The sequence below is a fragment of the Paraburkholderia sp. 22099 genome (assembly GCF_052045835.1).
Classification (GTDB): Bacteria; Pseudomonadota; Gammaproteobacteria; order Burkholderiales; family Burkholderiaceae; genus Paraburkholderia; species Paraburkholderia terricola.
Map to the genome: position 1 here is coordinate 56991 of NZ_JBQEPU010000014.1, position 57209 is coordinate 114199.

Below are 57209 nucleotides of genomic sequence, written 5' to 3' on the forward strand. Positions count from 1 at the left end.
TCGAAACCCGACGCATTGCTGTTCGACGTGCTCGACGACTCGCATCTGCAAGCGATTGGCCGCGTGATCGCGCATCACGCGGCGGAATCGGCGCCCTTGCTCGCGGTAGGCGCGAGCAGCGTCGCGCAGGCCTATTCGCTGGCGCTGGATCCGCGCGCTGAACATGAACACGCCGAAGCGCGCGAGCACGTAACGCTGGCGCGCGCACAAGGACCGGTGTTCGTGCTGGCAGGCAGCCTCTCGCCATTGACCGAAGTGCAGATTGCCGCCGCGCATTCGTATCTGCGCGTGGAACTGGACCCGCTGCAAATGACCGGCGATAGCGCGTCCGACTATCTGGCAACGCGCGCCGCGGCGATAACCGGACCATTGCGCGACGGACGCAACGTCCTCGCCTTCACGACGCGCCGTGCCGAACACACGGCAGGCGCGTTGCCGCGGCTCACGCACGCATGCGCCGCGCTGCTGCGACAGGTGCTCGGCAACGCGCACTTGCGACGCATCGGCATTGCGGGCGGCGATACGTCCAGCTTCGCCGTGCGCGCGCTCGGCGCCTGGGGCTTGTCCTATCTCGCGCCGCTTCCGGCAGGCGTCACCGTATGCCGCCTTCACGCCGACCGTGCTGAACTCGACGGCATGGAAATCATGCTGAAAGGCGGACAGATGGGCGACGCGGATCTTTTCGAGCAACTGCTCGCCGGTGACGACGGCGACAAAGCACCTGGACGTTAGCCGTTGTCGGCGAACTCCGGATAAAGCGTCATGCCGCCGTCGACGAACAACGTCGTGCCCACCACATAATCGCTTTCATCGGAAGCGAGCCACACGGCGGCCTTGCCGATATCGTCCGGGTTTCCGACGCGACCGTAGGGAATCAACTGAAGCAGCCTGTCCTGCTCGGGCTTCGATTCCCAGGCGTCCTTGTTGATCCGCGTGCGAATCGCGCCCGGCGCGATCGAATTGACGCGAATGCGCTCGGGCGCCACTTCTTGCGCGAGGGATTTCATGAACATCAGCACGCCGCCTTTGGACGCGGCGTAATTGACACGCCTCGCCCAGGGAATCACTTCGTGCACCGAGCTCATGCAGATGAGCTTGCCGAGCGCTTTTGACACGGGCCGTGGCCCGCGTCGCCGGAATTCCTTCACGGCTGATTGCGCCGTGAGAAATTGCCCGGTCAGATTGGTCGCCAATACCGTTTGCCAGTCTTCCAGCGTCATCTCGGCAAATGCGCTGTCTCTCTGCAAACCCGAATTCGCCACCACGATATCGACGGTGCCGAATCGCGCGCGGCACGCATCGAACATGCTCTCCACCTGATCGCGATCGGCCACATCGGCCCCAACCGCGAGCGCTGCGCCGGCCGCCTTTTCAATCTCGTCGGCGAGCTTTTCGGCTGATTCGGCATGGGTGTGATAGTTCAGGACCACCGCCGCGCCCGCGTTGGCAAGTGCTTGTGCAACGCCGTATCCAATGCCGGAACTGGCGCCGGTCACCAGCGCAACCTGATTCTCGAGTAGCTTTTCCATCGCATTCTCCGGCTTCGCCATGTGAATCCAATCTGGCAATCGACATGGCAAAGCCGCCGGATATCGATGCGGCGAACTGCATCGACAGCGGCGGCCGGCGTGGTTCGAAGTATCGAACCGGGCGTTTCGATCGGGCTATATCACCCCGGCTACCAGCAGCACGATCACGACGATGAGTACGACGCCGATACCGCCGGTAGGCGCATAGCCCCATGAACGGCTATGCGGCCAGGTCGGCAGCGCGCCGAGGAGGAGAAGAATCAGCACAATCAGAAGAATGGTTCCCAGCATGTTAAAGACCTCCGCTTGGTTGACGGACCTTCTTTCACGACAGCCACGCAAGGCGCGCCCTCGGGGCGCCTGGCGAAAGGCGGCATCGATGTCGTGAGTGAGCAAGGCGCGTGCCCAGGATGGATGCCGAAACGGAGCCGCTTGAAGCCGATACGCTGCGACATCCGTTCTTGACGAGCGGTCTGACGCCCCTGCGCGTTTGCTGGCGCAGGGGTGTTTCCAATTGCGGGCATCTCGCGCGTCCTACAGGTAGGACCCTTTGATGCGGCCTTCGAAGATGGCGGTGTTGATTTCCCAATCGTCGACCTGGCCCAGGGCCCCCTTGTCGACGGTGACGACAACCGAACGGCCGCCATGCAGCGCTTTCATCTGTTCGGCGGTGAGCGTGTCGTCGTGGGCGGGGTCCGCTGAACGCGGCAGGTCTTTGATGATGACAGTGGATTTCATGGCGTTACTCCAGAAAGTGGACGGGCGAGCACGATGCGGTGCTCAGCCTGACTTCTGCAAGGGCTATGCCATTTTGCGTGCGGCCGGCGCGGAAAACACGGGCGGTTCGGCAACGCGCGTCCTGTCTAGGCGGCGCGAGATGACCCCGTCAAACGCCGCGTTCGATCGACCCGGGATTGAATCGGAGTGTGCGGAGCGGTCCCACAGCTCGCGCGCCGGTTGTTGGCTGGCGGCGCTCCATGCGGCGGTTGCGGATGGCGACCGGATGCGAGGGATGCGAAGGATGCGAGGAACGCGGGCGCACACGCGCCCGCCGCTCAAAACGCGAACGGCACGCGCATCGAGCGCGTGCCGTTGCGGACAACAGTGGAATCGAAGTCTAGTAGCGGCGCAATGCCCTGCGCTGCATCGCCGCCGTGACAACCGTCTGGTGCGCGGCGGGAAAGCCGGGCGGATATTCGACGACGCGCGCCGAGGCCGGCACGAGTGGCACCGCGCCATTCAATCGCGCACCGATGCGTGCTCCGCCAACAATGGCGGCCATCGCCTGGCGGTCGAGTTCGACGCTGTCGGTGAGATCCTTGATCATGAGCTTGGCCATGAGGGCTCCGGAGAAATGCCGAGCGGGCGGCCGGTGCGATTGTCCGGTCGCCGCTTCGATATGTCGTTAAGTGTGCGGTGGTCTCGTCGCACTATGAGTATAGGAAATCTGCTTGCAGCGCGCCGCTTCATTATGAAGAGGCGGCAGTAGGGAAGCCCCCGGTCCTTCGCTACCGCACGCCGTCACACGGCAGCGAAGTTGCCGCCAAAGAGTTCCGGGCTGACGTTCAGGTGCAGCGGCACCACGCCCGCGCCGATCACGCCGATGTTGTTGAGCGCGGCGACGTTGACGGTCTGGAACTGGGTGAGGTTCTGGTTTATCGCGACGTTGACGTTGGCAATGGTGCCGAGGCCGGCCACGGACGGCAGACCGGGCGTGCCGGTGCCGCCGGCCACCGCCGACATGGCACGGCGGTCGAGATAACAGGTGCGAGACAGATCGCGAATCATGAGGGATGACATGGTGAATCTCCAAGGGTGCGCGGAAGACGGGCGTGGACGACGCGAGGCGAAGAGACCCGTGAGCACGGGCGCTTCGCCTCGTCGTGCTTTACACGTGGATGTTGTTGCTCGACGTGATGCTCGGATCGATCGTCGAATGGATGCCGGCGGCGAACGCGACGTTGTTGCCGTTGGCGTTCTGGATGTCCATCGACGTGTTGATCAGTTGCGTCGCGTCGACCTTCTTGTTGTTGTTCGGGGCGAAGACCGGGCTGAAGTTGTAGTACGAGGTCGAGGGACCGAAACCGCCGCGCACGGCGCTCATGGCTTTGCTGTCGAGTTGTTCGGTGATGGACAGGTCTTTGATCATCAGTGCGTTCATGGTAAATCTCCTGGAAGAAAAAATGAGAGTCTTGCGATTGGGTTCGAGCAACTTGTCTGCTCGAGTGTCACTAATGCACGGCCTGTGCCAGTTTTATTCTGGCATCCAAAGAAAGTTTGCGCAGGCTTGCTGCATGGGGCTTTCGAGCCGCACTCACGCGTTCGAGCCGATCCATGGACGCGCTTCCGCCTCTCGCTACTGGTGGGAGGCGCCCGACAGAGCGCCGCATGCTGTTGGATGCCGCGCGACACCGTCACGGCGCGCACGCAGCGGGGCAATCCTGGTTTGCGAAAGCGTGGGCCGGGGGCTAGTATCGAAGCGGCACATGTAACTGGTTACGACAGGTTTTCTATCAGCCCGAGCGGTTTCGGTCGCATGCGATCCGGCCCAACGGCAGCGGCGGCGCTTCGCACAAATGGCTAGCCTTGCGCGTGTGATTCACGACTTCCAGAGCGGCGAGCTGTCGCGTGACGAGCTCGTCGCTCAACTCGACAGCACGTTGACGACCGAAGGTCTCGGTCCCACGCAGCTGCTGGAGATGCTCGGCACGGCGCATCGCAAGACACCGCTCCCCGAGGATCTTTACGCGGAAGTGCGGCGGCGCATCGAGCAGTTGCGCGTCTCGAACGTGGCCGCGGGCGGCGAGGAAACCGGCATTCAGACCACGGTCGATATTCCGTCGGCACGCTCCGCAGGCGCGGGCCAAAAGCCGGGCGGCGCAAGTGCGCCGGGCGCCGCGAATCCTCCCGGCCACGACCAGATCAAAGGCACCGGCGACACGTTGAACAACCGCTTCGTGCTGGAGGAATGTCTCGGCGTCGGCGGCATGGGCACGGTGTACAAGGCGCTCGACTTGCGCAAGCTGGAGGCGTCCGATCGCAAGCCGTATCTCGCGGTCAAGGTGCTCAACGTGCAGTTCCGCGGCAATCCGAATTCGCTCGTCGCGCTGCAACGCGAGGCGCGCAAGGCGCAGGTGCTCGCGCATCGCAACATCATCACGGTGTACGACTTCGACCGCGACGGCCCGATCGTCTATCTGACGATGGAGTACCTGAACGGCAAGCCGCTCAGCCAGTTGCTGCGCACGCCGGGCTATCAGGGCATGCCGGTGCGCGCCGCGCTGCCGATCGTGCGCGGCATGTGCAGCGCGCTCGCCTACGCGCATGAACGCGGCTTCGTGCACTGCGATTTCAAACCCGCCAATGTATTCCTGACGACGAATGCCGAAGTGAAGGTGATCGACTTCGGCATTGCCCGCGTGTTCCAGCGGCCGGAGGAAGAGAGCGACGCGACCGTGTTCGATCCCGGCAGCCTCGGCGCGCTGACGCCCGCGTATGCGAGCCCGGAAATGATCGAGCATCGCGAGCCCGATCCGCGCGACGATATTTATGCGCTCGGCTGCATCACCTACGAGTTGTTGACCGGCCACCATCCGTTCGACCGTTTATCGGCGACGCAGGCCCGCAACGCCGACTTCAAGCCGCAACGGCCGCCGAACCTGGACGCGCGACAGTGGCGCGCGTTGCGCGCCGCGCTCTCGTTCGACCGCAACACGCGCATGCCGAGCGTGGTGCGCTTCATCGCGGAGTTCGACAACGAAGCGCGCGCGGAGAAGTCGGGCAAGCTGGCGAAGGTGGGGCTCGCGGGTTTCGCGATGGTATGCGCGGCGGCGGTCGGCGTGTTCGCGCTGCGCTCGGCGCCGGATCGGCAGAAAGGCGCGCAGCCGGTCGAGGGTGCTTCGCAGGCGTTGGCGGATCGGGCGGCTTCGTCGTCGTCGAGTGAGGCTGCAGGAGGTAAGGTGGAGCCCGCGCCAGCGGCGACGGTAGGGTCCACTGCAGGGTCCACTGCGGGGTCCACCGCGGGTTCCACTACGGAGCCCACCGCTGGGTCCGCCGCGGCACCGGCCTCGCCACCCGTTGCAACACCACCCGCTCCCAAACCGGCGCTGACGCTCGCCGCCGTCACGCCGGTACTCGCGCAAGTGCCGTGTTCGGCGCTCGCCGCTTCCGCGCAGGACCACGCGTTGACCGTGCGTGGCTACGTGTCGCAACGCCATGGCGCGGCGCGTCTGAAGGACACCCTCAGCGCCTTGCCAGGCGTCGATACCGTCGCGCTCGAAGTCGAGCCGGTTGCCGACGACAAATGCGACACCGTCAAGGCGCTCGCACCGTACTGGATTCATAACTGGCAAGCCGGCCGCGTGGCGGCGCTGCATGTGCGGCCACCCGGCGGACAGTTGAGCGAAGGCGACTCGCTCGTCGTCGACGTCACCACGCCCGCCTACGATTCCTACGTGAACCTCGACTACTACCAGCTCGACGGCAACGTCGTGCACATGGTGCCGAGTCCGCGCGCGAAGGATAATCAGGCGCCGCCGCGCTATGCGGCGACGGTCGGCAGCGCGGGCGACTGGGTCATTTCGAAACCGTTCGGATCGGAGATGGTGGTGCTGCTCATCACGCCGGCGCCGCTATTCGACAAGCCGCGCCCGGAGAGCGAATCGCGCGCCGATTATCTGCGCGCGCTCGATGCGCGGCTCGCGCAGATCGGCGGCAAATATGGGCAGGAGCGTATCGTCGCCGACTTCGCGCCGATTACGACGAAGCCGCGTGCGCCGTGAGCGAGCGCGAACCCGGCGCGCCCGGATTTCGCCGCGCGCCGATGATTCGAGCGCAAATCGCCCGCCTCACTTGAGGTCTTTCACGACCCGAAAGCCATCCTGCGATTGCCGCACGCCCGCGCTGTACTTGAAGCGCGTCGCGCTCAGCATGTAGCCGCCGCCTTCGCGCCACGAACCGCCGCGAATCACGCGCATGTCGCAAGCGGGGTTCTCCCACGCGCGGCCATCGGCGGGCGCGCCCTGGTAGGAGTTGTGCCAGCAATCGGCCGTCCATTCCCAGACGCTGCCGTTCATGTCGTACAGGCCGAACGGATTCGGCGCGAACGAACCGGCGGCCTCCGGTCCTTCCTTATGCCACGGGTCGCCGCAGTCCTTGCAATTGGCGTTGCCCTTGCGCATCTGATCGCCCCACCAGTAGGCGGTCGACGTGCCGCCACGGACCGCGTATTCCCATTCCGCCTCGGTCGGCAAGCGGTACGGTTTGCCGGTGGTCTTGCTCAGCCACTTCACGTATTGCTGCGCGTCGTCCCAGCTGATGTCGCGCGCCGGCGCGGCTTTGTTGGCGTTGCTCTCGGGTGTCAGCTTCGGACAGGCGTTGGCGGCGACGCATGCGTTCCATTGCTCCACCGTCACCTCGTATTTGCCGATGGCGAACGGCGCGCCGATGTTCACGTGATGCACGGGCTTTTCGGAAGGATCGTCGGTGCCGCTGCCCATCGGGAACGAGCCGGCCGGCAACGCGATCATGATCGGGCAGGTGGCGCAATCGCGGCTTTCGCCGGCGCTCGGCGGACGCGTTGCGGGCTTTTGCGCGACCGATGCGGTGGGCGGAGCCGTAGCCGGCGCCGCGCTTGCGCCTGGCGTGGGCGTCGCGCGCGGGCGTTCTTGCGGTGGCGCGCTGGCCGGAGCGATTGGAGCAGTTGGGGTGGTTGGACGCGCGGCTTGCGGCGCAGGCGCGGTAGCCGGCGCATTCGACGCCGCCGCGCGCAACCGGTCGATGCGTGCATGCGCGAGCGTGGCGAAGCGGCCGTTCGGATACGCCTTCAGGTAGGCCTCGTAATCGGCGGGGTAGTTGCTGTCCTTGATCGAATTCCAGAACGTGATTTCGTATTGCTCGCTGCTGTCTTTCGGGAGAATGCCTCGGCTGCGCAGTGTCACGACGCGATCGGTTTCGTTGACGGCCAGGAGCGACGCGGGATGGACATTCCCCGCGAGGCGAAATGGCTCGGTCAGCGACGAAGCCATCCACGGCTGTTGCTCGCCGCCGGTCACGTCGCGGACCCGAGCGGCGACGCGCTCCAGCAGCGCGGAAAAATCCTGCGACGAAGCGCCGTCGAGCGCGCGCAGCAATGCGTTGGTGTAGACGCCATGACGCATGCCGTCCGCGGCAAAACCGCCGGGCGCGGTGGCATAGGCAACCAGTGTGTTGGCGGAAAGTGCCGGTCCGGCGAACGTGACGTCAGTTGAAAAGGGATTATTCAGGCAGGCATCGAGGATCGCGAGATTGAATCCGCCTGTATGCATCGCCTGAAGCACGCTATTCAGGTCGACACCTTCGTTGATGAGCGAAGCGGGCGAGCGCGCATCGAGTCCGGCGGGAATGAGCAGCGTCTGCCGGCCGACTTGCACGCCATGCCCGGCGAAATAGAACAGACCGGTGCCGCCCGCGCGCAAACGCCGATGGAATTCACCAATGGCCTGCTGCATTTGCCGAGGTGTCGCATTGGTGCGCAAGATCACATCGAAGCCGAGCGCGCGCAATGTATCGCGCATGGCTTCGGCATCGCGCGGTGCGTTATCGCGAAGCGGGTCCGCCCGATCGCCATACGCGCCGTTGCCGATCACGAGCGCGACGCGGGGAGAAGCCGCATTGTTCTCGTGTGGCGCGAACGCGGAGACCGCCATGCCGGGCGCCGCCGCAACATGTTCCGCCCGGACATTTGGCGCAGTCGCGCAAGCACTGCCCCAATGCGCCTGCATGACCCCGGCCACGCACACCAGCACGAATATTCGCCACATCTTCACATCCTGTTTGTTCCGGACAGAACCCAGGCATTCGAGCACCGCGCCGCTCGCGGCAACCGCCAGAGTGAACCGGAGAGAAGTATCGACGCCGCCACGACTATCCATCTGCAACCTGCTAACAACGATAGCACGCGCTTCGAGCGCCACAACTGTCGCTTATCCTCAGTGCGTTATACGGTTAACGAGCATTGCGTATCTTTTTGGCAAGTTACGTCCTAAGCTGATTCACAAAGTAACGCGGCATGTCGTTTTAATCAGGCGGCCGTTCAACAACGCGCGCGCTCGCGACATCCAGCAGGACGCCCGGCAGCCTTGCGGCCGAGGCGGCCATGACCACTCTTCGGGAGAGTGCGCAATGAGAAGAACCAACACACTCGTCGTTCTCGCGATGCTAGGCGGCGTGGTGATCTGCGGGCCCGTGCTCGCCGAGCAAACCGCCTCGCCGCAGACTGCCGAGGAGTACATCATCTGGCCGCCGGACGGCGCGGTGATTCACGGCGGCAAGCTATGGGTGCGCATGGGACTGCGCAACATGGGCGTGTGCCCGAAGGGCGTCGCGTTTCCGAACTCGGGGCATCACCATCTGCTGATCGACACCGATCTGCCGCCGCTCGATCAGGAAATTCCGTCGGACCGCAATCACCTGCACTTCGGCGCGGGCGAAACGGACGCGCGCATCGAGTTGCCGCCGGGCAAGCATACGTTGCAACTCGTTCTCGGCGATCACAACCACGTGCCGCACGCACCGCCCGTGCACTCGAAAAAGATCACCATCACCGTGCAATAAGACCAGCGCGAGCCGTTTATTCAAAACGGGTCCGTCAGGACGGAGAGACCAATATGTACAAGATCATCGCGGCCGCCGCGTTCATGACGCTGTCGGCCCTGGCGTCGCCGAATATCGCCACAGCCGGGCCGACGGCGGCGCCGGCCGGCGCGTATGCGTATATCGGCTATCCAAACGACGGCCAGGTGGTGCCGGCGAACAGGCCGTTCAAGGTATGGTTCGGCTTGCGCTATATGGGCGTCGCGCCGAAAGGCGTCAAATTTCCGAACACCGGCCACCATCATTTGTTGATCGACGCCGATCTGCCGCCGCCGGATCAGGAAATTCCCTCTGACCGCAATCACCTGCATTTCGGCGCGGGCGAAACGGAAACCACGATTCAACTGCCGCCGGGCAAGCACACGTTGCAACTGTTGATGGGCGACGCCGCGCATGTTCCGCACAATCCGCCGGTGTACTCGAAGAAAATCACGGTCATTGCGCGGTGAGCCGGCGCGAGACACGGCTTGCCGATGCCGCTGTCTCGCCGCAGCCAACAAGTTCTCGCGCGTTGTTGGCTGCAATCCACCACTCGCGGCTGATCGTTTCCCCCTCGTTGCATCGGCTCTCGCGGCGGATCGTACCGCAAGCCCTTTATCTAAAGCATTCCGGCAAATTTCTTAGGATCGGGAAGCAAGACTGGCACAGCCCATGCATTAGTGACACTCGAGCAGACAAGTTGCTCGAACCCAACCGAAGCACTGTGCAGTAACCCCTTCCAGGAGATTTACCATGAACGCACTGATGATCAAAGACCTGTCCGTCACCGAACAACTCGACAGCAAGGCCATGAGCGCCGTGCGCGGCGGCTTCGGCCCCTCCTCGTCGTACTTCAACTTCACGCCGGTGTACGCGCCGAACAACAGCAAGACCGTCGACGCCACCCAACTGATCAACACGACGATGAACATCCAGAGCGCGAACGGCAACAACGCAGCGTTCGTCGCGGGCGTCTCGACCACGATCAACCCGCATGTGACGTCGAGCAACAACATCTTCGTGTCCTGAACGGCGCACGCCGCCGCGGAGGCTTCAAGGCCTCCGCGGATCGCGCACCGGGAATAGCTGAAAAAGTTCTCGCTTCTCGCACCAATCGTTCTTTTCATACGACCTCGCGTCACCGCCGATCCCCGCGCTTCATCTTCCTGCATCGCTTCGATGGTGAAACCGCGCGGGAGATGCTTTACTTGAAGCGTGCGCTCTCCTCGTGCAGCGAAGCCGGTGTCATCGGAGAAAATCGTGTCAGCGTTGCTTGATTCATCGGTTCGTCAGCGCTTCTTCGCGACATCGGCGCCATGCTGTCCGGCAATGCGGCCGGCGAATTCAAAGCGCGTGGTTCAGGCGTTTCGCGGGCTCTGCGCGGCAACGCTATGCGCGCTCTCGCTGTCTGCGTGCGTCGATGTCAGCATGCCCGATTACAAGCGGCCCGACACGCCGGAGAAGACCTCGTGGTCCGATCGGCAAGGCGCGCCCGTGTCGGCCACGGCGACCATCGAGCCGGATTGGTGGAAGGGCTTCCACGATCCGTATCTCGACACGCTGATCGGCAAAGCGATCGCGGGCAACTTCGATATCAAGGTGCTGGCCGCGCGTATCGAGGTCGCCAGCACGCAGATCGGCGAAGCGAGAGCCGGCGCGTTGCCGACCATGGACCTCGGCGCCGGCGCCAGTTTCCAGAAGACCACCGGACAAACCTTCGCCAAGCAGTACAACCTCGGGACCCAGGTGAACTGGGACATCGACATCTGGGGCAAGGTCGCCAAGGGCGTGCAGGCGCAAAAGGCCGAATTCCACGCAAGCGAGGCGGATTGGCGCGCCGGCTATCTGGAACTCGTGTCGAATGTGTCCAGCACCTATTTCCAGATCCTGCAATTCGACGATCAGATCGAGCAGCAGCAGAAAACACTCGTCACGAACCGACAGATTCTCGCCATTTACGACGGCCAGCGCCGCAGCGGCCTGGTGCCGCAAACTCAGGTGTTACGCCAGCAGGCGGAAATCAACCGCTTGACGAATCAGTTGCTCGAACTGCGCCGCTCGCGCGACCTCGCCAACAACGCGCTCTCCACGCTGCTCGGCGTGCCGGCGGGTGAATTCCAGCTACCCAAGGGCCATTTGCAGCAACGTGTGCAACTGCCTCCCGTACCCGGCGGCTTGCCCGCGCAACTGCTCGCACGCCGTCCCGACGTGGTGGCCGCGGAATTCAGAGTGCTGGAAGCCTACGACCTCGTCGGCCAGGCCAAGCTCGCGCAACTGCCGACCATCAGCCTCACCGGGCACGGCGGCACCGCCAGCTTCGCGTTGACCGACCTGCTGAAGTCGTTCACCTACGGCTTCATGCCCAGCATCAACATTCCGTTGCTCGATCCGGGCGTGAGGGCGCATGTGAAGGTCACGAAAGCGCAATCGACGGTTGCCGAACAGCAATATCGCGTGGCCGTGATGGGCGCATTCGAGGAAGTGGAAAACGCGCTGGTCAATCTGAATTCGCATAAGGCGCAGCGCGTGGAATTGCAGGAGGAAGTGTCGCGTCTGCAAATCGTCGCCGATCAGATTCAGTCGCAATTGCGCCTTGGCGTGGTATCGCAACTCGAAGTTTTCGAAACCGAGCGGACGTTGCTCGAAGCGCAACAGCAACTGCTTGCCAATCACCAACTGATTCTGTCCGACACGGTGCTGCTTTATAAGGCGCTGGGCGGCGGCTGGCCGAGCGTCGATGTACAGGCCGAAGTAAAGGAACACTGAGGGAACACCGAGGAAACACCGAGCCGACCCGCGATGCGGCGCGCAGCGAGAGCATGTCGGCTCGATGTGGCGCGCTCGTCGCTTTGATCAACCACATTCGAAATTGACTCTTGCGATGCGTGACTTACAATCATTGAGGGGCCGAATTGTGTTCGGCTCACACCAACAACATTGTCTTTTCGCCGTCGTCCCTTATTCCGTTTTCGCCGCGTTCCTCACGCAGCGCGAAGACGATTAGCGATCCGCATAAAATGGCCGCCGGCGAAGCTCCGATTGCTGAGATGCGCGCGACAGTAGACGCTGCGTTCGACGTGGTGTTGTCGCCGGTTGCGTGCGCGCAGCGTCCGCCGCTCGACGCGATCCGTATCGTCGACAGTCTGTTCGCGATCGGCCGCAGCGAGGCGCCGTTCACCGACTACCCCACCGAACGGATCGCGCGCCTGTCCCGCCGCCATGCGCGGGTTTTCACGGAGCATGGCGCGGTATACGTCGCCGACCTCGGCAGCAAGAACGGCACGACGTTGAACGGCAACGCCGTGCGACAAACACCGGCCCGCGTGCGCGCCGGCGACGAATTGTGCTTCGGCGGCGAACTCTGCTACAGGGTAGGCATCGAGCCGCGCGCGCGCATCGTGGCGGCGGCAAGTTCAGCGCCCGTGCCCGGCTTGCTGCTCGTGCCGCAGCGTGACGATCTCGGGCTGCAACCGGTCGAGGTGCATGCGTTTCCGTTCCTCGTCAGCAAGGCCGATGAGATCTTCTCGCGCTATAAAGAGCGCTACCCGCATCAGGTCAATTACATCTCGCGGCGTCACGCGCACATCTTCATGAAGGGCGGCGAGCTGTACGTCGAGGATCTCGGCAGCACCAACGGTACGTTCGTTGGCGGAAAACGCCTGGACGAATCGGCCGTGCCGCTGGCGGAAGGCGACGTCGTTGCATTTGGCGGCGACCACTTCGTCTACAGGGTGTCGCTGCACAAAGCGCCTGAAGTCGAGCCCACCGTGACCCAGCTATTGCTCAACCCGGCCGTCGAAGAAGCTGCCGATGCCGACAAGACAACATTCGTCGGCGCGGCGCATTCGTTCCTCGATATCTTTTGCGTGGACCCAGGGCTGCAGCGCGAGGACGAAGTCAACGAGGCGGCGCAGTCCGTCTCCGCGCATGCGAAGCGTGACGCGCCGACCGGCGCCGCGCGAGGGGCGCACGGCACGAATGGCGCCCACGATGCCAAAAGCCCAGGTGGCGCGAACGTAGCGAATAACGCGCACGCTGGAAAAGGCGCAACGCGGCGCTGGCGCTTGCTGACGGGCGAACTCGCCAAGGCGTTCGCCGGCAGCGATCGGGCGATGCTGAAGCGCATCGCGGGATGGGGCGGCGTGGGCGTCGTCGTGCTACTGGCGATATCGGTGGCGCTGTACATGCGCGGATCGTCGGAGCGGGAATTGAAGAACCTGCTGGCGAGCGGCGACTACACCAGCGCGGTGGCGGCGGCGAACGGCTATCTCGCGAGCCATCCGACGGACACGAAAATCAGCGCGCTCGCGAGCGAGGCGCTGCTGAAGGCGAAGCTCCCCGCCTGGCTGAACACACTGCAAAAGGCGCAGTTCGACGAGGCCGACGCACAGTTGAAGCAGATGAGATCGTTGAGCGCGAACAATGCGGACGCCGCATCCCTCGTCGGCGAATTGCAATGGGTGGGCGATCTCGAACGCTTCGTCGCCGGGCGCGGCGGCGTGGATGCGCCTATCCGCATGTACGCGGACGAGGCCGTCATTAGCGGCCTGCTGCAACGCTGGGAAGACGACGCGAAGAACCATCAGCGCACGCTCGACCGGATCGCCTCATACGTGCCCGTGTTCGCGGAGCCGTATGCGCAGGCGCTGAGCCATCTGCGCAAACTGGAAAGCGACGATTCGGTGTACCTCGCCGCCATCGACCGCTTGAACGGAACGATCCGCACCGAACTGGCGCGCGACAAACCCGATGCGCTGCCGCCTGTGCTCGACGATTATGCGCAGCGCTATCCGCGTCTCGCGGGTCTCGACCGCGTGCGCGAGGACTTGCGCGTCTACACCGACTTGCTGAACGCGGCGGTCAGCCGTCAACTGACACCCTTGCTCGCGATGTTGAAGAAGGCTCGCTTCAGCACACCGCCGTTTCAGGCGCAGTTCGAGCAACTGTCGGCAAGCCGGCTGCCTTCAGCGGATGTCATTGCGCGTCATGACGCGGTGAGCGCGGCATGGCAGCGCGGCGACGCGCAGCAGGCATTGAACGGCTTGCAGGCGATGCCCGCCAGTCAGTGGTCGGACGTGCTCGCGGCGGAACTGGCGCACAAGAAAGCGCTGCTCGATCAATTCGCGGACTTGCAGAAAACGCGCGGCGGCAAGGATTACGACCAACGCTTGCTGTCGTTTTACGCGAGTCTCGATCCGACGACGGACGCGTGGTTCGTGCAGTCGATCCAGAAAGACGTCGCCGCATTGCACGACAAAGCGCTGGCTCGCGCGCAAGACCTGCTGCTGCGCGCACAAAGTCTGTGGAAGCAATACCGCGCGAGTGGTTCGATTGGCGGCACGCAACGGCTTGAAGCGGGGATTTCGCCGGGTTTCCGCAACGAGGCGCGTCTGCTCTCGGAGGCGCAGGCCGCGGCGCAGCAAGGCATGCGCATCTACACGCAACTGAAGGCCGACCATCCCGCCGACTTCGACCGCCTGCTGGCGGACGTCGAAGCCGAAACGAATTTGCAGCGCCGTTCACTGACGGAACTGCGCATGGTGCTGGACCCCGGACTGTTGAAGGCGAAGCTGGCGTTGATCGGAGGCGAGCAGAGTGAAACGCGACAGTCACCCTAGACCGTTGTCGGAGGCGCTGGAGGATCACAGCGTCGAAGGCATCGCCATTCTCACCGCCGAACCGGTGCGGCTCGCGCGCGCGCTGATCTGGGCGATGGTCGCGCTGGTGCTGACCGGCTTGCTGTGGTCGTTCGTGGGGCGCGCGGACGTGATCGTCAGCGCCCAGGGCACGTTGTCGCCGGAATCGGAAGTGCGCCGCATCTATGCGCCGATCGACGGCGAACTGGCCGACCTGTATATCGCCGAGGGCCAACCGGTGTCGAAAGGCGACGTGCTGGCGCGGCTGAATGCGCGCGGCGCGATCGAGGCGGCCAGCAACGCGCTGCAAGCGCAGTTGAAACTCGAGGACGCCGAGCGCGACTGGAAACAGTTTCCCGAGAAGAAGGCGCTCATGGAGCGCAAGGCGGCCGCGCTGAAAGCGCAGTTGGAAGTGGAGGCGCGCCAGCACGAAAACCGTCTCTCCGAAGGCACGACCAAGCTCGCCGAAGGACAGAAGGCCGAGCTCGACGAAGCGCGCAGCGTGCTCGACAACGCTCGCCGCACGCGCGAGGCGGCGCGTCAGGAACTGGACCGCTACTCGCGGTTATTCGCGCAGCCAGGCGGTGGCGGCATCGCCGAATTGCAGGTGGAGCAGAAACGCACCGCCGCGATGGAAGCGGACAACGCGTACCGGGTCGCGCAATCGAAACTCGCGGAACTGGATTTCCGCCTGAGCCATCAATACGCGCAGGCCAACGCGCAACTCGAAACCAGCGGCCAGCAAACCGTCGATCTGCAACTTCAGTACGACGCGGCGGTGCGCGACATCACCGACGCGCAAGACAAGCTGCGTCTGCAATTGCAAACGGCGCGCCTCGTGTCGGAAGCCGCCGCGCGAATTCGCTTCGAGAACATCGACAAGGACAATTTTCTGCTGATTCTCGCGCCGGTCGCGGGCGTCATCACCGACGTCACGTCGACGCAGCGCGGCGACAAGATCCAGGCGAACGCGCCGCTCGGCGGCATTGCGCCGAAAGACGCGCGGCCCGTGCTGAAGATCGAGATCGCCGAACACGACCGGGCCTTTTTGCACGAAGGTTTGCCGGTCAAGCTGAAATTCAATGCGTTTCCGTACCAGCGTTATGGCTTGATCAGCGGCACGCTTGCCTATATTTCGCCGGCCACCAAGCCGTCCTTGCAGGACAAGCAGCCGGTGTACGAAGGCCGCGTCACACTCGAAAAGAACTACTACCAGATCGCCGACACGCGTTATCCGTTGCGCTACGGCATGACGGCCAGCGCGGAGATCGTGGTGCGCGAGCGCCGCCTGATCGATCTGGGTCTCGATCCGTTCAGGCAGGTTGCGGGTTGACCGCGCGGATCACACGTCAATTAAAGGAGCGGATGACATGACCGAGATAGTGCGAATCGATGACGAGGTGGTGTGCGTGGGCGAATTCATCCGTCTTTTGAAATTGACCGGCCAGTTCGAGAGCCTCATCGAACAGATCGTGCGCGACAAGCTCACGGTGCATGCGGCAAAAAAGCAGGGCATTGCCGTGAGCGCGGAAGAAATCCAGGAGCGCGCCGATCAGTTTCGCCGCGTGCGCGGCTTGCATCGCGCGACGGATATGAATCAGTACCTCGATGCACTGAATGTGAGTCTCGACGAATTCGAGGCGTTCATTACCGACGGGCTGTATCAGGAGAAGATGCTCGACCAGGTCGGCAACGAGGCGGCGATCAGGGATTACTTCGCGCTGAACTCGCCGAAGTTCGATGCGATCGAGGTGAGCCACATCGTGCTCGACAGCGAGGGCAAGGCGAAGGAAATGATCTCGTATCTGCGCGACGATCCCGATAGTTTCGCCGACATGGCGCGCGAGCATTCCATTGCGGATACGCGCGAAGCGGGCGGCGTGATCGGCAAGGTGCTGCGCGGCTCGTTGAAGCCGGATATCGAGGCGAAGATTTTCAACGCGGCGGTGGGCGATCTGCTTGGGCCGTTTGCGTCGGCGGATCGCTCGTGCTTCGAGATTTTCGCCGTGACCGCCAAGTACCCGGCCACGCTCGATGCGGACGTCGCCTCGGAGGTGAAGCGGCTGTTGCGCGAAAGCTGGCTGATCGCGCGCGCCCAGGAACACGTGATCGAAGCGCGCTAGCCGATCCGCGCGCTTTTTAAACAACGACGCAACGCAAAGCCGAATCGAGGTCCGCAAGCACATGGATGCACCCCAGACCGCGCCCTCCGCCGCGGAGTTTCTCACCTCGGTGGAAATTCTCTCGCCGTTTTCGCGCGACGAAATCGAGCGTCTTGCCGAATATGCGCAGGCGCGCTTCTATTCGTTCGGCGAAACCGTGTGCTCGGCGGGCGAGACGGCCGATGGCCTGTACGTGGTTCGCTCGGGTTCCGTGCGCATCTTCACCGAGGAACACGGCAAGGAAACCAGCATGGGCGTGCGCAAGGCCGGCGAGATTTTCGCCGACATCGCGATGTTGCGCGCCTATGTTCACGAAGCGTCGGTGCGGGCGTCGGCGAAAACCGAGCTGCTGTTCATTCCGCGCGCCGCGATCGAACCGGTGATGGCGGGCAATCCCGCCGCGCTGGCGTTTGTCGCCAGCTATGTGGCGATCAATTCGGCGGGCGGCTTCGTCGCGCAGTTATTCGACTTGCGCGGCAAACTGAACAAGGCGGAACTCGAAGAGTATGTGCGCAGTGTCGGCGTGAAACGGGTGTCCGCGGGCAAGGAGATTCTCAAGCAGGACGGGCGCGACGACCGGCGGCTCTACGTGGTGCGGCAAGGCGAAGTGCGCATCGTCCGTCATGAGGAAGGCCACGACTACACGCTCGCCACGCTCGGCGAAGGCGAGATTTTTGGCGAGAAGGCGTGTTTGATGCGCCAGGAGCAAATGGCCTCGGTGGTGGCGAGCACCGATACGCGCTTGCTGGTGATTCCCGAGCGCACTGTTCATTTCATTCTCGAACGCAATCCGAAACTGCGCGAAGTACTGGACGAGCGGATTCGTTACGGCGACCGCGAATTGCAGCGGCAAAAACGGCTCGAACAGCGGCGCAAGCTGCCGCTGATGCTCGATCTGCAAAGCAAGCCGGAATTCGGCGAGAAGGTAATCAAGCGTTTCGCGCTGGTCGAGCAGGCCGAGGAAATGGACTGCGGCGCCGCCTGCCTTGCCATGGTGTGCCGGCACTACAACATTCCGATGACGCTCGGCAAACTGCGCGAGCTCGCCAATGTGACGACTCAGGGCGCGACGCTCGACAGTCTCGCGCGCGCGGGCGAATCGCTCGGCTTCACGGCGCGCGGCGTGCAGTGCACGTTCGATTCGTTGCGCGGCTTCGATCTGCCGTTCATCGTGCATTGGGAGGGGTACCACTACGTCGTGGTGTACGGTCTCTCCAAGGAATACGTGTGGGTGGCCGACCCGGCGATCGGCTTCAGAAAAATGGCCGTCGAGGATTTCGAGCGCGGCTGGAGCGGGACGTGTCTGCTGTTTACCGGCGGGCCGCATCTGCTGCAAATGTCGGCCTCGCGTTCGCCGTGGATACGCTTTGTCGGTTACCTCAGGCCGTACAAAAAGATTCTGGGTCATCTGTTTCTCGCCACGTTCGTGATTCAGGTACTCGGCGTGATTCCGCCGCTGATCATCCAGAACATTCTGGACGGCGTGATCGTGCATCAGAACGTGAGCCTGCTGCATCTGCTGATAGGCGGCTTGATCATCGCCAACGTATTTTCGCAACTGATGTCGACGATTCGCGCGTATCTCGCGAACTTCATGGTGCGCAACATGGACTTTGCGATGATGTCGCAGTTCTTCAAGCACACCATGTCGCTGCCGTTTTCGTTCTTCGCGAAGCGCAAGACCGGCGACATCTTCGCGCGCTTCCAGGAAAACCAGACTATTCGGGCGTTCCTGACCGAATCCACGGTGACGACCGCGTTGAATCTGCTGATGGTGTTCATCTACTTCACGATCATGTTCGTCTACAACGTGAAGATGACGCTGGTATTGATCGCATTCGTCATTCCGATCATGGCGCTGACCTTGCTCGCCACGCCGAAGATCAAGAACTATGCGCGCGAGGTGTTCACCGCGTCGACCGATTCGAAGTCGTTCCTGATGGAAGCTTTAGCGGGCGTTGAGACCATCAAGGGCATGGGTATCGAGCGGCCAGTGCGATTGCGCTGGGAGAAGAAGTACGCGAAAGCGCTGGAAGTGCAATACCGCGCGCACGCCTTCAATATTCTCGTCGGACTCGGCAGCCAGTTGCTGAATGCGGCGACGACGATTGCGATTCTCTGGGTCGGCGCGAATCTGGTACTCGCGCGCGAAATGACGATCGGCCAGTTGATCGCGTTCAATGCGTTCATGGGCAGTGTGCTGGGTCCGCTGATGGGACTCGTCGGCTTATGGAGCATGCTGAACGACGCGGGTGTGGCGATGGAGCGCCTGGGCGACGTGCTCGACATCGAGCCCGAGCAAAAGCCGCAGGACTTGCCTTCGCGCGTGATGCTGCCGGAACTGCAAGGCGAAATCAGCTTCAGCGGCGTCTATTTCCGTTACGGCGACAACGATTCGGCCTACGTGCTGGAAAACATCAGCTTCGACATCAAGCCCGGCGAGCTGGTGGCGATCGTCGGACGCAGCGGTTCGGGCAAGACGACGCTCGCCAAATTGCTGGTCGGCTTCTACACGCCGAGCGAGGGCAAGATGAGCATCGACGGCTACGATCTCGGCGTGGTCGATAAAAGTTATTACCGCGCGCAGATCGGCTATGTGATGCAAAGCAATCTGCTCTTTTCCGGCACGATCGCGGAGAACATCGCGAGCGGCGACGATTCACCCGACCGGCGCCGCATCGAGGAAGTCGCGAAGATGGCCGACGCGCATGCGTTTATCAGCAAGATGCCGCTCGGCTACGAGCAGATCGTCGGCGAACGCGGAATCGGTTTGTCCGGCGGACAGATTCAGCGGCTGTGCATTGCGCGCGCGCTGTATCACGATCCGCGTCTACTCGTATTCGACGAAGCCACCTCCGCGCTGGATTCGCAATCGGAAAGCAATATCCTCGGCAATATGCACGACATTCTGAAGGGCCGCACGGCTGTGATCATCGCGCATCGGCTCAGCACCATCATGCGGGCGGACAAGATTCTCGTGCTATACGAAGGCGCAATCGTGGAGCAGGGCCGTCACGAGGAACTGATTCAACGCGGCGGCATGTATTACCAACTGGTCCAGAAACAGTTGAGTGCATGATGATGAAGATACTCGACCAGATCGAAGAGGCCAGCCCCGCGATTTCGTACGCGGGCCTGATCGAGCGGATCGAGATTTTGCGCTCGACGCTGCGCTGGTCGTCGCGGCTGGAGCGCGCCGATATCGACAAGCTGCTCAGGCAAGCCACTTCGCTGCGCGACGAGGTCATGCAGCTTTCGCACAAGGAGCGCTTCGTGCAAGCGGCGGTGGCCGCCGAACCCGAGGAGCGTGTCGACCAGTCGCGCGGCGCGCGCAGGAAGGCGCTGCTCGAACGCAGTTTTATTTTCGAAGGGACGTTCGGCGACAATCCGCGCCTACTCGAATCGCTCGAAATCGCAGAGAAAGCCGCGCCCACCGATTTGCCGGTGTTGATCGACGGCGAAAGCGGCACCGGCAAGGAGTTGATGGCGAAAGTGATTCACGCGAACGGCTCGCGTTCGGACAAGCCGTTCATCTCCGTGAACTGCGGCGCGATTCCTGACAATCTGCTGGAGTCGGAGTTGTTCGGGCATCGCAAGGGTGCGTTCACGGGTGCCTCGAATGACCGCAAGGGCAAATTCGAAAGCGCGCATACGGGTACGATCTTTCTCGACGAAATCGGCGAGTTGCCGTTGGCTGGCCAAGTGAAATTGCTGCGCGTGTTGGAAGCGCACGAGATTCAACGCGTGGGCTCCGACGAAACGATTGCCGTCGATACGCGCATTGTCGCGGCGACCAATCGCAATCTGCGGCAGCTCAGCGAAGAGGGAAAATTTCGCGAGGACCTGTTCTACCGGCTCAGCGTGATCCACGTTACGTTGCCGCCGCTGCGCGAGCGTCGTGACGAAATACCGCTGCTGATCGCATGGTTCGGCGACGAGGCCGCCGGCACGTTGAAGCGCCGGCCCGTGCGATTAACCCCGCGTCTGCGCGACTTCCTGCTGAATTATGCGTACCCCGGCAATATCCGCGAACTGCGCAACGTGATGTATCGCGTGTCGTGCCTCGCGGGCGACATGGCGGATGTCGATCATCTGCCGGTGGATATGCGGCCCACGGCGCCGGGTTCGGCTGCTGCTCTGTCGAATGCGTCGGCGGCCGGTCAGCAGCCGATCAGCGTGGCGAATCTGATGTCGTTGAGCGATGCCAAACGTGCCGCCAGCGACGACGCCGAAAAAGCCTTTCTCGAACGCGGCCTTCGCGAAGTGAGCGGCACCGTGGCCGAACTGGCGCGGCGCATCGACATGAACCGCTCGCACTTGCAGATGCTGCTGAAGAAGCACGGCCTGCATTCGAAGGACTTTCGCAATCGGAACATGCCGCCTACAGGCAGGAACGGCGTTGATGAAGGCGACGAGGAAGACAGCGAGAGTTGAAGCCTGGAAGCGGCGCATTCAAGGCGCGGGATTCAACAAGGTTTTGTCGGATGCATACGGATCTTCGGCCCGCACCACGACGGCGGTGATGTTGTCGCGGCCGCCTCGCGCGAGCGCCAGATCGACCAGTTCCTCGCAGGCGTTTTCACACGCCGCCGCCGTCAGCACCGCCAGCATTTCGTCGTCGCTGACCTCGTTGCTCAGACCGTCGCTGCATAACAGAAAGACATCGCCGTCCGCGACTTCGATCACGTCGTCGTCGAGTTCCAGCAGGTCGGTGGCGCCCACCGCGCGCGTGATCATATGCTGCGCCGGATGATGCCGCGCCTCTTCGTCGGTGATGACGCCGAGCGACTTCAGCGCTTCCACCTGGCTATGATCGCGCGTCAATTGCCGCAAGCGCCCTTCGCGATAAAGATAGAGGCGGCTGTCGCCGGCCCAGACATAGGCGCAGAAGCGGTCGCACGCAAGCAGCACGACAACCGTGCTGCCGATGCGCTGCACCTGGCGGCGCGCGGCTTCGTCGCGCAACTGGCGGTTGGCCTTTTGCAGCCGCGTGCGCGCGTCGGCGACGAAGCTCTTCATGCTGAGCGGCGGCGCGAGCCGGCTTAGCGAATCGATCACGAGCCGGCTCGCCAGATCGCCAACCGCGTGACCGCCCATGCCATCGGCGACGGCCCAGCGTCCGAGTTCGGGCTGGTCGAGGCAGGCGTCTTCGTTGATTTCACGAATGCGTCCCGCGTCGGAACGCGCGGACGACGTCCAGCGAAATTGGCTCGCGCAGGTCACAACGGCTACACCATATCGTTTCTACTGCGGGCGTCGGGAGAAACCGTGATGTTCGAGTTCGCGCCGGTGTTGCGGACGTCGACCGACTGGAACTGGTTGATCATCTGGTTAGCATAGAAGTTGTTGGAGACCTCGTACAGGTTGACGACCGGCCCGATGCTAGGCGTTTCCCGCACATAGGGTTGAATCCAGCCGTATACCCACGGTGCACCGCCGCCGCCGCGAATTGCCGCCATCGCCTTGCGGTCGAGCGCGAGGTTCACTGAGAGGTCGCTTACTGTAATCGAAGCCATGTCGTTCTCCGGTTGCCGCGTGCGCAACGCGCGCGGTCTAAATGGATCTGAGCATGATGGTGCAAGTGCCATGCCAATTCGCGGCTCGCGTTCCCCCGTTTTCGCAACACGTTGATGGCAAGGCGATTGCGCGCGCCGACGCACGCCGCGCAGGGTCATGGCGGCGTTCACAGGTTGGCCTGTAGCCAACACGATCCAACTCGAAGCGGTGCGACACCCAACACATTCAGGCGACTCGCGGCTTGTCATCCATAGACGAAAAGCGCCGACGCCGATTGCAATGGATGATCGACGTTCGCCAACACATCGGCGCGAATTCTGTCGGCTTGCAACCCACACCCGGCTCGCCCTGAGCGCGTCATTCTCTCTCTCAGTCCTTTAAATCAAGGCTTTCCGGCGCATGGCCCGGATGATGCAAATAACCTCGCAACAGTGTTGGAAATCGAAGCGAGGCCAGCCATGAACACCGATCTTCTTCAGACGAGCAGCGAAGGCGGCGATGAATCGACCATCGACCTGCCGATCGGCGCGCACCTCGTCACGCAACGGCGCGGTTACGAACACCACGGCATTTATGTGGGCAATGGCCGCGTGGTGCATTACTCGGGCTTCGCAGGTTCGGCGCATCGCGGCCCGGTCGAGGAAGTGGAATTGGAACGCTTCGCCGCCGGTCATCCGCTGGCGGTGCGCGCCGCGCCGAGCGCTCGCTACGTCGGCGATGAAGCGGTGCGCCGTGCGCGCTCCCGTCTCGGCGAAAACCACTATCGCCTGCTGACCAATAACTGCGAGCACTTCTGCGCGTGGTGCCTGCTCGGCGAAAGCCGTAGCGAACAGGTGCATTGCTGCTTGCGGCATCCGCGCGTTGGCGTGCTCGCGCTGGTGTGTCTCGTGAAGGCTTTTGTCGAAAGTGGAGCGAAGGGCACTCACGGTGCTCCGGTTGCCGCTCAGTTGATGTGAACCAGCAGGAAAGCATTCAGGCATTCAACGATTCAAGGAGAACGTCATGTCAGCAGCGGAAAAAACCTTGCACTGGGCCGTCGACAAATGGCTCGCACCGACCCCCTCGATGCCCGCGCGCGTCGTGCAGTTTTGCCACCGCGCTTCGCAACATCAGCGTTACGTTTGCGTGGAAGCGCTGCGGCCGGGCGGCTTGCTGTCGATCTTCTTCTTTCGCCATGACGACGGTTCGTGGAACGTGTTCCCGCCGCAAGCCGAGCGGCCTGCAATGAACGGCCATCTGCGCAGGGCGCTTGCCTAAGCGCTTTGCGGGTATTGCGGGGTTTGCCGGGTTTGCCGGGTTTGTCCACCCGAGGCCGCTTCCCCGACGATCCACTGACTGAACTGCAGCATGGCCGGCGTCATCGGTTTGCCCTTCAATCCTGTGAGCCAGTAACTGCCTGCATGCACTTCCACCTCGAAGGGGCGCACTAGCCGCCCGGTGTTGATCTCGTGATCGAACATCAACGCGGGCGCGAGTGCGATACCCGCTCCCTGCATCGCCGCTTCCACCATCAGCCGCGACGAATCGAACACGGGTCCGCGAATCGGCCGCGGCGGAATGCCGGCTGCGGTGAACCAGCTCATCCAGTCGTCGGCGCGATAGGAACGCAGCAAGGTTTCGTTGATGAGGTCCTCCGGCGCCGATAGACGCGCGGCGATTTCAGGCGTGCACAGCAGCGCGAGCGGCGCATCGAGCAGCCGGGTCGCGAGCGAGCCGGGCCACGTGCCGTCGCCGAAGCGGATCGCGAAGTCGAGGCCCTCGGTGGCGAGGTCGACCCGATTGTTATTCGTCAGCAGCCGCAATTCGACGAACGGATGCGCGTCGCGAAACGATTTGAGGCGCGGCATCAGCCAGCCCACCGCGAACGTGCCGACCACGCCGACCGTCAATACTTCGTGAAAGTGGCCGCCTTCGAAGCGCTTGAGCACGGCCTCGATGCGATCGAACGCGTCGGTGAGGACCGGGCGCAGCGCGAGTCCTTCGTCGGTCATCGCGAGGCCGCGCGGCAGGCGCTTGAAGAGCGCGGTGCCCAGGCGCTCTTCCAACATTCTGACCTGCTGGCTGACGGCCGCCTGGGTGACGTTCAGTTCAAACGCGGCGCGCGTGAAGCTCAAATGCCGCGCGGACGATTCGAAGGCGCGCAGCGCGTTCAACGGGAGGTAAGGTCTCATGGCGAAGGCATAAGATTTTCTTGTGGGTCGGCTAACTTATCATCGTTTGTCAGCGGCTCGCGGAAAACCGATAGTTGCGGCTCACACAAGGAGCGGCAAATGATAACCAGACGGAAATTCGCGGGTGCATTGCTGGGTGCGTCGATAGCTGGGGTTGCGGTTGGCAGTGCCGGCGCGTTCGCGAAAGTGGTGAAGACAGGCGCGACGGCGCCGGGGCGTGGCTTAGCCAAGGCGGATGTGATTCGTCAACGGCTCAAGGACATCGAGGCGGAAAGTGGTGGGCGACTGGGCGTGTCGATTGTCGATACGACGTCGGGCTTGAATGCCGGCTTGCGCACCGATGAACGCTTTCCGATGTGCAGCACCTTCAAATTGCTGGCGGCGGCGGCCGTGCTGGCACGCACGGATCGCGGGCAAGAGGATTTGCAGCGGCGCATCGTGTTCTCTCAACGCGATCTCGTGTCGTATTCGCCGGCCACGAGCCAACACATCCGCGAGCGTACCGGTGAGGCCGGCATGAGCGTCGCGCAATTGTGCAAGGCGGCGATCACGCTCAGCGACAACACGGCGGCCAATCTGTTGCTCGCGAGCATGGGCGGTCCGGCGGGATTGACGGCATTCGCGCGCAGTCTGGGCGACGGCATCACGCGGCTCGATCGCAACGAGCCGACCTTGAACGAAGCCATTCCCGGCGATCCGCGCGACACGACCACGCCCAACGCGATGCTCGGCAATCTGCGCGAGCTTGTGTTGGGCGAGCGTTTGTCGTCGTCGTCGAAGGCGCAATTGCTGGCGTGGCTCGCCGCCAACGAGACGGGCGGCGCACGGATTCGCGCGAAGCTACCGAAGGATTGGGGCGTCGGCGACAAAACCGGCACGGGCGATCGCGGCACCGCGAACGACGTGGCGATTCTGTGGCCGCCGGGACGCGGTCCGGTTCTCGTGGCCGTCTATCTGACCGAAACGAGCGGCAATGCGGCGCGCTGCAATGCGGCGATTGCGAATGTGGGCGCGCTGGTGGTGGCGTCGGTTCAGGCTTGACGGGCGAACGGGCCTATCAGGCGCGCAGCGAACGTGCTTGCTTTAGACGGCCCGACGCAAGCAGCACGCGGTTCCGTGCTGATGAGCCAATGTGCGCCAGCGCGCGCTGCCGTTAAACGCCCGCCAGCGCCGGCAGTTCGACGCCGTACGACAGGTGCTCGCGGCGATGGGCGGTTTGTGGCTGACGTGTCGCGTGGTTCACATGCTGTGCGTTTTCGACTCGCGTCGCGAGGCACGCCGGATAGCGCGCGTTCTTTTTCTCGAGAATCGCGCGGCTCAGAAACTCCGCGCTGTACGCATTCAGCAAATGGGCATGGTGCGCTTCGATGTAAGCGGCGATCCGCGCCTGCTCGCCGTCGATTGCGGCCAGCGACGTCAGCGTGTGGGCGTCCCAACGAAAGCGCAGGCCGAGTTCATCGAAAGCGGTGTTATAGGCGCACAGTTGCGCCTGGATGTCGGCATCGAGCGCGCTGTCGTGAGCGTCGAATTGAGAGGGGTTCATGATCGTCTCCTTCAGACAGGTGGCATGAACCCAGAATAAAAGCGACGGTGAATAAACAACAGTTAAAGTTATTGTGAATGACGATAGTGTTTTGTTTATGCAGCCCGAAATGCACGCCCCTAAACCGTCGCCCTCAAGATACTTTCGGACTGCCCATGCAGCAGGTCTGCGTCGATGTGAGTGATCTGGGCGATACGCGCCGCGCCTTCGCTGATCAGAAAGTCCTTGAACGCCGCGGCCACCGGCGGCAAGCGCTTGTTCTTGCGATGCACCACGTACCAGTCGAGCATCAGGGGAAAGCCGACCACATCCAGCACCGCGAGATTGCCGACCTGCAATTCGAGGCTGATGGTATGCGCGGACAGAAACGCGAGACCCATGCCGGCAATCACGGCCTGCTTGATCGTCTCGGTGCTGCGGATTTCCATGGCGATGTTGAGGCGCCCCATGCCGCCGGCAAAACCCTCTTCCATTGAATGCCAGGTGTCCGAGCCCTTCTCGCGAACAATGAACGGCTCCTTGCAGAGTGTCGAAAGCGCAATGCGCTTCTTGCCGACCAGCGGATGCCTGGGCGGCGCAACGATGACATAAGGATGCGGCGCGAACGATTCGTTGCGCGTGTCGAGATCGAGCGGCGGACGCACCATGATCGCCAGATCGGTCAGGTTGTGCGTGAGTTGTTGCAGCAGTCCCTCGCGATTGTGCACCGCGAGATTGAGTCGCACGCCTTCATTGCGCCGCGTGAATTCGCCTAACAGGCGCGGGAAAAAATAATCGCCCGCGCTGATTACCGCGATGTTGAGCTGACCGCCCGCGATGCCTTGCAAGCGGCCCATCGCACCGTCCATTTCCCGGAACTGTTCGATGATCGAGCGCGCGTAGTGAAGCATTTCCGAGCCCGCCGGCGTCAGATAGATTTTTTTGCCGAGTTGCTCGAATAGCGCGAGACCGGCATGCTCTTCGAGTTGCTTGACCTGGGTGGAGACGGCGGGCTGCGTGAGGCACAGTTCATCGGCGGCACGCGAAAAACTCAGGTGCCGGGCGACCGTCTCGAAGATCTTCAGTTGGCGCAGCGTCGCGTTTCTCATGGACGTTACTCAGTAAGGGCAAACCCCACGTATTAGGGATACCTAATGCAAACCATAAAATGTTTTAACTTTCGCTGATTGCTGTTCTCGCGCAGCATGCCTTCAGACCTGCTGCCCGCGCAACTCTTTTATTCCAGTCGCCGCGCGGTCAACGGGGACAAGGGTTTTCATCAATGCAATTCCTCTGGCCGACCATTGGCGTCTCATCGCAGCAGATCAAACGGCGATGAGGCAATTCGATCAGTCAGTCCAACGCGCCGATCGAGCGCGACGGAATCTACAGGAGAGACGGAGACATGGGATATCCCAACGTAGCCCAGCGAGGCACCGCGCCATTCACGCATAACCGCTGGGTGCAACTGGCAATCGGCATCGTGTGCATGGGGCTGGTCGCGAATCTGCAATATGCGTGGACGCTGTTCGTCGTACCAATGGACAACGCGCACCATTGGGGCCAGGCCGCGATTCAGACGGCGTTCACCATTTTCATCGTCACGGAAACGTGGCTCGTGCCCGTTGAAGGATGGCTCGTCGACAAGTTCGGGCCGCGCCCCGTTGTGATCGGCGGCTCGTTGTGCGCGGCGCTAGGCTGGATCATCGACGCGCATGCAAGCAGTCTCACCGAGCTTTACGTCGCGGCGGTGATCGCCGGTATCGGCGCAGGTTGCGTGTACGGCACCTGTGTCGGCACGGCGCTCAAATGGTTTCCCGACAAGCGCGGTCTCGCGGCCGGCTTGACCGCGGCGGGTTTCGGCGCGGGCGCGGCCGTCACCGTGATTCCGATCGCCAACATGATTCAGCGCTCGGGCTACGAGCACACGTTCATGTTCTTCGGCATTTTCCAGGGCGTCTGCATTTTGCTGCTCGCCACCATGCTGATACGGCCGAAGCCGCCTGCAACGGCAGTCGCGGCCAAGCGCGTGGTCGCCACCAAGATCGACTACACGCCCGGCCAGATGATCCGTTCGCCGCTCTTCTGGGTGCTGTATCTGATGTTCGTGTTCGTTGCCGCCGGCGGCATCATCGCGACCGCGCAGCTTGGACCCATCGCGAAGGAATACGGCTTTGCCAAGCTGCCTGTCAGTTTGATGGGCATCACGCTGCCGCTGTTGACGATGACGCTGTCGATCGACAATCTGTGCAACGGCTTCACGCGTCCGTTGTGCGGTTTTCTGTCGGACCGAATCGGCCGCGAAAACACGATGTTCATGATCTTTCTCGGCGAAGGCGTCGCGCTGCTCGGGCTGATGGAATTCGGCCATAACCCGTACGCGTTCATGTTCTTCGCGGCCGCCGTGTTCCTGTGCTGGGGCGAGATCTTCTCGATCTTCCCGGCGACCTGCGCGGATACGTTCGGCAGCAAATACGCCGCCGCCAACGCGGGGACGCTTTACACCGCGAAGGGCACTGCGTCGATGCTGGTGCCGATCGCCTCGGTGTTGTCGGCGAACGGCGGGTGGAGCACGGTGTTCATTTCGGCGGCGGTGGTGTCGATCGCGGCGGCCGTGTCCGCGAAGTTCATCCTCGCGCCAATGAGAAAGCGCTGGATCGAGAACAGTTCTAGCGCGTCGGCCAGCGTGGTCGTCGCGGAAGCGCGGTCGTAACCATTGGCTGCGCTCGCCTGGGTCAACGCGTGAGCCTGTAGTCGCTCGCTCACGATTCAACCGAAGGTGATGTCCCATCGCGGCGTGAGCTGCGGCGGCGACAACATCCCCTCCACGGCGTATTCGACAGCGCCGCGTCGCGACCTTTGCAGCTTCGCCTGCAAGGGTCGCTTTCCCCATTCCCTCTTCATATAGGTAAAGCGCGGCCGCGGCATCCGCACGTCTGTCGATACGCGTGGATCGCACTCACTAGACTTATATAGATATGTGATATATGGTATATAAAAAGCCCAATGAGTAGCACAGGTGCCCCGGACAACGGCCACCTTGAACCTGGAAAGCACTGTCAATGGCTGATACGCAAACCGATGTTCGCCCAATGGCGTTGCCATTGACGCTCGAGCCGATCAACGCGACGGCTTCGCTGCGCGACCAGGCCTACGCAAAGCTGAAGCAGGCGATTGCCGAAGCCGACATCTATCGCTCGCGCGAAGAGATCCGGCTCGACGAAAGAGAATTGACGGAGGCGCTCGGCGTAAGCCGCACGCCGGTTCGCGAAGCGATGACGCTGCTCGAACAGGAAGGTTTTCTGCGCACGGTGCCGCGCCGCGGCATCTACATTCAGCGCAAGACGAAGAAAGAGATCGTCGACATGATCTACATGTGGGCGGCGCTCGAAAGCATGGCCGCGCGCCTGGCGACGCGGCGCGCATCGGAGAGCGAGATTGCCGGTCTCAGGCGCATGTTCGACGACTTCCGCGATACCACGCCGGCCGAGCATATCGACGAGTACTCGGAAGCGAACATCGCGTTTCATCAGGCGATCGTGCAGCTCTCGCAATCGCAGATTCTGCTCGACACGATGAAGAATCTGTTCGTACACGTCCGCGCGATCCGCAAAATGACTATTTCGCAAAGCAACCGGGCATCGCGCTCGATTGTCGATCACATGCGCATTATCGAGGCGTTGGAGCGGCGCGATACCGAGTTGGTCGAGAGCCTCGTGCGCCAGCATTCGCTCGAGCTGGCGGCGTTTGTCGAGGCCAACTGCGATTTCCTCGACTGAGCTTCCGGCTGGTTGGTGGGGCGGCGTAGCCGCTAGCTGTATCAAGCCAGCGGTCGGCACGTACCTATAAGAATCCCTAAAAGCACCGTCACGCGTCGAGCGTTGCGGTGCTTTTTTGCGTCCACGGGCATGGCGTACCCCGCGACCAACGCAGCCTGCAAATTCCTTTCATCCGGCGCTCGCCCGCCGGCGCTACAGAGAAAAACGCCGTCTTTGTGGTTTGTGCAATGCAAACCTTCTACCCCGAATACGCCTTAAATCCAGACCTCGCGTACAAGCTGCAATGCAGCAATCCCATCTCTTCCGCAAAATAGGCTTGAACTAATACTGTGTGTGGAATATTGTATATCACGAACCACACAACGCCCCGTCACGGAGGAGAGACGTCATGGCAGAAGCCGACAGCACGACAGTAGAAGAGACATTGAAACAACAGGCGACCGAGACGACCGACGGATTCCATCTCGTCATCGACGCGCTGAAACTGAACGACATCGACACCATCTTTGGGCTGGTCGGTATCCCCATCACCGATCTCGCACGGCTCGCGCAAGCGGAAGGCATGCGCTTCATCGGCTTTCGTCATGAACAGCACGCGGGCAACGCGGCGGCGATCGCCGGCTTCATGACGCAGAAGCCGGGCATCTGTCTGACGGTGTCGGCGCCGGGCTTTCTGAACGGCCTCACGGCGCTTGCCAACGCGACGACCAACTGCTTCCCGATGATCCTCATCAGCGGTTCGAGCGAGCGTGAAATCGTCGATCTGCAGCAAGGCGATTACGAGGAAATGGACCAGTTGAACGCGGCCAAGCCCTACGCGAAGGCCGCCTATCGCGTGCTGCACGCGGAAGACATCGGCGTCGGCGTGGCGCGCGCGATTCGCGCCGCGGTGTCCGGGCGTCCCGGCGGCGTGTATCTCGACCTGCCGGCCAAGCTGCTCGCGCAAACGCTCGATGCGGTGAAGGCCCAGCAGTCGCTGATCAAAGTAGTCGACGCCGCGCCGCGCCAATTGCCGGCGCCTGACTCGGTCAAGCGCGCGATCGATGTGTTGAAGAGCGCGAAGCGTCCGCTGATCTTGCTCGGCAAGGGCGCGGCCTACGCGCAGGCCGACGCGGAGATTCGCGCGTTCGTCGAGCAAAGCGGCATTCCGTATCTGCCGATGTCGATGGCCAAGGGCCTGTTGCCGGATACGCACGAGCAATCGGCGTCGGCGGCGCGCTCGTTCGTATTGCAGGAAGCGGACGTGGTCGTGCTGATCGGCGCGCGCTTGAACTGGCTGCTCTCGCATGGCAAGGGCAAGACGTGGGGCGCGGAGCCGAAGAAGTTCGTGCAGGTGGATATTTCGCCGACCGAAATCGACAGCAACGTCGCGATTGCCGCGCCGGTGATCGGCGATATCGGCTCCTGCGTGGCGGCGCTGCGCGCCGGGCTCAATGCGGGCTTCAGGAAGCCGGGCACGGAATGGACGGGCGCGATCGCCGAACGCAAGAACAAGAATCTCGCGAAGATGGCCGCGACGCTCGACAAGAATCCGTCGCCGATGAATTTCCACAGCGCGTTGCGGGCGATCCGCGATGTGCTGAAGACGCGCCCCGACATCAACGTCGTCAACGAAGGCGCGAATACGCTCGACTACGCGCGCAGCATCATCGACATGTACGAGCCGCGCAAGCGCTTCGATTCGGGCACGTGGGGAATCATGGGCATCGGCATGGGCTTCGCGATCGGCGCGGCGGTGACGAGCGGCAAGCAGGTTGTCGCGATCGAAGGCGACAGCGCGTTCGGCTTCAGCGGCATGGAACTCGAAACCATCTGCCGTTACGACTTGCCGGTTTGCACGATCGTGTTCAACAACAACGGCGTGTACCGCGGCACCGACGTGAACCCCACCGGGGGCAAGGACGTCGCGCCGACCGTGTTCGTGAAGGGCGCGCGCTACGACAAGATGATCGAGGCATTCGGCGGTATCGGCCACAACGCCACCACGCCGGAAGAACTGACGAAGGCGCTGCTCGAGGCGATCGCATCGGGCAAGCCGACCTTGATCAATGCCGTCATCGATGAAGCGGCGGGCACCGAAAGCGGCCGCCTGACGAATCTGAATCCGCAAAGCGCGGCGATGAAAAAGTAACCCAGAGCAACCACGGAGATACAAAGTGACCAAACCTCTCGAAGGCATCAAGATCATCGACTTCACCCACGTTCAGGCCGGTCCCGCGTGCACGCAGTTGCTTGCTTGGTTCGGAGCCGACGTGATCAAGGTTGAAAGGCCGGGTTCCGGCGACGTGACGCGCAACCAGTTGCGCGACATTCCCGACGCCGACGCGTTGTACTTCACGATGCTCAACAGCAACAAGAAGTCGTTGACGCTGGACACGAAAAAACCCGAGGGCAAGGAGATCCTCGAAAAGCTCGTCCGCGAATCGGACGTGCTGGTCGAAAACTTCGGCCCCGGCGCATTGGACCGCATGGGCTTCTCGTGGGAACGCCTGAACGAACTCAATCCGAAGATGATCGTGGCTTCGGTGAAGGGCTTCAGCGACGGCCATCATTACGACGACCTGAAGGTCTACGAAAACGTCGCGCAATGCGCGGGCGGCGCGGCGTCGACCACCGGCTTCTGGGACGGTCCGCCGACCATCAGCGCCGCGGCGCTGGGCGACAGCAACACCGGCATGCATCTGGCAATCGGCATCCTGACCGCGCTGATCGGCCGCGACAAAACCGGCAAGGGCCAGAAGGTCGCGGTGTCGATGCAGGACAGCGTGCTGAACCTGTGCCGCGTGAAATTGCGCGACCAGCAGCGTCTCGAACGCGTGGGCTATCTCGAGGAATATCCGCAATATCCGCACGGCGAATTCAGCGACGTGGTGCCGCGCGGCGGCAATGCGGGCGGCGGCGGCCAGCCGGGCTGGGTGCTCAAGTGCAAGGGCTGGGAAACCGATCCGAACGCGTACATCTACTTCACGATCCAGGGCCATGCATGGGAGCCGATCTGCAGGGCAATCGGCAAACCCGAGTGGATCGACGATCCGGCCTACAAGACCGCTGAAGCGCGTCAACCGCATATCTTCGATATCTTCGGCACCATCGAAACCTGGCTCGCCGACAAGACCAAGTTCGAAGCGGTCGACATCCTGCGCAAGTTCGACATTCCCTGCGCGCCGGTGCTGACGATGAAGGAACTGGCGAACGATCCGTCGCTGCGCGCGAGCGGCACGATCGTCGAGGTGCCGCACAAGAAACGCGGCACGTATCTGACGGTCGGCAGCCCGATCAAGTTCTCGGACCTGAAGCCGGAAGTCACCGCGTCGCCGCTGCTCGGCGAACACACCGACGAAGTGCTGGCGAGCCTTGGCTACAGTCAGCAGGAAATCTTCAATCTGCGCGAAGTGAAAGCGGTTTAACGGTGTCACGCAGGACCGGCTTCATGCCGGCGCCTGGCGGATACGGCGTCTGTCGCGGACGCCGTATCCGGCTCAACGATCAGCGTCATAACTTGTGAGGGGAGCGCCAACCATGCAAACAACAACCATCGACTTCGAGCAGCTCGTCAACGCAATCGGCGACGCGATCATCATCTCCGACGCCACCGGCAGCATCACGTTATGGAACCCCGCGGCCGAGCGCATGTTCGGCTTCACGCAAGCCGAGGCGTTGGGAAAGTCGCTGGATCTGATCATCCCCGAGCGCTTGCGCGGCCGTCACTGGGACGGCTATCACAAGACCATGACAACGGGCGAAACCCGTTATGGCAACGACGTGCTACGCGTTCCCGCCGCGCATAAGGACGGCCGCTCGCTGTCGATCGCCTTCACGGTTGCGTTGCTGCATTCGCCGCAAAACGAATTGACCGGCATCGTCGCCGTGATTCGCGACGAAACCAGCCGCTTCCAGGAAGATCGCGCGCTGCGCAAGCGCCTCGCGGAACTGGAAGCGTCGGCAGGCGCTTGAGTGGCCGCACAGGAGAATTCCGATGCACGTAGAAGTATTGGGCAAGTACCGGCTCGAGTTGTCCGCGATGCAATGGATTCACAACGGCGGTTGGGCCGCCTACGTCGCGATTCGCACGGTCGAGGAAAATCATTCGGCGCAGCCCGATCTGCTGCCGTATCAGCAGGTGGTCGACGAAGCGATTTTTGAAAGCGAGGCGGCGGCGATTGCCGGGGCGCGCCGTGTCGCGATGGCGTTGCTCACGCCCGCCGCCCGAAAACGCTAAGCCCGCATTGCATACGACGTCGCCGCACGCGCCCGGCCGGCTCGTCCAGAACAACCACGATTAATTCAGGGAGACCCGACATGGGCAAAGCATTGGAGGATGTGAGAATCCTCGACTTCACGCATGTGCAGTCGGGCCCGACCTGCACGCAGTTGCTGGCATGGTTCGGCGCCGACGTCATCAAGGTCGAGCGGGCCGGAGCGGGCGACATCACGCGCGAGCAATTGCGTGACATCCCCGAAGCGGACAGCCTCTACTTCACGATGCTCAACCACAACAAGCGCTCGATCACGATCGACACGAAGCATCCCGAAGGCAAGCTGGTTCTCGAGGAACTGATCCAGTCGTGCGACGTGCTGGTGGAGAATTTCGCACCCGGCGCGCTCGACCGGATGGGCTTCACCTGGGAGCGCATCCAGGAACTCAATCCGCGCATGATCGTCGCCTCGGTGAAGGGCTTCGGCCCCGGCCCCTATGAAGATTGCAAGGTGTACGAGAACGTGGCGCAGTGCGTCGGCGGCGCGGCCTCGACAACCGGTTTCGACGATGGCCCGCCCGTGGTGACCGGCGCGCAGATCGGCGACAGCGGCACGGGCCTGCATCTCGCGCTCGGCATCGTCACGGCGCTCTATCAACGCAAATCGACGGGACGCGGCCAACATGTGCTGGCCGCGATGCAGGACGGCGTGCTCAATCTGTGCCGCGTGAAGTTGCGCGACCAGCAGCGGCTAGAACGCACCGGCGTGATGAAAGAGTACCCGCAACATCCGAACGGCACATTCGGCGAAGCGGTGCCGCGCGCGGGCAACGCATCCGGCGGCGGTCAGCCTGGCTGGATTCTCAAATGCAAGGGCTGGGAAACCGACCCGAACGCGTATATCTACTTCATCGCGCAGGCCCCTGTATGGGCCAAAATCTGCAACGTGATCGGCCGTGAAGAATGGACCACGGACCCGAACTACGCGACGCCCGCCGCGCGCCTGCCGCATCTGAAAGACATTTTCGCCGAGGTCGAGCGCTGGACCATGACCAAGACGAAGTTCGAGGCGATGGCCATCCTCAACAAATACGACATTCCGTGCGGCCCGATTCTCTCCATGAAAGAGATCGCGGAAGAGCCGTCGCTGCGCAAGACCGGCACGATCGTCGAAGTCGATCATCCGGTGCGCGGCAAGTATCTGACGGTCGGCAATCCGATCAAGCTGTCGGACAGTCCCACTGAAGTCACGCGCTCGCCGCTCCTCGGCGAACACACCGACGAGGTGATGGCCGAACTCGGCTACACCGCCGACCAGATCGCTCATTTGCGCACCGTCGGCGCGATTTGAGCGCGTCGGCGGCGACCGCCCACGGCGTTCCGACGCACGCATAACAAGACCTTGCGGCGCGACCTTTCCGGTCGCGTCATCGCAACACCAATATTGCAGGAGACAATCCGATGACAGCGTGGATACGTTTTCGTCTTGCCGATGGCCATACGCGCTTCGGAATACTCGATGCGGAAAGCGTCACTGAATACGCCGGCGACATGTTCGGCGATGCCATATCGACCGGCCACGCGCATGGCGTCGATGAACTGACGCTGCTGAGCCCGTGCGTGCCGACCAAGGTCGTCGCGTTGTGGAATAACTTCTATGCGCTCTCGGAGAAACTCGGCAAGGCGCCGCCCGCGCATCCGCTCTTTCTGATCAAGCCGCCGACCTCGGTGATCGGTCAACGCGAACCGATCCGGCGGCCGCCTGCATACGGCGGCAAGATCGCCTACGAAGGCGAGCTCGCCATCGTGATCGGCAAGCGTTGCAGCAACGTATCGGTCGAAGCGGCGAGCGACCACATCTTCGGCTACACCTGCATCAACGATGTCACCGCCGCCGAACTGCTGAACGAAGACGTCAATTTCGCGCAGTGGTGCCGCTCGAAGGGCTTCGACACGTTTAGCTGCATCGGCCCCGTGATCCAGCGCGAGTTCGACTGGCGCGCGGCGCGCGTGGTGACGACGCTCGACGGCGTCGAGCGGCAGAACTATCCGCTCGCGGACATGATCTTTTCGCCCGCCGAACAGGTGAGCCTGATTTCGCAGGACATGACGCTGGAGCCGGGCGACGTGATCGCGTGCGGCACGTCGATCGGCGTGGGCTCGATCAAGGACGGCGCGACGGTCGACGTAGCGATCGACGGCATCGGCGTCCTCTCGAACACGCTCGCGCTGGAGAGTTGACATGCCGATGACGATTGCCGTGCCGCGCGAAATCCGCGACGGCGAAAGGCGGGTGGCCGCGACGCCCGAAACGGTCGGGCAGTTGCTGAAGCTCGGCTTCGCGGTGAATGTGGAAACCGAAGCCGGCGTGCGCGCGTCGTTCGATGACGATGCGTACCGCGCGGCGGGCGCGCAGATCGTGAGCGACCCCCGCGCGTTGTGGGCCGACGCCGATATCGTGATCAAGGTGCGCGCACCGGAACATCACCCCGCGCTCGGCGTCAGCGAAACCTCGCTGCTCAAAGCGGGCGCCACGCTGATCAGTTTCATCTGGCCCGCGCAGAACGCGGCGCTGCTCGAACAACTCGCCGAGCGCGGCGTGAACGCGATGGCGACGGACAGCGTGCCGCGCATTTCACGCGCGCAGAAGCTCGACGCACTCAGTTCGATGGCGAACATGGCGGGCTATCGCGCGGTGATCGAGGCGGCGCAGCACTTCGGCCGCGTCTTCACCGGGCAGATCACCGCGGCGGGCAAGATGCCGCCGGCGAAGGTGATGGTGATCGGCGCGGGCGTCGCGGGGCTGGCGGCGATCGGCGCCGCGCGCGGCCTCGGCGCGATCGTGCGGGCGTTCGATACGCGCCCGGAAGTCGAGCAGCAGGTCGAAAGCATGGGCGCCGAATTCCTCAAGCTTGACGTCGAGGAAGAAGGCAGCGGCGCGGGCGGCTACGCGAAGCAGATGAGCGCGAAGTTCATCGAGGCGGAAATGGCGTTGTTCGCCGCGCAGGCGAAAGAGGTCGACATCATCATCACCACGGCGCTGATTCCCGGCAAGCCGGCGCCGAAGCTGATCACCGCGGCCATGGTCGCGGGCATGCGGCCGGGCAGCGTGATCGTCGATATGGCGGCGGAGCAGGGCGGCAATTGCGAACTGACGCAGCCGGGCGTCGTGGCCGCCGTCAACGGCGTGACGATCATCGGCTACACCGACTTGCCGAGCCGGATGGCGACGCAATCGAGCCAGCTTTACGGCACCAACATCCGGCATCTGCTCACCGATCTGACGCCGCAAAAAGACGGCATCGCGCGTATCGACATGAACGACGACGTGATGCGCGGCGCGACCGTGGTGTACGAAGGGCAAATCAGTTGGCCGCCCCCTCCGCCGAAACAGGCGGCGATCGCGGTGCACAAGCCAGCGCCCGCTAAGGCCGCCGCCAATGCCGCCGATGCGAAGGAACCGGCTCGCGGCTCGCGCTCTACGTCGCTGATTCTGCTCGCGGCCGCCGCCTTGGGGCTGCTCGCGTTGGGCGCGGTCGCGCCGCCCGCCTTCGTCGCGCACCTGACCGTGTTCGTGCTCGCGGTCTTCGTCGGGTACCAGGTGGTCTGGAATGTGACGCCCGCGTTGCACACGCCGCTCATGAGCGTGACCAACGCGATCAGCGGAATCATCGTGATCGGCGCGCTGCTGCAACTCGGCACGCCGAACGCGCTGGTCACGGTGCTCGGCGGCATCGCATTGCTGGTCGCCACGATCAACATCGCCGGCGGGTTCCTCGTGACCCAGCGGATGCTGAAGATGTTTCAGCGCAACTAAGGAGAAGTCATGCTGAACGGAATCGGCAACATCGCGTATCTCGGCGCAAGCACGCTGTTCATTCTCAGCCTGCGTGGCCTGAGTCATCCGAGCAGCGCGCGGCGCGGCAATCTGTACGGCGTCGCCGGCATGCTGATCGCGGTCGTCGCGACGCTTCTGATCGCGCGAGGCGCGGGCATCGAGGTCGTGCTGGCCGCAGCCGTGATCGGCGCGGCAATCGGCGCATTGCTCGCGCGCCGTGTCGAGATGACGCAAATGCCGCAACTGGTCGCGGTCCTGCACAGCTTCGTCGGACTTGCCGCGGTGCTGATCGGCGTCACCAATTATCTGATGCCCGCTGGCGAACTCGGCGGAGCCGAACGCGCGATCCATCTGATCGAGATCTACCTCGGCGTGTTTATCGGCACGGTCACGTTCACCGGCTCGATCGTCGCGTTCCTCAAGCTGCAAGGCACGGTGAGCGGCAAGCCGCTCGTCATTCCGGGCCGGCATCTGCTGAATCTCGCGGTGCTCGTGCTGTGCATCGCGATCGGCTATCGCTTTCTTGCGGTGCCGGCGGGTGCCGACGGCGTCGTTGCGTTGCTCGCAATGATCGTGCTGGCCGGCGCGCTCGGCGTGCATCTGGTGATGGCGATCGGCGGCGCGGATATGCCGGTCGTCGTCTCGATGCTGAACAGCTATTCCGGCTGGGCGGCGGCCGCCACCGGCTTCATGCTGAGCAACGATCTGCTGATCACGACCGGCGCGCTGGTCGGCTCTAGCGGCGCGATTCTCAGCTACATCATGTGCCGCGCGATGAACCGCAGTTTCATCTCGGTGATTCTCGGCGGCTTCGGCGCGGCAAGCGGCACCAGTTCGGCGGATATCGCGGGCGAAGTCGTGCCGACCACCGTCGATGAAGTCTGCGCGATTCTGCGCGACGCGTCCGAGGTGATCATCGTGCCGGGCTACGGCATGGCGGTCGCGCAGGCGCAAACGACGATCAGCGACATCACGCGCAAGCTCGAAGGGCTCGGCGTGCGCGTGCGCTTCGGCATCCATCCGGTGGCGGGGCGCTTGCCGGGCCACATGAACGTGCTGCTCGCGGAAGCGAAAGTGCCGTACGACATCGTGCTCGAAATGGATGAGATCAACGAGGACTTCACCAACACGGACGTCGTGCTCGTGATCGGCGCGAACGACATCGTCAACCCCGGCGCGCTCGAAGATCCGGGCAGCCCGATCGCGGGGATGCCGGTGCTCGAAGTGTGGAAGGCGCGCACGGTGGTCGTGTCGAAGCGCAGCATGGCGACCGGTTACGCGGGTGTCGACAATCCGCTCTTTTACAAGGACAACACGCGGATGCTGTTCGGCGATGCGAAGGGCAGCGTCGACGCGTTGCTCCGGCAATTAGAGGCCGCCTGAAGAACGCATCGAGGAACGCAGCGAAAAACAACACGGAAAGCGGCCCGAGAAGCCCCACCGCCGCCAACGACGGAGACAAAAAACGTGCCTAAAAAGAACTTGGCCTCTGCCGCGGTGCGCTGGCTGCTGAGCTTCGCGCCGCATCCGGTGACGGCGAAATGGCCGGAGCGTTTCCGATCGTGTGTCGGCGCGCTCTTCGGCATCGCGTTCACTGGCGGGTCGATGTATTTTCTGGTCGGCGCGGACGCGGCGATGCCGCTGCTGGTCGCGCCGATGGGCGCATCGGCCGTGCTGCTGTTCGGCGTGCCGGCGAGCCCGCTGGCGCAGCCGTGGTCGATCATCGGCGGCAATCTGGTATCGGCCGTGGTCGGCGTTGCCTGTGCGAGCTGGATCGCCAACCCGGTTGCGGCCGCGACGCTCGCGGTGTCGCTCGCGATCTGCGCAATGTTTGCGCTGCGCTGTGTGCATCCGCCGTCAGGGGCGGTTGCGTTGACGGCGGTGTTGGGCGGTCCCGCGATTCATGCAATGGGCTACCGCTTCGTACTCGAGCCGATTGCGATTCAGTCGATCGCGCTGCTCTGCGCGGCGCTCGTGTTTCATGCGCTGACGGGGCATCGGTATCCGCACGTTCCCGCGCAGAATCCGCAGCCCGGCGCGGCCCCGACGCCGGGTTTCACACGGGCCGATCTGGATGCGGTGCTCGCCAAACGCAGCGAATGGCTCGACATCGACGCGGACGATCTCGAAGCGCTGCTGCACGAAACGCAATTGCAGGGCTACACCCGCGCGCTGAACCAGTTGACGTGCGCCACCATCATGTCGCGGCCGACAGCGGCAAGCGCGGCAAGCGCGGCAAGCGCGGCAAGCGCGGCAAGCGCGGTAACCGCGCACGCCGAGCCGCGCGCGGCCAGCGTGAACACGCCGATCGCCGAACTCGTGCCGCTGTTCGCGACTCACGGCCATCATCACATTCCGGTGCTGGACGCCGAGCGGCGACTCGTCGGGATGGTGACGCCGAGCGATGTGATCGCCGGCTTGCATCGTCACGCGCAACGCTCGCCGCGACGCGCCGCGTAGGCTCGAATGCGAACCCCGCGCGGACAGCGCAACGGATCGGATCAGACCGCCATGCGCCGAAGCATGTTCAGCAGCGTGTCGAATGAAAGCGGCTTGCGCGCGTATTCGATCACGGGATTCGGCTGCACGGGAATGTCCGCCGCCGCGCTGCACAGAATGATCGGTATCGCGCGCAGTTCCGGGTCCTCGTACAGCGCCGCGCACAGTTGCAGCCCTGACATGACCGGCATCATGCAGTCCGACACGACGACGTCGGGGCGAGTCTTGCGTATCTGTTCGAGCGCGGCGGCGCCATTCGACGCCGTCAGCACCGTGTAGCCGTGCCGCTCCAGCAGCAGTCGCCAGACCGTGAGAATGTCGAACTCGTCGTCCACGACCAGGATGGTTTTCATGAGCGGCTACGTCATGCGTCGCGGCTGTAGCGTGGCGGACAGGCCGGGACTCGAATACACGCTCGCGGGACTGAGCGCGCACTCCGCTACATCGAGGCCCTGCGACGAAATCACGAGTTCGCGCAGGGACGTCTCGTGCGCGCTTTCGCGCTGCTTGACCACCGAGATCATGCGCCGCAACCCCGACTCGGTTTCGGCGTAACGCAACAGCACCAGGTTTTCGGTCAACGCCGAAACCCGCACGCCTCTCGCATGGCCGGGGTCGGCGTAAAGCGGCAGCTCTTCTGTCACCAGCGTGGTGACGGCGGCTTCGCGAAGCTGGTGCAGCAGGGCGTTGAGAAACAGCCCGAAGCGTTCGGTGCGCAACGCCGAATCGCGGAAACCTTCCATGCCGTCGATCACGATGCGCGACGCGCCGATCTTCCTGACCGTGGCGAGCGCGGTCGCCGCGAGTTCATCGACCGCAAGCTCGATCGCGGGTTGCCATTGAATGACGAGACGGCCGTCGTCGTACGCGTCGGTCAACGCGATCGACACCGCCTCGGCTTTGCCGATGAGCCGCTGCGGTCCTTCGTAAAAGCCGAGATAGACGCAGCGTTCGTCGCGCGCCACGCCGGCGGCCAGAAACTGCAGACCGAGCAGGGTCTTGCCCGCGCCCGACGGTCCCATCAGCGTGGTGGTCGAACCTTGCGCGAAGCCGCCGCCGAGCAGGCTGTCCAGATGCGGCAAGCCGAAACCCAGGCGCGCTTTCAGATCGACCGGACCCGGCTGCGCGGCGCACTGCGCTTCGAGGCGCGGGAACATCAGCAGCCCGCTTTCGGCGATGCGAAAGAAGTGCCTGCCCATCAGGTGATTGCGGGCGCGCATCTTGTGCACTTCGATTTCGCGGGCGCGGCGCATGCCGTCGCCATGGCGGTTCAGTTCGATCAGGCCGTCGACGAGCGTGTGTTCGGGATGCGGCTCGTTGCCGGAAAGCGGGGCGAGCAGCAAGGTCGTGCAATTCATGGCCGCGACCAGCGCGTTCAACTCGTGAATGAACTTCGACAGCGCCAGTTCGGTTTCGCTGAATTCACGCGCGCTGCGAAAGCCGTCGATGATCATGAGGCTCGGGCGATAGTCGTAGATGCTGGAGGCGATCAGCCTGAGAAAACCGTCGAGACCGTCCTGCATCAACTCGTGATAGCCGGAGATGAACAGCATTTGCTGCGCGACCGCTTTCTCGTCGAAGAAGGCGAGGCCCTTGAGGTGCGCAAGCAGCTTGTCATGCGACTCCGCGATCAAGGTCATGTACAGCACCTTCTCGCCCCGGCTCACACGATGAAAACCGATCTGGCTCGACAGAATCGTCTTGCCCGCGCCGGCCATGCCTTCCAGCAGATACACGCCGCCGCTCACCAGACCGCCGCCAAGGATCTCGTCGAAACCGGGCACGCCCGTTTCCACGTTGGAGCGGGAAGATGTCTGCGATTCGTGAATGGTCATGGCGCGGTGTCGTTCAAAGGGCGGCGAGGCTGCGGCTCGGGGGGGAGCCGTCGATCGCTCAAATGAACACGAGTCAGCAATCGCTGTTCCCGCCTTGTCGGAGATCGCGCGTGACCGGAGCGGGCTGGCGTGGGAATGGTTCGACCGGCTGCGGGCTTCGCCGTGAACGGGCTGTGAGCTGGCTGTGAGTGGGCAATGGGCGTGGCGCGCGGTGCAAACGATTCGCAGCGGGCGCGCTGTATAGCGAAGGAATGCGGGCTTTCAAACCCGACGCTGCGAAGGCGTTGAGGAAGTGCGCGGGAAAGAAAGTCTCCCCGCGCAGGCAAAACTACAAATCATGCGCGAGCGATGTGTTTTTGCGTGTTCATCCGCGCTCGCGGACACCTCATCTCAACTACAGGCGAAACTGCTCGCGGCGTTGATGTCGCCGCCGCGATAGCGGGCCACCTTCGGATACGGACACAGCGGCCGCGTGCGTCCCGCGCCCCAATCCGCGGGGACGTCCGTGTTCGGCGTCACATTGCTCGCGTCGCGCGCCGTGGCGATCACGCTGTCCGGCGCCTTGCCCTGCTCGACCCACGAGATCATCGGCGTGAGCATGTCGAACTGATCGGCGCTCGGGCCGCCGCTGCAATGGTTCATGCCGGCGATCGTGTAAAGGCGCGCGAAGTTCGACGCGTCGCCGCCGTTGGCCGTCATGAGCCGCTGATACCAGTCGGTGGTGTCGTTCGATGAAAACACCGGGTCGCTCGTGCCGTGATAGACCATCAGCTTCGCGCCGCGTTGCTTCAGTGCGCCGAGGTTGGTCTCGTCGGGCGGCGTCATGAACGACCACGACGATTCGCCGTAGACGCCGCTGGTGGCGAAGATCTTCGGCGCGTCGGTGTCCATGCTGAAGTTGAGCGCGTAGGCGGACAGTTGGCTCAACACCGAGACACTCTGCGGCGGCGTGGTGAACGTGAAGGCCGCCGCGGCCGGATCGAGCGTGATGGAGTTCGACTGCTTCCACGCCGACCAGCCCTGACCGAGACCCGCATCGTACGGAAAGCTCGCGTACAAAGCGGTGCCCGCGCTGTTGCGCGCGCCCGAGAACACGTTGCCGATCGCGTCTTTCTGCGCGCTCGTCAGACAGGTTCCGTCGCGTGCGTTGCTTGCGCAGGTCGGGACGTCATTGGCGAGGCTGAAATTGGCCTGGCATGCCTTGATGTCCTGGATGAGGCCGTCGCTCGCGCCATCCAGCGCGTCGCATTTCGCCAGTATCTTCGACGCGACCATCTGGCGTTCCGTGGCGGTAAAGCCTGTCGTGATGTCGGGTAAGCCGCTTGCCGTCGTCGCGGTCGCCACTTTCGCCAGTTGCTGCGCGCCCCACATTTCGCCGATGGCCGCTTTCGGCAAATGGAAACCTGGGTCGCCGGCAATGATCCCGTCGTATTCCGCCGACGAACGCGCCGCCGCGACCAGGGCATGACGGCCGCCGTTCGAGCAACCGTCGAAGTAACTGCGATCGGGCGCCTTGCCATAGGCCAGCCGGATCACCTGCTTGGCCATCGGCGTGAGCGTGGCGACCGCGTTGTAACCATAGTCGAGACGCGCTTGCGGATCGAGGCCGAACAGCGGATTCTGCGACGCGCTGTGCCCGGCGTCCGAACTGATCACCGCGAAGCCCATGTTGAGCGCGTCGTTGGTCGGACCGCCGCCGCCGATCTCTCCCTTGGCGGTGACGATGTTGCCGTCCAGCCCGCCATTGGCCTGGTAGAAGAAGCGCCCGTTCCATGCAAGCGGCAGGCGCATCTCGAAGCCGATCGCATAGGTCTTGCCGTCCACGCTGCTCACGCGCTGGTTCATGTTGCCTTGAATCAGGCAGTGTTCGGCGATCGGTTTGCCGGCCACGCTGAGCGTGCCCGCCGCCACGTCCGTTACGGACGTAAAGACCGTGTTGGTGAACGCGAGCTTCGCGCCGAGCGTCGTGCAATTGCCCGCCAAGGTGCCCGGCGTGGCCGCGCTCAGTTGCGGCAGCGCGTTGGCGTTGGTGCTGGAATTGCCGGCGCCGCCGGTATCGTTGCCGCCGCACGCGGCGAGCGTGAGTGCCGCGGCTGCGGCGAGCGCAATGGCTGTGTGCTTCATGCGATGTCTCCTAGAACGAGTGCCGGACGCCGATCATCGCGCCGGTCTGGCCGGTGCCCGCGGTGGGCGTCGTGCCGCCGCCGCCCGAGCTGACGGAGTAGCGCGCCTTCGCGCTGTTGGCGAGATACGAGGCTTGCGCGTAGACGGCGGTGCGCTTCGAGAGCAGATAGGTGGTGCGCAAGGTGCCCATCGTGGCGCGCGTGTCGTGCTGGGTGTTGACGATGCGATAGACCTCGCCGTCGACGATGAAAGCCGGCGTCACGAAGTACGACGCGCCGACGAAAAACAGATTCGAGCGCACGCTCGCGACCGTGCCCGCCGACGGCTCCACGCGTCGATTGAGCCAGCCGGCGCCGAGCTTCGCTTTGCCGATGTTCGCGTAGGCGCTGACGTGGGTGCGGATGTCCTTGTCGGCCGCGTTGACGATGCGGGCCGGCGTCACGCCGTCGAAGAAATTCGCCGCCGCGGTGCTGCCGCCGCGCTGCTCTTCATACGAGGCCGCGACGCCGAACAGCGGCGCGTCGTACTTCAGCATCACGGACCATTCGCGGCATTCGGTTGCATGACCCGCGACAGAACCGGTGCAGGTGCCTTGTCCCGGCGAATTGCCGGTGCCCGCCGAGTCGCGGCCGAACGAATAGTTCGCGCCGAACGTCACGCCCGCATAGTTGCCCATGTAGACCACCGAGTTGTCGGCGCGGGCGTTCGGCACGTAGGCGTCGAGCGAGCCGAGGCCGTAGATGTCGGGGCCGATCAGGTCCGCGCCCATCAAGGCGAGGTACGTCATCGTGTATTGGCGGCCGAACGAAAGCGTGCCATACGGACTCTTGATGCCGACGAACGCCTGGCGGCCGAACAGTCTGCCGCCCTGGCCGAGATCGCCGCCGCGCACGTTGAAGCCGCTTTCCAGCGTGAATACCGCGCTGTAGCCGCCGCCCAGATCTTCGTTGCCGCGCAGTCCCCAGCGCGACGGGAATTCGCCGGTGATGCCGGGCATGCGGAAAACGCTCTTGCCCGCGGCATTCGCGTGCGAGACGTATTCGATGCCCGTGTCGATGATGCCGTAGAGCGTCACGCTCGATTGGGCCGTTGCGGCGCCGCTGACGGCGCACAACGCGCCGCAAAGAAGAAGACGTGCGGATGCTTGCATGAGGGGTGTCTCCAAACCGTTGATTGAATTTGTGTTGTTGTCGTTGATCGTTGCGCCGGCTTGCGCGGCCGCTCAGTCGGCGCGCGGGCGGCGCAGCAACAGCAGCGCGGCCGCCGCCGCGATCAGCGTGACGGGAATGCTCGCGCCGATCACCGTCGACGAACTGCGGCCCATCGCCAGTAATTGACCCGCGGCGAGCGGGCCGACCACCGAGCCGATGCGGCCCACCGCGACCGCCGCGCCGACGCCGGTGCCGCGCATCGCCGTCGGATAGAACGCCGCGGACAGCGCGTACAGCACCGATTGCCCGCCGATCACGAACATGCCGGCGAAGAAGGCGGAGGCCGCGAGCGCGCCGAAGCCGGGCGCCATCGAGAGCGCGGTGAGCGACGCGATGATGCCGACATACATGCCCGCCACCACGGCGCCCGAGCGCATGCGATCCATCAACATGCCGATGCACAACGCGCCGATCCCGCCGCCGACGTTGAAGAAGATCTGCACGTAGCCGACCTGTGCGCGCGTCAAACCGCTCGCCGCCATCAGCGAGGGCAGCCAGTTGAGGAGGAAGTAAAGGACGATCAGCGTGCAGAAGTAGCTGATCCAGATCTGCACGGTGGACAAACCACGCGTGCCGCCGAACAGAACTTCGCCGACCGGCGCGGGCTTCGCGTGTCCGTCGTGCGAGGCCATCGTGAACGCCTTGGAATCCGCGAGAAACACTAGCAGCAACGGCACCAGCAACAGCGGGCCCGCACCGCCGACATAGAAGATGTGACGCCACTCGGCATCGCCCGCGCTCATCAGGCCGATCACCGAGGCGATCACGCCGCCGAACGGAATGCCGCAATACATCACGCTGACCGCGGTGCTGCGCGAGCGCGGCTCGACCGCTTCCGACGACAACGCGATCAGGTTCGGCAACGCACCGCCGAGGCCGATGCCCGTCAACACGCGCACGATCACCAGCATGTGGAAGTCGCTCACCAGCGCGGTCATGATCGAGAGCAGGCCGAACAGGCACGCGGAAATCACCAGCACGCGTTTGCGGCCGATGCGATCCGCGAGCCGTCCGCCGAACATCGCGCCGGGCAGCAAACCGAAAGTGCCGGCGCTGAACGCAAGCCCCATCTGTCCGACCGACAGACCGAACTCGCGCGCCATGCGCGGCGCCGCGACGCCGACCGATTGCAGGTCGAGCCCTTCAAGCAGCGCGACGGCAAAGCACAATCCGAGCGTGACCAGGGCGCTCGTCCGGCTGGATGCGGCGGGGGCGGCGGCGCCGTTGGTCGAAGGTAGTGTTCCGGCTCTTTTCACGTTAGCGATCCTTATCAAGATGCGTGGTTTTCCGGGTTCATTGAAGGACGGCTGCACTTGAGCGCCGTCTTGCTTGCCCGATAGAGGCATGAGCGGTGCGTTTGCCCGCGTCGAAGTTCGCCTGGATCTCAGGCGGCTTCGGCGAAGCGGGATTCAGTTCACTGTCGAACTCGCGATGGCGTGCGCGTCGGCATACCCGTTGTGCACACCGATACGCCGCGCAGCGAACACCGCAGCGCGCAACGCATCGAGTCGATGCCCGCGTGGCTGTCCGATTGTTTCGAGGCGATGCGGCGCGTCTCCAAACGCTGCATCGTGGAGTGGATTTAATATCAGGTAGGCTGATAACACAAGCGCAAATCGTTCGGTGAAAACACCTAGCGATCTGGCGGCGCGGTTAATTTAACCGCGTAGATTACGAACGAAAGTTTCGAGGTGGGTTTGCAAGGCGCCGGCCGCTTCGAGTTCGATGCCCGCCATCATCTGCTTCTCGATTGTCTTGACGGCCTGCTCGCATTCGCGCAGCACGGCGCGTCCTTCGTCCGTCAATCGCAGCAGCACGATGCGGCCGTGGGTCGGGTCCGGCTCGCGGCTCACCCAGTTGCGGCTCGCCATCGCGTTCATGACTTCATTGGCGGATTGCGGCGTGATGAACGAGCGTTCGGCCACTTGCGCATTGGACGCCTGGCCCTTTGCTTCGAGCACGGACAGCGCGGTGAACTGCGCGAGCGTCAGACCGAGCGGCGCGAGCGCTTCGGTCATGCGCCGCCGCAGGATGCGGTCGAGACTGCCGATCACATAGGCGAGTCGCAGGCTGGGTCGGCGAGTGCGGGTGACAGCGGGCTCCGCGGGCGAATTCTGTTTTTTGCTCATTGTCGTCAGGAGATTCGGTCTATGCCGCATCTTAGCGCGCCTCGCCGCCGATTCCGCCGCTAGGGGTTTGCACCGAGCCGCCGATTTTCCGCTTTACATATCAGGCAGCCTGATATTAAATAAGCTCATCGGGCTGCTGCGGCGGTCAACGTTCATGGAGAAAACAGATGGGTTACGAAGGTCGCTGGAAAACCGTCAAGGTCGATGTCGCTGAGGGAATCGCGTGGGTGTCGCTCAATCGTCCCGAGAAACGCAACGCGATGAGCCCGACGCTGAACAAGGAAATGATCGAGGTTCTGGAAGCGGTCGAACTCGACGCGGAAGCGCAAGTTCTGGTGCTGACAGGCGAGGGCGACGCGTGGACCGCCGGCATGGACCTGAAGGAGTATTTCCGCGAAGTGGACGCCGGCCCGGAAATCCTGCAGGAAAAGATTCGCCGCGATGCATGCCGCTGGCAATGGCAGTTGCTGCGCATGTACGCGAAGCCGACCATCGCGATGGTCAACGGCTGGTGTTTCGGCGGCGGCTTCTCGCCGCTGGTGGCATGCGATCTCGCGATTGCCGCCGACGAAGCCGTGTTCGGCCTCTCCGAAATCAACTGGGGCATTCCGCCGGGCAATCTGGTGAGCAAGGCGATGGCCGACACCGTCGGGCATCGTCAGGCGTTGTACTACATCATGACGGGTGAAACATTCACGGGCCAGGAAGCGGCGCAGATGGGCCTCGTCAACAAGAGCGTGCCGCGTGCCGAACTGCGCGAAGCCACGCGCGTTCTCGCCGGCAAGCTGCTCGAAAAGAATCCGGTGGTGCTGCGCGCGGCCAAGAACGGCTTCAAGCGTTGCCGCGAACTCACGTGGGATCAGAACGAAGACTACCTGTACGCCAAGCTCGATCAGGCGCAGCATCGCGATCCTGAAGGCGGCCGCGAGCAGGGCCTGAAGCAGTTTCTCGACGACAAGGCGATCAAGCCGGGTTTGCAAACCTACAAGCGCTGATCGAGCGCGCGCGGATGCGCGCGAGAAAAGACAAGCGAGGAGACGAGCAACATGCATGAAGTGACGTTATTGATCGGCGGCGAGAGCCGCGGCGCGTCGGACGGCAAGACGTTCGAGCGCATCAATCCCGCGAGCGGCAAGCCTGCCTCGCGCGCGGCCGCGGCAACGCTCGCCGATGCCGACGCGGCAGTCGCCGCAGCCGCGCGGGCGTTCCCGGCATGGTCGGCGCTCGCGCCGACGGAGCGCCGCAAGCGTCTATTGGCCGCCGCCGATCTGATGGATGCGCGCACCGCGCAATTCATCGAAACCGGCGTCGCCGAAACCGGCGCGATGCCGAACTGGTACGGCTTCAATGTGATGCTGGCCGCCAACATGCTGCGCGAAGCCGCCGCCATGACCACGCAGATCGACGGCGACGTGATTCCCTCGGACGTGCCCGGCAGTCTCGCGATGGCGGTGCGTCAGCCGTGCGGCGTGGTGCTCGGCATGGCGCCGTGGAATGCGCCGGTGATTCTCGGCACGCGCGCGATCGCCATGCCGCTCGCGTGCGGCAATACGGTCGTGCTGAAGGCGTCGGAAGGCTGTCCGGGCGTGCATCGGCTGATTGGCGGCGTGTTGCAGGAAGCGGGCCTGGGCGAGGGCGTGGTGAACGTCATCACGCATTCCGCCGAAGACGCACTCGCGATCGTCGAGCGGCTGATTGCGCATCCGGCGGTACGGCGCGTCAACTTCACCGGCTCGACGCGGGTGGGGCGCATCGTCGCGCAACATGCCGCGCAGCATTTGAAGCCGGCTTTGCTCGAACTCGGCGGCAAGGCGCCGGTTGTCGTGCTCGACGATGCGGATCTGGATGCGGCCGTCGCCGGCATTGCGTTCGGCGCGTTCTTCAACCAGGGGCAAATCTGCATGTCCACTGAGCGCGTGATTGTCGACCGGAAGATCGCCGATGCGTTAGTGGAAAAGCTCGCGGCCAAGGCGCGCACTTTGAGAGCGGGCGATCCCGCTGCGGCGGATTCCGTGCTTGGCGTGCTCGAAAGCGCGGCCGCGGCGCGGCGCATCGAGGCGCTGGTCAAGGACGCGCATGAGAAGGGCGCAAGGCTGCCGGTCGGTTGTCATGTGGAGGGCGCGGTGATGCAGCCTGCGATAGTCGACGGTATAACGCCCGCGATGAAGCTCTACGCCGAGGAATCCTTCGGCCCCGTGGTCACGGTGCAGCGTGTCGACGGCGACGATGAAGCGATTCGCGTCGCCAACGACAGCGAATACGGTTTGTCGGCAGCGGTATTCAGCCGCGATGTGTCGCGCGCGTTGAGCGTGGCCAAGCGCATCGAATCGGGCATTTGCCACATCAACGGACCGACCGTGCACGACGAAGCGCAGATGCCGTTCGGCGGCGTGAAGAAGAGCGGCTATGGGCGCTTCGGCAGCAAGGCGTCGATTGCCGAATTCACGGACCTGCGCTGGATCACGATTCAAACCGGACCGCGGCACTATCCGATCTGATTCGCGTGCGGCTGGTACGCTGCAATCAGAGCCGTATCAACGCATGGAGAAGGTGGCTGCGCCGCATGAAGCGGAGCGCCCCCCGATGCCGTCATAGGCGGCGCGTAACAGGAGACAGGCTTTGCATTCCGAGCCGAAACAATCGAATGCCCCCGGCACGCCGACGCGCTATCGCGCCACGGCGATCGGTACTTCGTCGGTGCATGCGCAACGGCGCGGCGACACGTGGTATCTGCGCGCGGCCGAGCCGCTCGGCGAACATCCGCGGCGCATGACCGACCGGCTCGCGAGCGGTGCGCAAGCGCATCCCGAGCGCTGGCTGGCGGCACGCCGCGGTATCGACGGCGAATGGATCGGCGTGAGCTACGCGAAGGCGTTGCAAAGCGCTCGCGCTATCGGGCAGGCTCTGCTGGCCCGCAATCTTTCCGTCGAGCGGCCGGTCGCGATTCTCTCCGGCAACGATCTCGAGCATCTGCAACTGGCGCTGGGCGCAATGTGGGCCGGCATTCCGTATGCGGCGATTTCGCCGGCCTATGCGCTGGCTTCGGGCGACTTCGGCAAACTGCGTCATACGATCGATCTGCTCACGCCGGGACTCGTTCTCGTCAGCGACTACGATGTGTTCGCCAGGGCCATCGCAGCGGTGGTGCCTGCGGACGTCGAAGTCGTATCGGTCAACGGACCACGCGAGGTGCGTGCGGCGCATAGCGTGACGTCGTTCGATGACCTGCTGAACACGACGCCCACCACCGTCGACTCGGTTCACGCAACGGTGAGCCCCGACACCATCGCCAAATTTCTCTTCACGTCGGGCTCGACCAAACTGCCCAAGGCCGTGCCGACCACGCACCGCATGCTGTGCAGCAACCAGCAGATGCTGCTCGAAACCTTTCCCGAGTTCGCGCGGGAAGCGCCGGTTCTGGTCGACTGGCTGCCCTGGAACCACACCTTCGGCGGCAGCCATAACGCCGGCATCGCGCTCTACAACGGCGGCACGATCTATATCGACGACGGCAAACCCGTCAACGGCAAGTTCGAGGAAACGTTGCGCAATCTGCGCGAAATCGCACCGACCATCTACTTCAATGTGCCGAAGGGTTGGGAAGAACTGTCGATCGCGCTGGAGCACGACGCGCAATTGCGTGAGACGTTTTTCTCACGCGTGAAGGTGTATTTCTTTGCGGGTGCCGGCCTCTCGCAAGCCGCGTGGGACCGGCTGGAGCGGGTCACGGAAAAATACTGCGGCGAGCGCATTCGCATCATGGCGGGACTCGGCATGACCGAAACGTCGCCGTCATGCCTGTTCACCACCGGGCCGATCATGCGCGCCGGCTATGTCGGCTTGCCCGCGCCTGGCTGCGAGGTCAAGCTTGCGCCGGTCGGCGACAAACTCGAAGCGCGCTATCGCGGCCCGCACGTGATGGCCGGTTACTGGCACGCGAACGCCGGCGAGTCGGACAACGCATTCGACGAGGAAGGCTACTTTTGCAGCGGCGACGCGTTGCGCTTTGTCGATGTCGAGCGGCCGGAACTCGGCTTGCTGTTCGACGGACGCATTGCCGAGGATTTCAAGCTGAGCTCGGGCACGTTCGTGAGCGTCGGTCCCATGCGGGCGCGTGTGATTTCCGAGGGCGCGCCCTATGTGCAAGACGTGGTGGTCGCCGGCATGAATCGCGACGACGTGGGCTTGCTGGTGTTTCCGCGGCTCGCCGATTGCCGGCGGCTCGCGGGACTGCCTGAATCGGCGAGCGCGCGCGAAGTGGTGCAAGCGCCGGCGGTGCGGGCGCATTTCGCGGCTTTACTGGCGACGCTCAATCGCGGCGCGACCGGCGGCGCGACTACGATCGCGCGCCTGCGGCTCATGGACGTCGCGCCGTCGCTCGATCTCGGCGAGATCACCGACAAAGGCTCGATCAATCAGCGCGCGGTGTTGACGCATCGGGCCGCGCTCGTCGAGGCGATGTATGACGCGGCGCGGCGCGATTCCGCGGTGATTTACGCGGTCGCGGGTGGCGCGGCGTAATGCATGCGCCGGCGTGATCGGTGATCGGCTTGCGTTTCAGGAACACGAAGTGGCAGCCGCTGGTTCTGAAAGAGAATGGTCTACTGGGGTAAAAAAAGGCACTTAAGCAGAAGGGCTCGCAACAAAGTTGGCGCGGGTCAGCGCCAATCCACTGCCGCGCGGCGAAAGCGCTTCGCCGTATACAATTCGGCAGCGCCTGATTTTTGCCCCTACTGACCTGATCCCACTCATGCCGAATCCGACCCGGGCCTTCCTTCTCGGTCCGCTCCTGAAAGGCGTTTCACGCTCCTTCTACCTTACGCTGCGCGTGCTGCCCGCCGGCATGCGCGACCCCATCGGCCTCGCGTATCTGTTGGCGCGCGCGGCCGATACGATCGCCGACACGTCGCTCATTTCGCCGGAACAGCGCCTTGCGCTGCTGCTGTCGTTGCGCGACCAGGTGAACGGCGCAGCCGACGACGGCGCGCTGATCCGGCGCATGGCCGCGGAAGTGGCGGGCCAGCAGGCGCAGTCGGATGAAAAGGTGCTGCTCGAATCGCTCGGACCCGCGCTCGAAGTCTTGTCGCAACTCAGCGAGCCCGATCGCAAGGCGGTGCGCGAGATCGTATCGACGCTGACCGAAGGCATGGAATTCGATCTTCGCACCTTCCCCGACGAACGTTCCGGCCGGATCGCCGCGCTGCGCGAATACGACGAACTGGATCGCTATACGTATCTGGTGGCGGGTTGCGTCGGCGAATTCTGGACCACGATGACTTATGCGCATATGCCCGGTACGCTGAAGGAACGCCCCGAGACGATGGCGCGCCGCGGCGTGCGTTTCGGCAAGGCGTTGCAGATGACCAACGTGCTGCGCGATTGCGGGAAGGATTTGCGGATCGGCCGCTGTTATCTTCCCGGGACGCTGCTGGTTCGCCACGGGCTGAGCGCGCAAGATCTGCTGCTGCCGGGCAACTCCATGCGCGCGCGTCCGCTGTTGGTCGAGCTGCTGCGCAAGACGCTCGATCATTTTCGTGACGCGCTGGACTACACGCTGGCGATTCCCGCGTTCTCCGTGCGTTTGCGGCTCGCCTGCTTGTGGCCGATTCTGATCGGTCTGGAGACGCTGCTGTTGCTGGTGGATAACGACGCCTGGCTCGATCCTCAGAAGGTCTCGAAAGTGCGACGCAATCAGGTGTATCAGATCATCGCGTCGTCGCTGTTCATGGTGCCTTCGAACGCGCTGGTGCGGAACTCGATCGAGCAGCGCATCAGGCGGATCGAAGCGCGGCTCTGAACGTGGCGATATGAAGATGTAGCTAGCCCGGTGCGGAAGCACCGATAAGATGTGCGCCCGGCTACTCGTTGAAAAATGAATCTTGGCTGGATGGTCGCCTAAGCCGCCGACAACACCAAGCCAATCGCGCCGCAATATCACTTGATTTAATCTGCATCATTGAAAGGCGATCGATCGGGAAACCCCTAACACCGTGCATCGGTGGTTCGCGTTAGTCTCTTCGACAGAGGAGGCGGACATGAGACAGGCTTTCAATATTGCCGTGGTATTGCTGCTGGGCTATCTGCTAGCGGATAGGGCATTGATGCGCGCGCAAGCGGGCGAGACGGGAACGATAACCTGTCACCAGGGCGCGGAGATGGTCAAGGCTAACGCGTTGAAAAAAGGCTTCGGTGACGTCGGCGCCAGCAGTCAGGGGGACAATTTCCTGTCGAGCTGTCTTGTCACCGGCCGTGGCGAAGTGGGCGGTCTGGTCGCACGCGACTGAGCGGTTCATTACACAGTGCATCACGGAGACACGCAGGCGGGCATCGCCAAAGATGCGCCGCGAAAAAGCGCCTGGACCGTGGAGATCCAGGCGAAGTCACCGGGAGCCCGATGACGGAGGTATCGAATAAACCGCCGGCCCGCGATCGCCATGCTCGGTCGCGGGCCAGTTCGTTTGAGTCAAAGCGCGCGTTTCATTAGCGCTCGCCTGGCGCGAAAGCTAGCGCTTATTGCCCGAAGTAAATCGACTTCTGTCCGTTGGCGGCAGCCGCGCGGCCCACTTGCGACGAGCCGCCTGCCACACCACCGTAACCGCTTTGCGCCGGCTGTGCGGTGCCGTTTTGCGCATCGACGCGAGCTTGCGCGGCCTGAATGTCAGCCGGGTAGTGCGGGTCGTCGCGGCCCGGTTGATAACCGGCCTTTTCGAGTTGAATCAGTTCGGCGCGCACTTGCGCGCGGGTCACGGGCTGGTTGGACTGTGCAAACGAGGCAACAGGAGCGGCCAGTGCAGCGGCGATAACAACAGCTTGAATGAGCGATTTCATGATGAACTACCTCCAGTTCGGGTCTTTGTCGCATTACGAACGGTGTTGTTCGTAACCAGTGAGTGCATTGTAGGTTTGCGACTTCGACGGAGTAACCACCGACTTAGGTAATCTTTGTTGCTGGATTTGAGACAAACGAGCGGCATCTTGTGATGGCAGGGCAGAGGCACGCGACAAGCTGCTGCGTCCTCGCGTGCTGTTTTCAATCGCCGCCTTCCACGCTGCAAAAACAAAAATGCCGTTCAGTCAAAGACCGAACGGCATTCGTTCACGACACCCGCGTACCACGCGGGCTCAAACCTGAAACCGATCGCTCAAACCGCGGCCGGCCGCCACTTCAACAAGCGATGTTCGACGGCGGTCAACAGATAATCCGCGGCGAGTGCGACCACCGCCAGCACGATCATCGCCGCGAACACGCCGCTTGCGTTGAACGCGCCTTGCGCGGTGGAGATCAACAGGCCGATGCCCTGCTTGGAGCCGAGAAATTCGCCCACCACCGCGCCGACGAGAGCGAAGCCGAAGCTCACATGCAAGCTCGCAAGAATCCAGCTCAGTGCCGACGGAATCACCACCGACGTCGTCACCTGGCGGCGCGACGCACCGAGAATCTGCGCATTGGCGATCATGAACCGGTCCGCTTCACGCACGCCCTGGAACGCGTTGGCGAACACGACGAAGAACACCATCACCACGGCAAGCGCCACTTTCGAAGCCATCCCGAGACCCAGCGCGATCACGAACACCGAGCCGAGCACCACGCGCGGAATCGAGTTGGCGATCTTGATGTAGAGGCTGAACACGTCGGAGAGCAGCTTGTTGCGGCCAAGCACGATGCCGCAGAACACGCCCGCCACCGAGCCGATAAGGAAACCGAGCGCGGTTTCCTCGAGCGTCACCCATACCTGCGTCAGCAGCGGCCCTTGCGAGGTGCCGTTCACGAACCAGTCGACGATCTGATCGAAGATCGCGCTCGGCATCGAGAAGAAGAACGGGTCGATCCACTTCAGGCGCGCGGACAACTCCCAGCCGCCGAGCACCACCACCAGCACGACGATGCGCAGCGAAATCACCAGCGCATGGCGCTGCCGGATGCGTTTTTGCGCGACGCGTTCGACATGAGCGAGCGACGCGGCGTCGATGCCCGAAGGCATCATCTGTTCAGAGGTAGTCGTAGACATGTTTGCCGTTCCTTGATTAACCGATCTGCACTTCTTCGCGCAGGTCATGCCAGATGTCGCGCGAGATTTCGATAAAGCGTGGGTCGTAGCGGACCTCCGACGTGACGCGCGGACGCGGCAGATCGATTTCGTACACTTTCTTCAGCGTGGCGGGGCGCGCGGTCAGCACGAACACGCGGTCGGCAAGCGCAATCGCTTCTTCCAGATCGTGCGTGACGAACACCACCGAGCCGGCGCCCGCCCACAGTTGCAGCAACTCGTCCTGCATCAACGTGCGCGTTTGCATGTCGAGCGCCGAGAAGGGCTCGTCCATCAGCAGGATTTCCGGCCTGTTGATGAAGGTTTGCGCGAGCGCCACGCGCTTTCTCATGCCGCCGGAGAGTTGATGCGGGTAGTGCTTGCCGAACTTGTCGAGGCCCACGCGGCGCAGCCATTCATTGGCTTCGTCGTACGCGGCGGATTTCGAGCGACCGCGATACAGCGGACCGGCCGCCACGTTGTCGAGCACCGAGCGCCACGGGAACACGGCGTCCGCCTGAAACACGAAGCCGATGCGCGGATCGATGCCGTCGACCGGCGCGCCCATCACGCGCACTTCGCCGGTGGTGGGCTTCAGCAAGCCGGTGATCATGCTGAGCGTGGTCGACTTGCCGCAACCCGTCGGGCCGACAATCGCGACGAATTCGCCGCGCGCCACCGACATGCTGAAGTCGCGCAACGCGATCGTCGCCTTGCCGTCGGGAGAAATGAAACGGCACGATACGTTGCGCATCTCGATAGCTGGCGTATCGCGTGACATGGATGGATTCATCGGCTGGGGCCTCGCTGTTCTCGTGATGTGTCTCGTGATGTCGAAGGGGTGTTACTTCGCCGCGGTTTTGACCGGCGCCGACACGTAGTCGTTGGTGTACGTCTTGGCGAGGTCGATATGCTTGCCCTTCACCGACGGGTTGAATGCCGACAATACTTTCAGCACCGTGTCGGGGCCGTCGGCGGGCATCTTGCCGTCCTTCGTGAACATCGGCAGCGACGCCTTCAGCGCGCCGACATAGAGGTCTTTGTTGTTGCCGTAGTAGTCCTTCGGCATCTTCGCGGCGATCTCCTCGGCGCTATGCGTCGCGATGAAGTTCAGCGTCTTCGCGAACGCATGCGAGAGTTTCGCGGCGTCGTCCTTGTGCGACTCGGCCCACGCGCGCTGCACGTAGAAGCTCGAAGCCGGATAGGTTCCGCCGAGCGCGGCGCGCGTGCCTTCCAGCGTGCGCATATCGACCAGCACCCTGGCGTCGCCGGTCTTCAGCAGTTGCGAGACGGTCGGCTCGGTCGTCATGCCCGCGTCGATGCGGCTTTGCTTGATGGCCGCGATAAAGCTGTTGTCCGCGCCCACCGGCAGCAACGTGTACTGCGAGCTCGGCACGCCGCCGCGTTGCGCGAGATATTGTGT

Annotated in this window: 52 protein-coding genes and 1 pseudogene (2 of these 53 cut by a window edge); 30 read left to right on the top strand and 23 right to left on the bottom strand. The window is 63.3% G+C overall.

What is annotated here, in order from left to right:
- Positions 1 to 732, top strand: the 3' portion of a protein-coding gene (locus tag ACTJLC_RS15250) for a four-carbon acid sugar kinase family protein (protein ID WP_440844462.1). 669 nt of this gene lie to the left of the window's left edge; only the last 732 of its 1401 coding nucleotides appear in the window; its start codon lies off the left edge, out of view; its stop codon occupies positions 730 to 732.
- Here the strand turns inward: ACTJLC_RS15250 and ACTJLC_RS15255 are convergent.
- From ACTJLC_RS15255 to ACTJLC_RS15280, 6 genes are all read right to left on the bottom strand, one after another.
- On the bottom strand, positions 729 to 1529 hold the full coding sequence (locus ACTJLC_RS15255; RefSeq protein ID WP_440844464.1) for a glucose 1-dehydrogenase: 801 nt from the start codon (positions 1527 to 1529) through the stop codon (positions 729 to 731). The genes ACTJLC_RS15250 and ACTJLC_RS15255 overlap by 4 nt on opposite strands.
- A gap of 135 nt (positions 1530 to 1664) precedes the next feature.
- Complete coding sequence (locus ACTJLC_RS15260) at positions 1665 to 1820, bottom strand: DUF3309 family protein (RefSeq protein WP_073428744.1); 156 nt, start codon at positions 1818 to 1820, stop codon at positions 1665 to 1667.
- Between the two features lie 243 nt (positions 1821 to 2063).
- Positions 2064 to 2267: a hypothetical protein gene (locus ACTJLC_RS15265; protein ID WP_244745704.1), complete on the bottom strand. Its 204-nt coding sequence runs from the start codon at positions 2265 to 2267 to the stop codon at positions 2064 to 2066.
- 379 nt (positions 2268 to 2646) lie between these two features.
- On the bottom strand, positions 2647 to 2868 hold the full coding sequence (locus ACTJLC_RS15270) for a hypothetical protein (RefSeq protein ID WP_073428742.1): 222 nt from the start codon (positions 2866 to 2868) through the stop codon (positions 2647 to 2649).
- A gap of 182 nt (positions 2869 to 3050) precedes the next feature.
- Complete coding sequence (locus ACTJLC_RS15275; protein ID WP_073428741.1) at positions 3051 to 3329, bottom strand: hypothetical protein; 279 nt, start codon at positions 3327 to 3329, stop codon at positions 3051 to 3053.
- Between the two features lie 88 nt (positions 3330 to 3417).
- On the bottom strand, positions 3418 to 3690 hold the full coding sequence (locus tag ACTJLC_RS15280; RefSeq protein ID WP_440844467.1) for a hypothetical protein: 273 nt from the start codon (positions 3688 to 3690) through the stop codon (positions 3418 to 3420).
- A gap of 415 nt (positions 3691 to 4105) precedes the next feature.
- On the opposite strand from ACTJLC_RS15280, the gene ACTJLC_RS15285 reads away from it, so the two are divergent.
- Entirely contained in the window at positions 4106 to 6310 is a 2205-nt protein-coding gene (locus ACTJLC_RS15285) for a protein kinase domain-containing protein (RefSeq protein WP_440844469.1), read from the top strand.
- 66 nt (positions 6311 to 6376) lie between these two features.
- Here the strand turns inward: ACTJLC_RS15285 and ACTJLC_RS15290 are convergent, their stop codons facing one another.
- Entirely contained in the window at positions 6377 to 7555 is a 1179-nt protein-coding gene (locus tag ACTJLC_RS15290) for a formylglycine-generating enzyme family protein (RefSeq protein WP_440844518.1), read from the bottom strand.
- Between the two features lie 33 nt (positions 7556 to 7588).
- A pseudogene (locus ACTJLC_RS15295) lies at positions 7589 to 8440 on the bottom strand (caspase family protein); the annotation flags it as partial.
- Between the two features lie 283 nt (positions 8441 to 8723).
- On the opposite strand from ACTJLC_RS15295, the gene ACTJLC_RS15300 reads away from it, so the two are divergent.
- The 9 genes from ACTJLC_RS15300 to ACTJLC_RS15340 all read left to right on the top strand — a co-directional run bounded on the left by ACTJLC_RS15300 (position 8724) and on the right by ACTJLC_RS15340 (position 21372).
- On the top strand, positions 8724 to 9122 hold the full coding sequence (locus ACTJLC_RS15300; protein WP_440844520.1) for a DUF4399 domain-containing protein: 399 nt from the start codon (positions 8724 to 8726) through the stop codon (positions 9120 to 9122).
- Between the two features lie 53 nt (positions 9123 to 9175).
- Positions 9176 to 9610: a DUF4399 domain-containing protein gene (locus tag ACTJLC_RS15305; RefSeq protein ID WP_073428737.1), complete on the top strand. Its 435-nt coding sequence runs from the start codon at positions 9176 to 9178 to the stop codon at positions 9608 to 9610.
- Between the two features lie 283 nt (positions 9611 to 9893).
- Entirely contained in the window at positions 9894 to 10169 is a 276-nt protein-coding gene (locus ACTJLC_RS15310) for a hypothetical protein (RefSeq protein ID WP_436263885.1), read from the top strand.
- A gap of 300 nt (positions 10170 to 10469) precedes the next feature.
- A complete protein-coding gene (locus ACTJLC_RS15315) occupies positions 10470 to 11906 on the top strand; it encodes an efflux transporter outer membrane subunit (protein WP_176035765.1) in 1437 nt (478 codons plus the stop codon).
- Between the two features lie 251 nt (positions 11907 to 12157).
- A complete protein-coding gene (locus ACTJLC_RS15320) occupies positions 12158 to 14758 on the top strand; it encodes an FHA domain-containing protein (protein WP_436263886.1) in 2601 nt (866 codons plus the stop codon).
- Positions 14736 to 16109 (top strand): HlyD family efflux transporter periplasmic adaptor subunit, encoded by a 1374-nt coding sequence (locus tag ACTJLC_RS15325; protein WP_440844472.1) that lies wholly within the window; start codon positions 14736 to 14738, stop codon positions 16107 to 16109. Before ACTJLC_RS15320 ends, ACTJLC_RS15325 begins: the two co-directional genes overlap by 23 nt.
- 37 nt (positions 16110 to 16146) lie before the next feature.
- Entirely contained in the window at positions 16147 to 16899 is a 753-nt protein-coding gene (locus ACTJLC_RS15330; RefSeq protein WP_154872323.1) for a peptidylprolyl isomerase, read from the top strand.
- Between the two features lie 61 nt (positions 16900 to 16960).
- Entirely contained in the window at positions 16961 to 20017 is a 3057-nt protein-coding gene (locus ACTJLC_RS15335) for a peptidase domain-containing ABC transporter (RefSeq protein ID WP_083082156.1), read from the top strand.
- On the top strand, positions 20017 to 21372 hold the full coding sequence (locus ACTJLC_RS15340; RefSeq protein WP_073428732.1) for a sigma-54 interaction domain-containing protein: 1356 nt from the start codon (positions 20017 to 20019) through the stop codon (positions 21370 to 21372). Before ACTJLC_RS15335 ends, ACTJLC_RS15340 begins: the two co-directional genes overlap by 1 nt.
- A gap of 18 nt (positions 21373 to 21390) precedes the next feature.
- On the opposite strand, the gene ACTJLC_RS15345 is transcribed toward ACTJLC_RS15340, so the two are convergent.
- Positions 21391 to 22161: a PP2C family protein-serine/threonine phosphatase gene (locus ACTJLC_RS15345; RefSeq protein WP_073428731.1), complete on the bottom strand. Its 771-nt coding sequence runs from the start codon at positions 22159 to 22161 to the stop codon at positions 21391 to 21393.
- A 5-nt stretch (positions 22162 to 22166) separates the two neighbouring features.
- Positions 22167 to 22454: a hypothetical protein gene (locus tag ACTJLC_RS15350; RefSeq protein ID WP_073428730.1), complete on the bottom strand. Its 288-nt coding sequence runs from the start codon at positions 22452 to 22454 to the stop codon at positions 22167 to 22169.
- 459 nt (positions 22455 to 22913) lie between these two features.
- On the opposite strand from ACTJLC_RS15350, the gene ACTJLC_RS15355 reads away from it, so the two are divergent.
- Together ACTJLC_RS15355 and ACTJLC_RS15360 are read left to right on the top strand one after the other, a co-directional pair.
- Positions 22914 to 23411 carry a lecithin retinol acyltransferase family protein gene (locus tag ACTJLC_RS15355; RefSeq protein ID WP_073428729.1) on the top strand — a complete coding sequence of 166 codons (498 nt, stop codon included), beginning with the start codon at positions 22914 to 22916 and terminating at the stop codon, positions 23409 to 23411.
- 46 nt (positions 23412 to 23457) lie between these two features.
- Positions 23458 to 23712, top strand: coding sequence for a hypothetical protein (locus tag ACTJLC_RS15360; protein WP_073428728.1), 255 nt, complete (start codon positions 23458 to 23460; stop codon positions 23710 to 23712).
- Here ACTJLC_RS15360 and ACTJLC_RS15365 read toward each other — a convergent pair.
- On the bottom strand, positions 23709 to 24626 hold the full coding sequence (locus tag ACTJLC_RS15365) for a LysR family transcriptional regulator (RefSeq protein ID WP_073428727.1): 918 nt from the start codon (positions 24624 to 24626) through the stop codon (positions 23709 to 23711). The two genes, ACTJLC_RS15360 and ACTJLC_RS15365, sit on opposite strands and share 4 nt — an antisense overlap.
- Positions 24627 to 24725: 99 nt before the next feature.
- Here ACTJLC_RS15365 and bla point away from each other — a divergent pair, with 99 nt between their 5' ends.
- On the top strand, positions 24726 to 25667 hold the full coding sequence (gene bla / locus ACTJLC_RS15370) for a class A beta-lactamase (protein ID WP_073428726.1): 942 nt from the start codon (positions 24726 to 24728) through the stop codon (positions 25665 to 25667).
- Between the two features lie 112 nt (positions 25668 to 25779).
- Here the strand turns inward: bla and ACTJLC_RS15375 are convergent, their stop codons facing one another.
- Together ACTJLC_RS15375 and ACTJLC_RS15380 are read right to left on the bottom strand one after the other, a co-directional pair.
- Positions 25780 to 26169 (bottom strand): hypothetical protein, encoded by a 390-nt coding sequence (locus ACTJLC_RS15375; RefSeq protein WP_436263887.1) that lies wholly within the window; start codon positions 26167 to 26169, stop codon positions 25780 to 25782.
- Positions 26170 to 26288: 119 nt separating this feature from the next.
- On the bottom strand, positions 26289 to 27257 hold the full coding sequence (locus ACTJLC_RS15380) for a LysR family transcriptional regulator (RefSeq protein ID WP_073428724.1): 969 nt from the start codon (positions 27255 to 27257) through the stop codon (positions 26289 to 26291).
- A 296-nt stretch (positions 27258 to 27553) separates the two neighbouring features.
- Between ACTJLC_RS15380 and oxlT the strand changes: the two genes are divergently transcribed.
- The 11 genes from oxlT to ACTJLC_RS15435 all read left to right on the top strand — a co-directional run bounded on the left by oxlT (position 27554) and on the right by ACTJLC_RS15435 (position 40421).
- Positions 27554 to 28861 (top strand): oxalate/formate MFS antiporter, encoded by a 1308-nt coding sequence (gene oxlT / locus ACTJLC_RS15385; protein WP_073428723.1) that lies wholly within the window; start codon positions 27554 to 27556, stop codon positions 28859 to 28861.
- Positions 28862 to 29210: 349 nt separating this feature from the next.
- Complete coding sequence (locus tag ACTJLC_RS15390) at positions 29211 to 29927, top strand: GntR family transcriptional regulator (RefSeq protein WP_073428722.1); 717 nt, start codon at positions 29211 to 29213, stop codon at positions 29925 to 29927.
- Positions 29928 to 30315: 388 nt separating this feature from the next.
- On the top strand, positions 30316 to 32058 hold the full coding sequence (gene oxc, locus ACTJLC_RS15395; RefSeq protein ID WP_347142868.1) for an oxalyl-CoA decarboxylase: 1743 nt from the start codon (positions 30316 to 30318) through the stop codon (positions 32056 to 32058).
- 25 nt (positions 32059 to 32083) lie between these two features.
- A complete protein-coding gene (gene frc / locus ACTJLC_RS15400; protein WP_073428720.1) occupies positions 32084 to 33334 on the top strand; it encodes a formyl-CoA transferase in 1251 nt (416 codons plus the stop codon).
- 112 nt (positions 33335 to 33446) lie between these two features.
- Complete coding sequence (locus ACTJLC_RS15405; RefSeq protein ID WP_073428719.1) at positions 33447 to 33881, top strand: PAS domain-containing protein; 435 nt, start codon at positions 33447 to 33449, stop codon at positions 33879 to 33881.
- Positions 33882 to 33903: 22 nt separating this feature from the next.
- Entirely contained in the window at positions 33904 to 34146 is a 243-nt protein-coding gene (locus ACTJLC_RS15410; RefSeq protein WP_073428718.1) for a hypothetical protein, read from the top strand.
- Positions 34147 to 34226: 80 nt separating this feature from the next.
- Entirely contained in the window at positions 34227 to 35474 is a 1248-nt protein-coding gene (gene frc, locus ACTJLC_RS15415) for a formyl-CoA transferase (protein WP_154872316.1), read from the top strand.
- 110 nt (positions 35475 to 35584) lie between these two features.
- Positions 35585 to 36364: a fumarylacetoacetate hydrolase family protein gene (locus ACTJLC_RS15420; RefSeq protein ID WP_436263888.1), complete on the top strand. Its 780-nt coding sequence runs from the start codon at positions 35585 to 35587 to the stop codon at positions 36362 to 36364.
- 1 nt (position 36365) lies between these two features.
- Positions 36366 to 37940: a Re/Si-specific NAD(P)(+) transhydrogenase subunit alpha gene (locus tag ACTJLC_RS15425; protein WP_436263889.1), complete on the top strand. Its 1575-nt coding sequence runs from the start codon at positions 36366 to 36368 to the stop codon at positions 37938 to 37940.
- Positions 37941 to 37949: 9 nt separating this feature from the next.
- Positions 37950 to 39344: a Re/Si-specific NAD(P)(+) transhydrogenase subunit beta gene (gene pntB / locus ACTJLC_RS15430; protein WP_436263890.1), complete on the top strand. Its 1395-nt coding sequence runs from the start codon at positions 37950 to 37952 to the stop codon at positions 39342 to 39344.
- 84 nt (positions 39345 to 39428) lie between these two features.
- A complete protein-coding gene (locus ACTJLC_RS15435; protein WP_440844481.1) occupies positions 39429 to 40421 on the top strand; it encodes an HPP family protein in 993 nt (330 codons plus the stop codon).
- Between the two features lie 41 nt (positions 40422 to 40462).
- Here the strand turns inward: ACTJLC_RS15435 and ACTJLC_RS15440 are convergent, their stop codons facing one another.
- The 6 genes from ACTJLC_RS15440 to ACTJLC_RS15465 all read right to left on the bottom strand — a co-directional run bounded on the left by ACTJLC_RS15440 (position 40463) and on the right by ACTJLC_RS15465 (position 47768).
- Positions 40463 to 40813 carry a response regulator gene (locus ACTJLC_RS15440; protein WP_073428712.1) on the bottom strand — a complete coding sequence of 117 codons (351 nt, stop codon included), beginning with the start codon at positions 40811 to 40813 and terminating at the stop codon, positions 40463 to 40465.
- A 6-nt stretch (positions 40814 to 40819) separates the two neighbouring features.
- Entirely contained in the window at positions 40820 to 42295 is a 1476-nt protein-coding gene (locus ACTJLC_RS15445; RefSeq protein WP_154872313.1) for an ATPase domain-containing protein, read from the bottom strand.
- Positions 42296 to 42685: 390 nt separating this feature from the next.
- Complete coding sequence (locus ACTJLC_RS15450; RefSeq protein WP_073428710.1) at positions 42686 to 44419, bottom strand: tannase/feruloyl esterase family alpha/beta hydrolase; 1734 nt, start codon at positions 44417 to 44419, stop codon at positions 42686 to 42688.
- 10 nt (positions 44420 to 44429) lie between these two features.
- Entirely contained in the window at positions 44430 to 45569 is a 1140-nt protein-coding gene (locus ACTJLC_RS15455; RefSeq protein ID WP_073428709.1) for a porin, read from the bottom strand.
- Between the two features lie 72 nt (positions 45570 to 45641).
- Positions 45642 to 46814, bottom strand: a complete 1173-nt coding sequence (mhpT, locus tag ACTJLC_RS15460) for a 3-(3-hydroxy-phenyl)propionate transporter MhpT (protein WP_244220122.1) — start codon at positions 46812 to 46814, stop codon at positions 45642 to 45644.
- A 474-nt stretch (positions 46815 to 47288) separates the two neighbouring features.
- The gene (locus tag ACTJLC_RS15465; RefSeq protein ID WP_374709801.1) at positions 47289 to 47768 is read right to left on the bottom strand and encodes a MarR family winged helix-turn-helix transcriptional regulator; all 480 of its coding nucleotides are present in this window, start codon (positions 47766 to 47768) and stop codon (positions 47289 to 47291) included.
- A gap of 158 nt (positions 47769 to 47926) precedes the next feature.
- Between ACTJLC_RS15465 and ACTJLC_RS15470 the strand changes: the two genes are divergently transcribed.
- The 5 genes from ACTJLC_RS15470 (at position 47927) to ACTJLC_RS15490 (ending at position 54043) form a co-directional block, all read left to right on the top strand.
- Positions 47927 to 48754: a p-hydroxycinnamoyl CoA hydratase/lyase gene (locus ACTJLC_RS15470; RefSeq protein ID WP_073428706.1), complete on the top strand. Its 828-nt coding sequence runs from the start codon at positions 47927 to 47929 to the stop codon at positions 48752 to 48754.
- Between the two features lie 51 nt (positions 48755 to 48805).
- On the top strand, positions 48806 to 50257 hold the full coding sequence (locus tag ACTJLC_RS15475; protein ID WP_440844485.1) for an aldehyde dehydrogenase: 1452 nt from the start codon (positions 48806 to 48808) through the stop codon (positions 50255 to 50257).
- A gap of 121 nt (positions 50258 to 50378) precedes the next feature.
- Complete coding sequence (locus ACTJLC_RS15480) at positions 50379 to 52280, top strand: feruloyl-CoA synthase (RefSeq protein WP_436263892.1); 1902 nt, start codon at positions 50379 to 50381, stop codon at positions 52278 to 52280.
- A gap of 229 nt (positions 52281 to 52509) precedes the next feature.
- Positions 52510 to 53556 carry a phytoene/squalene synthase family protein gene (locus tag ACTJLC_RS15485; RefSeq protein WP_436263893.1) on the top strand — a complete coding sequence of 349 codons (1047 nt, stop codon included), beginning with the start codon at positions 52510 to 52512 and terminating at the stop codon, positions 53554 to 53556.
- 238 nt (positions 53557 to 53794) lie between these two features.
- On the top strand, positions 53795 to 54043 hold the full coding sequence (locus ACTJLC_RS15490; RefSeq protein WP_440844487.1) for a hypothetical protein: 249 nt from the start codon (positions 53795 to 53797) through the stop codon (positions 54041 to 54043).
- Between the two features lie 226 nt (positions 54044 to 54269).
- On the opposite strand, the gene ACTJLC_RS15495 is transcribed toward ACTJLC_RS15490, so the two are convergent.
- From ACTJLC_RS15495 to ACTJLC_RS15510, 4 genes are all read right to left on the bottom strand, one after another.
- Positions 54270 to 54587, bottom strand: a complete 318-nt coding sequence (locus ACTJLC_RS15495; RefSeq protein WP_073428702.1) for a DUF4148 domain-containing protein — start codon at positions 54585 to 54587, stop codon at positions 54270 to 54272.
- A 314-nt stretch (positions 54588 to 54901) separates the two neighbouring features.
- Positions 54902 to 55744, bottom strand: a complete 843-nt coding sequence (locus tag ACTJLC_RS15500; RefSeq protein ID WP_073428701.1) for an ABC transporter permease — start codon at positions 55742 to 55744, stop codon at positions 54902 to 54904.
- A 40-nt stretch (positions 55745 to 55784) separates the two neighbouring features.
- Complete coding sequence (locus tag ACTJLC_RS15505; protein ID WP_073428700.1) at positions 55785 to 56579, bottom strand: ABC transporter ATP-binding protein; 795 nt, start codon at positions 56577 to 56579, stop codon at positions 55785 to 55787.
- 51 nt (positions 56580 to 56630) lie between these two features.
- On the bottom strand, positions 56631 to 57209 hold the 3' portion of the coding sequence (locus ACTJLC_RS15510; RefSeq protein WP_154872306.1) for an ABC transporter substrate-binding protein. Its footprint extends 441 nt past the window's final position; the window shows 579 of its 1020 coding nt (coding positions 442-1020); the start codon falls outside the window, past its right edge; its stop codon occupies positions 56631 to 56633.

What these genes read in the sequence shown, in the direction of transcription:
- ACTJLC_RS15450 (WP_073428710.1), bottom strand. Translation starts at nt 44,419, where the DNA reads ATGAAGCACACAGCCATTGCGCTCGCCGCAGCCGCGGCACTCACGCTC.
- ACTJLC_RS15440 (WP_073428712.1), bottom strand. Translation starts at nt 40,813, where the DNA reads ATGAAAACCATCCTGGTCGTGGACGACGAGTTCGACATTCTCACGGTC.
- ACTJLC_RS15490 (WP_440844487.1), top strand. Translation starts at nt 53,795, where the DNA reads ATGAGACAGGCTTTCAATATTGCCGTGGTATTGCTGCTGGGCTATCTG.
- ACTJLC_RS15310 (WP_436263885.1), top strand. Translation starts at nt 9,894, where the DNA reads ATGAACGCACTGATGATCAAAGACCTGTCCGTCACCGAACAACTCGAC.
- ACTJLC_RS15270 (WP_073428742.1), bottom strand. Translation starts at nt 2,868, where the DNA reads ATGGCCAAGCTCATGATCAAGGATCTCACCGACAGCGTCGAACTCGAC.
- ACTJLC_RS15315 (WP_176035765.1), top strand. Translation starts at nt 10,470, where the DNA reads ATGCGGCCGGCGAATTCAAAGCGCGTGGTTCAGGCGTTTCGCGGGCTC.
- ACTJLC_RS15265 (WP_244745704.1), bottom strand. Translation starts at nt 2,267, where the DNA reads ATGAAATCCACTGTCATCATCAAAGACCTGCCGCGTTCAGCGGACCCC.
- ACTJLC_RS15485 (WP_436263893.1), top strand. Translation starts at nt 52,510, where the DNA reads ATGCCGAATCCGACCCGGGCCTTCCTTCTCGGTCCGCTCCTGAAAGGC.
- ACTJLC_RS15425 (WP_436263889.1), top strand. Translation starts at nt 36,366, where the DNA reads ATGCCGATGACGATTGCCGTGCCGCGCGAAATCCGCGACGGCGAAAGG.
- ACTJLC_RS15280 (WP_440844467.1), bottom strand. Translation starts at nt 3,690, where the DNA reads ATGAACGCACTGATGATCAAAGACCTGTCCATCACCGAACAACTCGAC.
- ACTJLC_RS15330 (WP_154872323.1), top strand. Translation starts at nt 16,147, where the DNA reads ATGACCGAGATAGTGCGAATCGATGACGAGGTGGTGTGCGTGGGCGAA.
- ACTJLC_RS15355 (WP_073428729.1), top strand. Translation starts at nt 22,914, where the DNA reads ATGAACACCGATCTTCTTCAGACGAGCAGCGAAGGCGGCGATGAATCG.
- ACTJLC_RS15290 (WP_440844518.1), bottom strand. Translation starts at nt 7,555, where the DNA reads ATGGCTTCGTCGCTGACCGAGCCATTTCGCCTCGCGGGGAATGTCCAT.
- ACTJLC_RS15300 (WP_440844520.1), top strand. Translation starts at nt 8,724, where the DNA reads ATGCTAGGCGGCGTGGTGATCTGCGGGCCCGTGCTCGCCGAGCAAACC.
- oxlT (WP_073428723.1), top strand. Translation starts at nt 27,554, where the DNA reads ATGGGATATCCCAACGTAGCCCAGCGAGGCACCGCGCCATTCACGCAT.
- ACTJLC_RS15380 (WP_073428724.1), bottom strand. Translation starts at nt 27,257, where the DNA reads ATGAGAAACGCGACGCTGCGCCAACTGAAGATCTTCGAGACGGTCGCC.
- ACTJLC_RS15495 (WP_073428702.1), bottom strand. Translation starts at nt 54,587, where the DNA reads ATGAAATCGCTCATTCAAGCTGTTGTTATCGCCGCTGCACTGGCCGCT.
- ACTJLC_RS15500 (WP_073428701.1), bottom strand. Translation starts at nt 55,744, where the DNA reads ATGATGCCTTCGGGCATCGACGCCGCGTCGCTCGCTCATGTCGAACGC.
- ACTJLC_RS15410 (WP_073428718.1), top strand. Translation starts at nt 33,904, where the DNA reads ATGCACGTAGAAGTATTGGGCAAGTACCGGCTCGAGTTGTCCGCGATG.
- ACTJLC_RS15350 (WP_073428730.1), bottom strand. Translation starts at nt 22,454, where the DNA reads ATGGCTTCGATTACAGTAAGCGACCTCTCAGTGAACCTCGCGCTCGAC.
- ACTJLC_RS15260 (WP_073428744.1), bottom strand. Translation starts at nt 1,820, where the DNA reads ATGCTGGGAACCATTCTTCTGATTGTGCTGATTCTTCTCCTCCTCGGC.
- ACTJLC_RS15335 (WP_083082156.1), top strand. Translation starts at nt 16,961, where the DNA reads ATGGATGCACCCCAGACCGCGCCCTCCGCCGCGGAGTTTCTCACCTCG.
- pntB (WP_436263890.1), top strand. Translation starts at nt 37,950, where the DNA reads ATGCTGAACGGAATCGGCAACATCGCGTATCTCGGCGCAAGCACGCTG.
- ACTJLC_RS15505 (WP_073428700.1), bottom strand. Translation starts at nt 56,579, where the DNA reads ATGAATCCATCCATGTCACGCGATACGCCAGCTATCGAGATGCGCAAC.
- frc (WP_154872316.1), top strand. Translation starts at nt 34,227, where the DNA reads ATGGGCAAAGCATTGGAGGATGTGAGAATCCTCGACTTCACGCATGTG.
- oxc (WP_347142868.1), top strand. Translation starts at nt 30,316, where the DNA reads ATGGCAGAAGCCGACAGCACGACAGTAGAAGAGACATTGAAACAACAG.
- ACTJLC_RS15255 (WP_440844464.1), bottom strand. Translation starts at nt 1,529, where the DNA reads ATGGAAAAGCTACTCGAGAATCAGGTTGCGCTGGTGACCGGCGCCAGT.
- ACTJLC_RS15360 (WP_073428728.1), top strand. Translation starts at nt 23,458, where the DNA reads ATGTCAGCAGCGGAAAAAACCTTGCACTGGGCCGTCGACAAATGGCTC.
- ACTJLC_RS15475 (WP_440844485.1), top strand. Translation starts at nt 48,806, where the DNA reads ATGCATGAAGTGACGTTATTGATCGGCGGCGAGAGCCGCGGCGCGTCG.
- ACTJLC_RS15390 (WP_073428722.1), top strand. Translation starts at nt 29,211, where the DNA reads ATGGCTGATACGCAAACCGATGTTCGCCCAATGGCGTTGCCATTGACG.
- bla (WP_073428726.1), top strand. Translation starts at nt 24,726, where the DNA reads ATGATAACCAGACGGAAATTCGCGGGTGCATTGCTGGGTGCGTCGATA.
- ACTJLC_RS15420 (WP_436263888.1), top strand. Translation starts at nt 35,585, where the DNA reads ATGACAGCGTGGATACGTTTTCGTCTTGCCGATGGCCATACGCGCTTC.
- ACTJLC_RS15285 (WP_440844469.1), top strand. Translation starts at nt 4,106, where the DNA reads ATGGCTAGCCTTGCGCGTGTGATTCACGACTTCCAGAGCGGCGAGCTG.
- ACTJLC_RS15405 (WP_073428719.1), top strand. Translation starts at nt 33,447, where the DNA reads ATGCAAACAACAACCATCGACTTCGAGCAGCTCGTCAACGCAATCGGC.
- ACTJLC_RS15320 (WP_436263886.1), top strand. Translation starts at nt 12,158, where the DNA reads ATGGCCGCCGGCGAAGCTCCGATTGCTGAGATGCGCGCGACAGTAGAC.
- ACTJLC_RS15365 (WP_073428727.1), bottom strand. Translation starts at nt 24,626, where the DNA reads ATGAGACCTTACCTCCCGTTGAACGCGCTGCGCGCCTTCGAATCGTCC.
- ACTJLC_RS15470 (WP_073428706.1), top strand. Translation starts at nt 47,927, where the DNA reads ATGGGTTACGAAGGTCGCTGGAAAACCGTCAAGGTCGATGTCGCTGAG.
- ACTJLC_RS15375 (WP_436263887.1), bottom strand. Translation starts at nt 26,169, where the DNA reads ATGAACCCCTCTCAATTCGACGCTCACGACAGCGCGCTCGATGCCGAC.
- ACTJLC_RS15305 (WP_073428737.1), top strand. Translation starts at nt 9,176, where the DNA reads ATGTACAAGATCATCGCGGCCGCCGCGTTCATGACGCTGTCGGCCCTG.
- ACTJLC_RS15455 (WP_073428709.1), bottom strand. Translation starts at nt 45,569, where the DNA reads ATGCAAGCATCCGCACGTCTTCTTCTTTGCGGCGCGTTGTGCGCCGTC.
- ACTJLC_RS15275 (WP_073428741.1), bottom strand. Translation starts at nt 3,329, where the DNA reads ATGTCATCCCTCATGATTCGCGATCTGTCTCGCACCTGTTATCTCGAC.
- ACTJLC_RS15445 (WP_154872313.1), bottom strand. Translation starts at nt 42,295, where the DNA reads ATGACCATTCACGAATCGCAGACATCTTCCCGCTCCAACGTGGAAACG.
- ACTJLC_RS15340 (WP_073428732.1), top strand. Translation starts at nt 20,017, where the DNA reads ATGATGAAGATACTCGACCAGATCGAAGAGGCCAGCCCCGCGATTTCG.